The organism is Streptomyces abyssalis, assembly GCF_001751365.1.
In the GTDB taxonomy this organism is placed as follows: domain Bacteria; phylum Actinomycetota; class Actinomycetes; order Streptomycetales; family Streptomycetaceae; genus Streptomyces; species Streptomyces abyssalis.
Genome location: NZ_LJGT01000040.1, coordinates 879,695 through 936,641, shown reverse-complemented (window position 1 = coordinate 936,641; position 56,947 = coordinate 879,695). Strand labels below are relative to the sequence as shown.

Here is a 56,947-nt window from a genome sequence, read left to right as displayed (position 1 = left end):
GTGCTTGGGAGCCGAGCCGCCGGCGCCGGTCTCGAAGAGCCCGCCGCCGTTGATGAGCGGCACGACGGAGAGCATCTTGGCGCTGGTGCCCAGCTCCAGGATCGGGAAGAGGTCGGTCAGGTAGTCGCGCAGCACGTTGCCCGTGACCGAGATCGTGTTCTCGCCGCGGCGGATGCGCTCCAGGGAGAACGCGATGGCATCGACGGGCGCCATGATCTCGATGCGCAGACCGTCGGTGTCGTGCTCGGGGAGGTACTGCCGGACCTTCGCGATGAGATTGGCGTCGTGCGCGCGGCCCTCGTCCAGCCAGAACACCGCCGGGTCGCCGGTGGCGCGGGCGCGGCTGACGGCGAGCTTGACCCAGTCCTGGACCGGGACGTCCTTGGTCTGGCACATGCGGAAGATGTCGCCGGCGCTGACCGCCTGCTCCAGCACTGCCTCGCCCCGGCCGTCGAGCACGCGCACCGTGCCGGTGGCGGGGATCTCGAAGGTCTTGTCGTGGCTGCCGTACTCCTCGGCCTTCTGCGCCATCAGCCCGACGTTGGGCACCGAGCCCATCGTGGACGGGTCGTACGCGCCGTTGGCACGGCAGTCCTCGATCACGGCCTGGTAGATGCCGGCGTAGCTGCTGTCGGGGATGACCGCGAGGGCGTCCTGCTCCTGGTCGTCCTTGTTCCACATGTGGCCGGAGGTACGGATCATCGCGGGCATGGAAGCGTCGACGATCACGTCGCTCGGCACGTGCAGGTTCGTGATGCCGCGGTGGGAGTCGACCATCGCCAGGTCCGGGCCCGCGGCGAGCTCCGCCTCGAAGGACTCCTTGATCCTGGCGCCGTCGGGCAGCGACTCCAGGCCCTTGAAGATGCCGCCGAGGCCGTCGTTCGGCGTGAGACCGGCGGCGGCGAGCGTCTTGCCGTGCTCGGCGAACGTCTTCGGGAAGAACGCCCGTACGACGTGGCCGAAGATGATCGGGTCGGAGACCTTCATCATCGTGGCCTTCAAGTGCACGGAGAAGAGCACGCCTTCGGCCTTGGCGCGGGCGACCTGCGCGGCGAGGAACTCGCGCAGCGCCGCGACGCGCATGACCGCGGCGTCCACGATCTCGCCGGCCAGTACCGGCACCGATTCACGCAGGACGGTGACACTGCCGTCGTCGGCGGACAGCTCGATGCGCAGGGAACCGTCCTCGGGGACGATCACGGACTTCTCGGTCGAGCGGAAGTCGTCGCCGTCCATGTGCGCGACGTTCGTCTTCGACTCGGAGGTCCATGCACCCATGCGGTGCGGGTTGGACCGCGCGTAGTTCTTCACGGACGCCGGCGCCCGGCGGTCGGAGTTGCCCTCGCGGAGCACCGGGTTGACGGCGCTGCCCTTGACCTTGTCGTACCGGGCGCGGATGTCGCGCTCCTCGTCGGTCTTCGGCTCGTCCGGGTAGTCGGGCAGCGCGTAGCCCTTCTCCTGGAGTTCGGCGACCGCCGCCTTGAGCTGCGGGATCGAGGCCGAGATGTTGGGCAGCTTGATGATGTTCGCCTGCGGCGTCTTCGCCAGCTCGCCCAGGTTGCCGAGGGCGTCCTCGATGCGCTGCTGCGGCTCCAGACGCTCCGGGAACTGGGCGATGATCCGCCCCGCCAGGGAGATGTCACGGCTCTCGACACCGACTCCGGCCGTCGAGGCGTACGCCCTGACCACGGGCAGGAACGAATACGTCGCCAGGGCCGGGGCCTCGTCGGTGTCCGTATAGATGATGGTCGAGTCAGTCACCGGTACTCCGCTCCACGTCTACATCGTCTCGATATCAAGATATCCGGTCCCCAGCCACGCTGGGAAACCCGCCCCCGGGCCGGGCTGCGGACTGGAAGACCCACATGCGGACAAAGTGAGACGAGCGGAGCGACTGGCACCACCAGCACAGGCACTGGTACGATTTCTTGTACCAGTATCGAAGGGAGTGAACGACCGTGTCCATCACCGCCAGCGAAGCGCGCAAGAATCTGTTCCCCTTGATCGAGCAGGTCAACAACGACCGCGCTCCCGTACACATCACCTCCCGCAACGGCAACGCCGTACTGCTCTCGGAGGAGGACTACTCCTCCTGGCAGGAGACGATCTACCTGCTCCGTTCACCCGCCAACGCACGGCGACTGGCCGAGTCGGTCGCAGAGGCCGAAGCGGGCAGGACGGAACCGCGCGAACTGATCGAGGTCGACGACAGCGAGTGAAGACCGTATTCACCGAGCACGGCTGGGCCGACTATGTGTACTGGTCCGAAACGGACCGACGCATGACCAAGCGCATCAACCGCCTCATCGAAGACAGCAAACGGGATCCGTTCGCGGGGATCGGCAAGCCGGAGCCGCTGAAGGGTGACCTGAGCGGCTACTGGTCCCGGAGGATCGACGAGGAACACAGGCTCGTCTACCGAGCCAGAGGCAACGAACTCATCGTGGTCCAGGCCCGTTACCACTACTGACCGTGGCGGGCACCCGGTGCCCGCCGGGCGATGACGCGGTGTCCGCACGGAGAAGGCAGGCCGGGGCACCGGCGGCTCTGGCCAAACGCGGCGGCACGCCTGATCATGGCTGCCGTCGCCCGACCGAAGCCCACTCCGCCGGAGCCCGCATGCCATACGACATCGACCTCTTCCGCGCGCAGTTCCCCGCCCTGGCGACGGGGACGGCGTTCTTCGACGGCCCCGGAGGGACGCAGACGCCCCGCGCGGTCATCGAGGCGATGGCGAGCGCGCTCGCGGGCCCGCTCTCCAACCGCGGCCACGGCAACCCCGCGGAGCGCAACGCCGAGACGATCGTCGCCGAGGCGCGGCAGGCACTGGGGGATCTGCTGGGCGCGGATCCGCGCGGGATCGTCTTCGGGCGCAGCGCCACCCAGCTCGCCTACGACTTCTCCCGTACGCTCGCGAAGTCCTGGTCGCCGGGCGACGAGATAGTGGTGACGCGCCTGGACCACGACTCCAACATCCGCCCCTGGACACAGGCCGCGGAGCAGGCCGGCGCCACGGTGCGGTGGGCGGAATTCGACCCGGAGGACGGGGAGTTGACGGCCGGCGCCATCGCCGCCGTCCTCTCCTCCCGCACCCGGCTCGTCGCGGTGACGGGTGCCTCGAACCTGATCGGCACGCGCCCGCCCGTGCCGGAGATCTCCCGGCTGGTCCACGAGGCGGGTGCCCTGCTGTACGTGGACGGGGTGCATCTCACCGCGCACTCCCACATCGGTCTGGAGGAGCTGGGCGCGGACTTCTTCGCCTGCTCGCCGTACAAGTTCCTCGGACCGCACATGGGCGTGCTCGCTGCCCGGCCCGGTCTGCTGGAGACCCTGACGCCGGACAAGCTGCTCGCCTCGACCGACGCCGTCCCGGAACGCTTCGAGTTCGGGACGCTGCCTTACGAACTCCTGGCCGGCGCCCGCGCGGCCGTCGACGTCATCGCACACCTCGGCGTACATCCCGAACGGAACCGCCGCGAGCAGATCGCCGCCGCCTTCGCGGTATTGGAGAAGCACGAGGAGACGCTGCTCGGCCGCATCGAGAAGGGCCTGGCCTCACTCCCCTCCGTGCGCGTGCACTCGCTCGCCGCCGTACGCACGCCCACGCTCCTGCTCACCCTGGACGGCCACAACACCGCACACGCGGCTGCCCACTTGGCGGAGCGCGGCATCAACGCCCCCTCCGGTTCCTTCTACGCGATCGAGGCCTCACGCCACCTCGGGCTCGGCGACGGCGGAGGGCTGCGCGTGGGCCTCGCCCCCTACAACAACACCGAGGACGTCGACCGGTTGCTGGAAGGACTGGCGGATTTCCTTCACCAAGGGGCGTGAACACCCCGGAAACGGACTGCCTGTTCAGGCGCCTGTTCCGGCGCCTGTTCGGACGGCATGGCCGATTCGTGGCACAGCGGCCCAAACTCAGCACGGTTCAGTCGAAACAGCACCGCGCAGAAATTGACAACTATCTCACACATGACCGAACGCCTGGCTATGTTCGGTGTTGACCTGCCAACCGTGCGCCCGGACCAGCGCGCGGACGGCGAAACGAGGGAACGCGTCACGACGGATTCCAACGAGGGGGCCGGCGATGGCAGCACTGAATTGCGCCCGGTGCGGTGCACGCATCGAGGTGGACGGCACATCGTCATGCTCCTGCGTGCCGATGGCGGCCGACGAGATCGAGGCGGCGGACTTCGAAGCCTTCCGGCCCCGGGCCTCATCGCCGTCGTCCGGGCAGCACACCGGAAAGATCATCGCCGGAGAGCTCCTGTACCGGTCCAGCCACCGGCGCCCGAGCCGGCGCGGCAAGGGCGTCGTCGTGGGCCTCGCCTCGGCCGTGGCGCTCGGCACGGTGACGTTCAGCCTGCAGGCGATGAATGCGGACCGGGATGTACGCGGCGGCGACAGACCTGCCGTTTCGATCTCGCCCGACCCGGACATCGCCGCCCGGGAGGCGGCGGAGGACGCCGACACCTCCACGCCCGACCAGCCGGACACCGGTGGCTCCTCGCAGCCTGCGGACGACGGTGCGGGTAACGGCGGCGAGGACGACGGGAAGCGCCCCGGCTCGCAGCCTCCCCCGACGAATGACGAGAACCCCGCACCGCCACCGCCGGAGGACGACGCCGGAGGCGGCTCCTCGCAGGGCGGCGGAGACGACGGCGGCGACGGCGACGGTGACGACGGCGCTTCGAACGGCGGGGGCGCCCAGGGCGGCGGTGACGGCGGCGGCGGTGACGGCGGCGGAGACGATGGCGGCGACGACGGTGACGACGGCGGCGGCCTGTTGCGCGGCCTCATCGGCCTGCTGTTCGGCGGAGGCGGCGACGACCGCGACCGCGACGACGGCAAGGGCGACGGCCGCCACGACGGCGACGACCGGGGCAACGGTCACGGCCGGGGCGGCGACGGTCACCACCGGGGCGGCGGTCACCGCTAGAACGTCTGGACCGGAGCGAACAGCCTGACCGCAACCGCGAGTCGGGCGGCACGAGACCGGCCTGCCGCCGGCCGTCGTCCAGTCCGCCGGCCGCCGACCGTAGTACGTAGTCCGTAGTCCGTCAGCCCCGGCTGACCGCCGTGAGGATCTCCGGGAGGCGGGCCGCCACCCGGGGTGCCGCGCCCCGGAGAGCGAGGGCGGGGGCGGAGAACCCGTACAGGAGCCCGACCGGCAGCAGGGCCCACAGCCACGCGTGACCTCCTGAGAGGTGCAGCCAGATCGTCAGCGCGACCAGTGGTGCGCACAGCAGCGCACCGATGGCCATGCCTCCGAAGATGCTGAGGTAGGCGAGGGAGCCCTGACCGGGGGCGACGTTCTTGTAGCCGCTGTCCTGCGGGATGGAGTAGGGGAAGCGGTACGAGGTGTAGACACCGGTCGCCATCAGGACACCGAGCAGTCCCAGTGCGAGCCCCAGCACTTCCGGGATCGCCTGCCACTCCCCCAGGAGCAGCGAGTAGGCCACCACGACCGCCGTGACGTAGGGCACGGCGATGAGCGCGATGGCCAGCATCCGGGCACGCGTCTCGACGTAGGCGTCACGGGCGGAGGAGATCGTCGAGGCCACCAGCCAGAAGCCCGAGTAGTCCTGCCCGAACTGGTTGTACATCTGGATGCCGAGCAGTCCCGCCACCCAACAGGCGTTGTACACACTTCCGTTGCCCTGAGCCGCGAACACGGCCGGCAGCAGGATTCCCACGCCGAGCGAGGACGCCCAGCCCACCTTCGTCTTCGGGTCCCGCCAGGCGTAGCGCAGGGTACGGAGCATCACCGCACCCGTGCGGGAGTGCGGCAGGAGGCCGGTGAGTCCCTTACGGCCGGTGCGTCCGCGGCTCTTCTCCCGCGCCGTGACGGCCTGGACGGTCGACGCGTCCGGTGAGGTCATCAGGCGGTCCAGGCTGCGGAACCACCACCACAGCAGCACCGCGAGCGCGGCAGCGGACAGGGCGACCTGAGCCAGGGCGGGGCCGTACGCGCCCTCACCCGCCGACTGCACGGCGGCCACCGCCGAGGCGGGCGGAACCCACGCCAGCACGTCCGCCACGGGTTCGAGCGCCGAGAGTCCCCCGGCGTCGCTCAGCCGCTGAACACCCAGGTTGAGCAGTTGAACTCCCACCGCGATGACCAGGCCGCTCAGCAGCGCCAGATCCCGGCCGCGGCGGCTCGTGAGCAGACGGACGTTCACGGCGGCCACAGCCCGCGCCAATGCGAGGCACACGAGAACGAGCAGCGGGAGGGCGATCACCGCGGCCACCACCCCGGCCGCGCCGTGCGCCAGCGCGAGGACCGCGCCGAGCGCGACGAGGACGGTGAACAGCGGGCCGATCCCGACGAGGGAGGCGATCAGCAACGCCGGCATCAGCCGGCGGGCCCGCAGCGGAAGCATGACCAGCCGGGTGGGGTCCAGGGTCTCGTCGCCGCTGGGGAAGAAGACCGGCATCACCGCCCAGCCGAGCGCCATCAGCGCGGCAAGCGGCACGACCCCGGCGGCGGCGTGCTCGCTGCCGCGCAGCAGGATCAGCCCCAGGAGCTGCCCCGCACCGAGCAGCAGCACGAGCACGATGGAGATGACGAAGGCCGCCGTACGGCCGGAGGACTGCCGCAGCCCGTTCCGCAGCAGGGACAGCTTGAGTCGCGTGAACGTCCAGGTGACGGACGGTGCCGCCGCCCTCACTCGGCACCGCCGGACCGGCTGCCGCCGCCCAGCCAGTCGAGGCCGTCCCCAGGAGTCCCACGTCCGTTCGCTCCGACGAGGTGCAGGAAGGCCTCGTGCAGGGAGCCCGCCGAGCCCCTGACCTCCCCGATCGGGCCGTGTGCCCGGATGCTGCCGACGGCCATGACGGCGACCCACTCGCACAGCGACTCCACCAGCTCCATGACGTGGCTGGAGAAGACGACCGTCGCTCCGGAGCCGGTGTAGCGCTCGAGCACCCCTCGGATCGTCTCGGCGGAGACCGGGTCGACGCCCTCGAAGGGCTCGTCCAGAAAGAGCACTTCGGGGTTGTGCAGCAGCGCGGCGGCCAGGCCGATCTTCTTCCGCATGCCGGTGGAGTAGTCGACGATCAGCTTGTGCTGCGCGCCGACGAGATCGAGCGTGTCGAGCAACTGCGAAGTACGCCGCTCCGCCTCCTGGCGGGGGAAGCCGCGCAGAGCGCCGAGATGGCCGAGGAGCTCGCGCCCGGACAGCCTCTCGAACAGGCGCAGCCCTTCCGGCAGCACCCCGATGCGGGACTTGACGTCCACGGGGTCGCGCCACACGTCACGTCCGGCCACCTCGACGGTGCCTGAGTCCGGACGGAGCAGGCCGGTGATCATGGAGAGGGTGGTGGTCTTGCCCGCGCCGTTCGGACCGACCAGACCGACGAACCTCCCGGAGGGAACGTCGAGATCGATGCCGTCGACGGCGACCTGGCCGCCGAACTGCTTCCGCAGCCCCCGCACCCGCACCGCCGCGGCGTTCCGGCGGTCGGTGGCGTCGAGTTGCTGCTGTGGATCGTGCAGTGTCACGGCCGTGCCTCTCCTCGTTCTCCGCCGGCGGCAAGGACACCCATCCGGCTTCCGGTCCGCAGGCGGAACGGGCTCCGGCGTCCCGGTCCGGCGCTGCCCGGATCACCATGCCCGGGCCGCGCTTCAATATCCATACGTGTGCTGGGAGCCATGGCCCCGTGACGGAGCCTTTTCCGACCTCAGTGACGGGTGGACAAGCGCGCGGAAGTCCTGGCAGGACAGTTGATCTCGACAATCACCCGTCCACCAGGAGCTGCTTCACGTCCGGACACCGCCCTGCAGCTTCAGCCCAACCACCCACCCGACCGGCCGGGTTGGAAAAGGCTCATCACAGCGACTCACCAAACAGAATACCGCCTAACGCGCCCGCCTCGACACGAGAGTCGCCAAGCTCGCCAATGTGACCAGAGCCCCCATCGCAATAAATACAGCGGGCATCCAAAAACTCTTCTCCACGATTCGCGCGGATTGTGGATCCGACTTGAGATACGATACCTGGACACTGGCACCCACATCCGGGCGTGCGCTGCGATATTCGGATTCAGTGACCGACACCTTCCGGCCGTTCAAAGTGGTGAAAGAAAAAACCCGCCCGTACAGCACCCCGTCTGAGCTTTTATCCTGCTTCACTCCGGTTACCGTACCGGTCGCGGAAACTCCGTTCGCATACGGCTGGTGTTGCCGGTGTACGTAAAGACCTACGCCGATACACGCAACTCCCATTGCGAATGCCAGTAAGAGCCGGAACGCCCCGACCCGCCTGTGGTTCCTGATCGATGCCATGATGAATGCCCCCGAGATTTTTCCGTAACGTAACGTACTTGCCGAACAGTATGGTGCATCCCCTGAGCGCGAAGCTCCCGATGGCCCCAGGCGGTAATTTCTCGCCGGCGGCAAGTCGTTCCGGGCTCACGCCAGTGGCAGCACCGAACTGGGTCTGACGAGGGCGCTGGATCATTCTCACGCCCCTCTCGACCCCTTGGAACCAGGTGCGGCGGCTAAGGACGGACCTCGGTTTCCGACGCCCCACATGCATTACCCTGCCGCCGGTCAAGCGCGTAGAAAGCGAGAGGCGCCCGACCGGGACCGACACCCGTCACTCAGCAGCGTCCCCTCTCCACCTTTCCGTCTCGGCTTCTCGCACATCGCCCCCCATGGAGAGATGCAATATCGCCATGCCCAACCTATATTCATGCTCCTTTGTTCAAGTCTCTTCTCCGAATTGCATCAGGCGCGTCACAGAAGCCCGATCCCTCTCATATTCGGCCGACCCTCATCCCGGAACTGAGCCTTTCCCAACCTCAGTTCGGGCAGGTCAGGTGGAGGGGGTGATGCGGGTGGTCGGACAACGGAGCTTGCGTGAGAGGCGCCAGCTCTTGAGGGTGGCCAGGACCTCGACGGCCACGGCGATGCACCGGTAGGCGGTCGTGGCGCCGACGCCGAACCGGCGGCGAACTGGGCGCAGATGCGGCCGGAGCGCAGGGGCCCGGCCCGAACGCACCGGGATGAACAGTCGGTTGAACGATGCATGACCCCATTCGCGTTGGGCACCCGGCCGCCGAAGCCGACCCCATTCATTGGAGGCATGCTGTGCTCGCCGCCATCGTCGGCGCGATCCAGACCGTGCTCTCAGCGATACTCACGGTCATCACGCTGCCCTTCCGTCTCGTAGGCCGCCTGCTGGGCGGCGCGAAGAGACGCGCGTAGCCGCTGCAGGCGGCCACCAGGAGTCAACTCGTAAGAGGAAGACGAAGGACAGGAGGCCCATCATGGGTGACCGGCACGTAGCCCCCGACGGCGACCAGTGGAAGATCTTCAACCCCGACGGTGTGCAGGCCACGACCCACACCGACACTCAGGAAGCGGCCATCGAGCGCGCACGGGAGATCATCCAGAACGACGGCGGCGGTGAACTCGTCGTCCACGGCACGGACGGCAAGATCCGCGACAAGCGGACACTCACCGCGGGGGACGCCCCCAACTCCCCTCGTGGCTGAGGCTCTTGACCTCGTGCACACGAAAAGTCCGGGAGGCCCGCACGCTGCGGGCCTCCCGTTCTTCGGTCAGGAAGGGTGGCCGGACTTCAGCTCACCGACGAACGCGGACCACGACGACGCGGAAACCACGACGGCCGGGCCATGTGGACGCTTGCTGTCACGTACGGGCACGACGCCGGGAAACCCGTCCGCCACCTCCACGCAGTTGCCGCCCTCCTGGTTGCTGTAGCTGCTCCTGCGCCACGCGGCGCCGTTCAGACCGGGACGGGACACTGACTCCACGGTGGTTGCCCTCCATCACGCAGCGAATCATGTCGAGCGACATCTTCGGCGGCAGAGCCACCGCCCGCAAGCGGTCATAAATCAGCGAGTGACGTTTGATTTCGCCTGGTTCCTCGATGAGCTGGCCGTAGTCGGCGCCCTCCAGATAGACGGCTTCGGTCTCGTCCGGCAGAGTCAGGACGGTCATCGAGCCGCCCAACAAGTCATGTTCGCCCTGGTCGAACGGCAGCACCTGGACCGTGACCCTGCGGTCCTCGGCAGCGTCCAGCAGCCTGGACAACTGACCGCGCATGACCGGACGTCCGCCGACCGGCCGCATCAGCACCGCCTCGTCCAGGACAGCCCACACCTCGGGCCGGTCAGCGGAACCAAGCCGCTCCTGCCGCTCCATTCGTGCGGAGAGCCGTTCCTCCAAGTGCTCCTCGCTGAGCAGCGATCGGCCGACACCCAGCAGGGCCCTGGCGTACTCCTCGGTCTGCAGCAGCCCGGGCACCACATGCGCCGCGTACTCGCGAATGCTCACCGCCCGCGCCGAGTACGCCATGAAGGCCCGGGACCAGTCCGGGAACGTCTCGCGGTGGACGTACGGCCACAGGTCGGCCAACAACCCGTCCGCGTCAAGGGTGTTGTCCAGAGCACGTGCCAGCTCCAGCGTCGGCTTCGCCCCCGAAGCCCGCTCGACCTGCGTGATGCGGGTGCTGACCACGTGTGTCCTGCGGCCGAGTTCGGCCTGGGTCATGCCCGCTGCCGTACGGAGCCTTCGTACCCGGGAACCGAAGAGCGCGGCCATGGACGAAGCGGGATCGATTTCGTTGGCCACGGCCTTACTTCCGTTCCTTACGACCAGTGATGTAAGCCTTCACCACCTTTCGAGCATAGGCCCGCATACCGATCCTTGAACACGGAAAGTCACGAATCACGTACGACATGGGATGGGCGGCACGATGCTCGACGCGATGACCACGCAGGACGAGGACCCGGACCCCGGCCCCGAGCCGCGGCCCGTACAAGAACCTCAACTGCACGTGTTCTCGATGCAGTTCACCTCCTCGCCGCGTGGAGCGCGCCTCGCCCGGCGGCTGGCTGTGAAGCGCATGGCGGAGTGGGATCACCCTCCGGCGTCGGACCTCTCGTGCTGCGTCGCGCTGCTCGTCGGCGAGCTCACCGCCAACGCGGTCTCGCACGGCCGCGTCCCCGGGCGCGACTTCCGGCTCCGTCTCAGCCACGCCCCGGAGGCAGGCACCGTACGTATCGAGGTGGCGGACGCGAACCCGGAGCCGCCGCCCGCCCGTCCTGTCGTTCCGGACCCGGACGAGGAATCGGGCCGCGGGCTCCTCCTCGTCGACATCCTGGCCGCCCGCTGGGGAACGTCGGCCCGTCACCCGGTCGGGAAGACCGTCTGGGCGGAAGTCGAGCAGGAAGACCTCTCGCCCCGGAGACGATGACCGAGAACTCGCGCCGCAGATCCGTCGCGGCATCGCCCGCGGGCTGCCAGGCTCTCCTGCCATGAGGAGACACACACCTTCCTGGTTCCCGGTTCGTACGAGGGTCGTGGCCGTGGCTGCGGGGCTCGCCCTCGTGCTCGGCACGGGCGGCGCGGCCGGCGCCCGTACCGCCACGCCGGAGAACGAGCCCTCGTGGCAGAAGGCCGTCGAGCGGATTCTCTCCGGCAAACGGCTGGACGGGGCCAGTTCGAGCGTGGTGGTGGCCGACGCGCGCAGCGGCAAGCCTCTCTACCGTCACCAAAGCGACCGGCGGCTCGTGCCCGCGTCCAACACCAAGCTGCTGACCTCGGCAGCCGCCATGGACGTCCTCGGGCCCGGGTACCGATACCGCACCGACGTACTCGCGCACGGTGACCGCGACGGCGGCCGTCTCGACGGCGACCTGTACGTGCGCGGCACGGGCGACCCGACGCTGCTGGCGAAGGACTACGACGCGATGGCGGCCGAGGTCGCCGGGTCCGGGATCGAGGAGGTGACGGGAAGCCTGGTCGCCGACGACACCCGGTTCGACTCGGAGCGGCTCGGGCGCTCGTGGGCGGCCGACGACGAGTCCGCGTACTACTCCTCGCAGATCTCCGCGCTGAGCCTCGCTCCCGACACCGACTACGACACGGGCAGCGTGTACATCGAGGCCGTACCGGGCGCTGCGGCGGGCGAGGACCCCAAGGTGAAGGTCACGCCGGACAACGATTACGTCGACGTCGAGGTCGACGCCACCACCGTCGCGGGGAACGGTGAGAACACGCTCTCCGTCGACCGCGAACACGGCGGGAACAAGATCACTGTGAGCGGCGGCATCCCCGTCGGCGCGGAGCCGTACGAGTCGTGGACGAGCGTGTGGGAGCCCACCGGATACGCCGCGTCCGTCTTCGCCGAGGCGCTGAAGCGGCACGGCGTCCGGGTCGCCGGAGAGACGGAGCTGGGCAAGGCCACGCCGGACGGGGCCCAGCGCGTCGCGCGTCATTCGTCGATGCCGCTGAAAGAGCTGACCGTCCCCTTCATGAAGCTGTCCAACAACAACCACGCCGAGGTCCTCACCAAGACGATGGGCCACGAGTCGGCCGGCGAGGGCACCTGGAGCGCGGGGCTGAAGACGGTCAGCGGCTTCCTGGACAAGGAGGGCGTGGACACCGCAACGCTGCGGCAGGTCGACGGCTCGGGTCTGTCCAGGATGGACAACGTCTCCGCGGGCCACCTCGCCACGCTTCTCCACTCGGTGCGGAAGAAGCCGTGGTTCAAGCAGTGGTACGACGCGCTGCCGATCGCCTGCGCACCGGGCCGGCTCACGGGCGGCACGCTCCGCTCCCGCATGTGCGACACCCCCGCCGAGCGCAACGCGCACGCCAAGACGGGCTCACTGACGGGCGCTTCGGCACTGTCGGGGTACGTCACCGACGCGGACGGCCGCGAGTTGACGTTCAGCATCATCCTCAACAACTACATGGCCGACTCGGTGAAGGGCGTCGAGGACGAGATCGTGGTGGCGCTCGCCTCGGACGGGAAGGAAGGCGAGCCGGCCGAGAAGCGGGGTGGAGACCGCGACACCGGCCGCACCCCGGCTCCCACATTCGGCGCGGAGTGCTCCTGGACGAAGCCGGTCCGCTGCTGACGTCGCCGGCCCGGGCGCCGGGAGCCCGGGGTGCCGAACGCTGTGAGCACGGCACCCGGTCCGGGCCCGGTCCGAGCCCCGTCGCGGCATCTGAAGGGGACGGGTCAGATCCCCTTCAGATGCCGCCCCAACCCGCCGGATGCGCGGCGACGCCCCGGCTCAGTCGTCGGAACGGGCAGCGCGACAGCACCGGCCAGTCAGCCGACGGCCCGCCCCGCCCCCGCTCAGTCCGTGAACGCCTCCGTGAAGACGTCCGTCTTCTCGCCGATGCCCGAACAGGTCGCCTGCGCCCTGGAGTCGGCTCCTCCGGGGCAGGGCCTGTCACGGGTCGCCGACCACATCGACAGGCCGCCCAGCTCCTTGCTGTCCGCGAACTTCTTGAGCTCGGCCGCGTCGCCGGGACGGAAGATCTCGCCCTTGACGTCGTTGACGCCGATCATCGGGGTGACGGCGAGCGAGTCCCAGGCCTCCTCCTCGTCCTCGATGCCCAGGGCCGGCTGGATCTGCCGATGCGCGGCGGTCGCGGCCTTCACGGCGTACTTCCCCATGTCGCCGTCGTAGTACGTGCCGTAGTCCATGGCCATGATGTTGACCCTGTTGATCCGCGCCCCGTTCTTCTGCGCGTTCTTCAGCACGGCGAGGGAGTCGGCGCCCAGGCCCGAGGGCATGACCGGGAGGGTGAAGGAGACGTTCAGGTTCGGGCGCTGCCGCTGGAGGCGGACGATCGCCTGGCTGCGGAGTTCGTTCGCCTTCTTGTCCTTCAGGGCGGGGCCTTCGAGATCGAAGTCGAGCTTCGTCAAGTCGTACGCGTCGATGACCTCGGTGTACGCCGCGGCGAGTGCGTCCACCGAGCGGCAGGCCCGGGCCAGTTCGTTGCCGCTCTGACCGCCGAACGACACCCGCACGTCCCCTCCCTTGTCGCGCAGCTCGTCGGCCTGCGCGGCCACGGGGTTGCCGGTCAGCTTCTGTCTGCCGCCCCACTGGGGCACGCACCGGCCGCCGCCCGGGGAGACGAACGCGAGGTTGTACTCCTTCACGCCGGTCCTCTCGGCGCTCCGGACGAGGTCGAACGAGGGCTTGAGCGAGGTGTCCACGTACGGGGCGAAGGCGTCCGGCGCGGGAGCCTCGCTCTCCTTCGGCGGGGTCTTCGCCGGGGGCGGGCCGGTGGGCTCCGGGTCGTTCTGCCCCGTCGAGCAGCCGGCGAGCAACGACGCCGCAACCGCCGCCGCGGCCAGGGAAGTCAGGACCGGCTTCACCGTGCGGCTCCCGCCGGAAGGCTGCGCTTCGGCGCGGTTCCTCATCGCGGGCTGCCTCCTTCGGCGAACGGGAGTCGCGTGTTCCGGCGCGTGTTCCGGCGTGCGACAAAGCTATCGGGCGCGGCCGGGACAAACCGCACGATGCGGTCCGCAGCCGATGGGACTTAGGCCACAGTTAAGGAGGCGGAAGGCCGCGGTTAAGGAACGCAACTGACAGGCCCTCACACGTGTCCGAGGGCCCGGGTTCAATTCCCGGCCGGCACCGCGCTATCGTCGGCAGCCGGCGTGCGGCATTGCGACCACATGCGGCATTCCGAGCAGCAGCGCAATCGAGCAGCCGGGCGGCCGGGCGGCCGGGGCGACGAACAGCCGGACAACGGACGTGTGAAGCGGTGTTCTGTGCGGACGGCGCTGCCGCCCATGTACGGGGACGCAGGGTTCTAGCCAGGAGTACGCGTTGCGCCGAGTGAACTGGTGGCACCGGAGTCATGAGCTGAAGCGAATACGCCGCTCGAGCAAGAGACTCCTCGCAAGTCTGAATCTGCCGGACCAGTGCGACATCTCCGAACTGTGCGACCAGCTGAGCGAGAGACGTGAGCGCCCGCTCCGGCTGGTGCCGGTGAGTGTGCCCGGCGCGCACCCCTGCGGGCTGTGGATCATGACGGAGGCGGTCGACTTCATCGTGTACGAGGCGGATACCAGCAAGCCTCACCAGGACCACATCATCGCGCACGAACTGGCGCACATGGTCTGCGGCCACCGCAGCGGGACGGGCGAATCGATCAGCGGTGACACCGCCCGGCTGCTCTTCCCCGACCTCGGCCCCGAACTCGTACAGAAGATACTCGGGCGGGGCAACTACTCGAGTCTCGAGGAGAGGGAGGCGGAAGTCACCGCGTCCCTCATCCTCGAACGCATCAACCGCCCGGAGCTGGAGGCGGTTTCGGCAGTACGTGCCGAAGACGCGGAGGCGGTGGAGCGGATCGAGCGCTCGCTGCGACGACGGCGTGCCGACGGGCCGTCCGCCGGCCGCGGCAGCCGCGAACGGAAGACCCCTGGGGCGGAGACCTCATGATCGAACTGAAAAGTGTCTTCTTTCCGCTGAGCGCCGGGATCTGCGCCCTTGCCTTCCTCTACAAACTCCGCCATGTGCGGCCGGGGCGGCGGGACCCGGCATTGTTCGCGCTGCTCATCGCGCTCATGTTCAAGGGAATTTCGTTCACGCTGTCGACCCCGGTGGTCTCGGCGGGAGTCGACGAATATCTGGGCGTGCCCAATCTCGGCGCACTGGGCATTCATCTTTCGGGCGGCGTCACTTCGAGCGCGGCGTTCCTCGCCGCTCTGGTCTTCTGGGTCTACCCCGCCGAGCAGGCTTGGCCGAAGGTCCGGCGCCGCATCACTCTCTTCGGCCTCGTGGCCGTGACCATGTTCGTCCTCTGGTACGCGGCCGGCACCGACGGGCAGGAAAGGTCGCCGCACTATCTGCTGCAGAACGCTCACCGGCCCGTGGTCGCGGCGTACTTGCTGCTGTACGTGACCGCGTTCGCCGCGGGGATGGCCGAGATCGCCCGGCTGGGACGGCGGTACGCGAAGGCAGCGGGCCGTGCGTGGCTCCGCCGCGGCCTGTACACCACGTCGGTGGGTGCTGCCATCTACATCGCCTACTGCGTCAACCGCGCCTGGGCCGTCGTCGCCGTACAGGCCGGACTCGACCCCCTGCAATGGGAGTTGGTGACCCCGATGTCCAACGGCATCGGCATTCTCCTCGTTGCGACCGGGTTCACCATGCCCTCCTGGGGACCTCGGCTGTCGGCTGCCCGGATGTGGATCGCCAACTGGGTCGCCTTTCAGCGGCTGTATCCGCTCTGGAACGACCTGTACCGGGCCGTGCCCGAGATCGCCCTCAATCCGCCGGCTCCGTCGTTCGTGGAACGGGTCAGATACGGCGACCTCCGGTTCCGGCTGTACCGCCGGGTGATCGAGATCCGTGACGGTCTGCTCGCTATGCGCCCCTACATGGGTGCGGAACCCACCGCCGCCGGGGTGCGCGGCGAACCTCCCATGAGCGAGGCGGAGCGCGCGGCCGTGGAGGCGGCGCGTCTGAAGAAGGCGCTCAGGGCGAAGGCCGGCGACCGGCCGCCGCCCGCACCCCGCGGCGAAGCGGCTGCCGGCGGTGACACGGTGTCCCGCATCGGCGAGGACTACGCCGGCGAACTCGGCTGGCTGCTGCTCGTGGCGAAGGCCTACGCGAGGATCAGGCGTGACGGGGCAGACGAGAAAGAGGTGCGAGATGAAGTTCCGGCCGCTGGGTGATACGGGCACGCAGGTGTCCGCGATCGGTCTCGGCTGCATGGGCATGTCGATCGCCTACGGTGCAGCGGACGAGAAGGAATGCCTGCGCACTCTGGACCGGGCCGCCGAACTGGGTGTCAGCCTCCTCGACACGGCGGACGTCTACGGCGCCGGCGCGAACGAGGAGCTGGTCGGCGCCTGGCTGCGCGGCCGCGACCGCGACGCGGTCTTCCTCTCCACCAAGTTCGGCCTGAGGCGCGACGCCGCCAGCGGCAGGGTGGACGAGGTGGACACCTCAGCCGGGTACGTGCCGGCCGCGTGTGATGCCTCGCTGGCGCGGCTGGGGACCGAACACATCGACCTGTACTACGCGCACCGGCGCGACCCCGGCGTACCCGTCGAGGAAACGGTGGGCGCAATGGCGGAGCTGGTCCAGGCCGGCAAGGTCCGCCACCTCGGTCTGTCGGAGGTCAGTCCCCGGACCCTGCGCCGTGCACACGCCGTGCATCCCATCGCCGCGATCCAGCTGGAGTATTCGCTGTTCACCAGGGATGTGGTGGAGGGCGAGATGCTCGCCACCTGCCGTGAGCTCGGGGTCGCCGTCGTGGCGTACTCGCCGCTGGGGCGGGGCATGCTCGGCGGTGCGCTCCGTTCCCGCGAGGCCCTGTCCGAGGAGGACAACCGCCGGCGGTGGCCGCGCTTCGCGGACGGCAACATCGAGGCCAACCTCGCCCTGGCCGAGGCCGTGAAGGACGTCGCCGGGCAGATCGGATGCACGCCCGCGCAGGCCGCGCTGTCCTGGCTCCTGGCCCAGGGCCCGGACATCCTGCCGATTCCGGGGACGAAGCGCGTGCGGTATCTGGAGGAGAACGCCGAAGCGGCCGGCGTGACCCTCGGTCCGGCTCAGGTGGCGCGGCTCCGCGAGGCGGTGCCGGCGCAGGCCGTCGCCGGTGGCCGCTATCCCGATCAGGCGCTCGCGCGTCTCGGCCACTGAACCGCCGGGAGCGGAGACCGGGACGGGCGGAGACAGGGCCGGGCGCACACCCGGATGTTCAGGCCTTCCCCCGCCCCTTCTCCCCGTGGCCCGGCCCGTCCTTCTCCCTGTTGCCTCTGACGTCGGACGACTGGAGCTCGCTGACCTCCGCGATGATGCGGAGCAACGACGCGCGCCCGGTGTCGTCCATGCGCATGGCGCGGAGGGCGATGTCGCGTACCTCGGCATTGCGCAGGGCGGAGGCGAGGGCGATCTGGGTGTCGACGCGGTCGGCGGTCTCCTCGTCGAAGAAGTAGGCCGCGGGCACGTCGAAGAACGCGGCGAGGGCTTCGAGATGCCGCTTCGTGGGGTTGTCCCGCTGTCCCGTGCGCAGCTGCCAGATGTAGGTCTTGGAGAACGTGCCGGCGGACAGCTCACTGCAGCCCCGTGCGACCTCTTCGTAGGTGTACTCCCTGCCACCGGGCGTGACGGTCTTGAAGAGCTTGTCGATCTTCTCGGCCAGTGAAGGCACAGGGACCCCTTCGTTCGCTGAGATGACCTCCAACTCAGGCTGCGTCCATCATAGTTGACATGATCACGTGTCGGCGGCTACCTTCGTCCATGTTCGCTGAGATGAACAGAGGGTCACTGGTCGCCCATACGAGCGGACAGGCCGGGGAGACCCGGCCGTCGCGCGGGCCCGAGGTGCAGCAGTGCTTCACCTGTGATGCGCCCGCACGTGAACGGGGAACGAGGGGGCGGACCTGCGAAGCCCGGTGCGCCCCGCCCCCCGCGGGGGAGGGGCGGGGCGCATCACTCTCAACAGTCGCCTCACCCCTGGCCCGCCGGCGAGCGCGCGATCTCCTGCTCTGCGGACTCGATGATCGCCAGGACGGCCGCCGACGCCTCGGCGGAACGGCCGCCCCGCACTGCTTCCGCCAGGGCGCGATGAGCGGGGAGCGACGCCTCGACCGCTCCCGGAGTCTGCGAACTGACCGCGAAGCTGTGCTCCAGGGCGACGTCGACCGCGCGTCCCAGCGAACCGAACAGCCGGTTGCCGCTCGCGTCGAGCAGCGCCCGGTGAAAGGCGATGTCCGCCTCGACGTACTCGCCGAGCCCCGGGTGCGCTGCCGCCGACTCCATCGCCACCAGCGCCTCGAACATGGCCTGTATGTGACCGGGTCCCGCCCGCCGGGCGGCCAGTCCGGCGGCCTCGGGTTCGACGGCCCGCCGCAGTTCGCAGGTCTCGGTCAGTAACTGCCGCGGCTCGCACGTCTGCTGCCAGCGCAGCACGTCGCGGTCCAGGTGGTTCCAGCACTCCTGGGGCAGTACGCGTGTGCCGGTGCGCGGGCGGCTCCGCAGCATCCCCTTGGCCGCCAGGGCCTTGACCGCCTCGCGCAGTACCCCGCGGCTGACGCCGAGCTCGCCGGCGAGCTTCTCCTCGACGGGCAGCGACCGGTCGGGCTCCACCAGGCCGTTCACTATGCGCCGGCCCAGTTCGTCGACGACCCGCTGGTGCATGGTCCGGTACTGCTCCACGATCTTTGCCCACCCCCTGGACGCACTCATCGAATCATTTGATGATTGCCGCCACATTACGTGACCGCGTTCGACCAGGCCCAAGAGAGGCGTTCCCCCGATGACGCACACGGACGACCGAAGCGGTACCGGCCGCCCAGCCGGCGGTCCCTTCCCGCTCAGCACCCGCAATCTGCCGCCGCCGGAGGTACGGGAGCTGCCTCCCCCGCCCCGGCAGACGTGGAAGATCATCGGTCCCGGCATCGTCGGAGCCGGGGTGGGGCTCGCTTCCGGCGAGTTCATCCTCTGGCCGTACATCGCTTCGCAGGCCGGGCTCGTCTTCCTGTGGGGCGCGGTCGTCGGGGTCGTCACCCAGTGGTTCCTCAACATGGAGATCGAGCGCTACACGCTCGCCACCGGCGAGACCGCCGTGACCGGCTTCAACCGGTACTGGCGGCACTGGGGCGCGGTGATGGTGCTGCTGACGTACGCGGCGAACCTCTGGCCCGGCTGGGTCACCAGCTCCGCCACGATGGCCTCGTACGTCTTCGGCGGCAATCCGACCATGATCGCCCTCGTGCTGCTGCCGTGCATCGGCGCGATCCTCACGCTCGCCCCTGTCGTCTACACGGCGCTGGAGCGGCTGCTGTTCCTGAAGGTCGCGGTCATCGGCGGGTTCTTCGCGCTGGCGGTGATCTTCGCCGTGAACGCGTCGAGCTGGGCGGATCTGCCTCAGGGCGTGACGCACGTGGGCCAGTTCCCCAGCGAGCTCGGTGTCGCCGTGCTGATGGGTGCGATGGCATACGCCGGTGCGGGCGGCGGACAGAACCTGTGCCAGAGCAACTGGATCCGGGACAAGGGCTTCGGCATGGGCCAGTACGTGCCCCGGCTGGTCAGCCCCGTGACGGGCAAGGAGGACACCACCGCCGCCGCTTCCGCGACCGGTCCCGGCGCCACCACCGGCTACGTCTTCGTACCGGACGCGGAGAACATGGAGCGCTGGAAGCGCTGGTGGCGGTTCGCCAACACCGAACAGGCCCTGACGTTCGGCCTGGTCACCGTCCTGACCATCGTGCTCTCCTCGCTGCTCGCGCACTCCACGCTCTTCGGCACCGAGGGTCTCGCCGACGACGTGACCTTCCTCAAGGACGAGGGCGACGCGCTGAAGTCGCAGGTCGGCGACTGGTTCGGCGTGCTGTTCTGGATGATCGGCGCATTCGCGCTGTTCAGCGCCGCCGCGGGCATCGTCGACTACACGAGCAGGCTCGCGGCCGATGTCCTGAAGTCGACGTACATGCGCAAGTCGCAGCTGTCCGAGAGCCGGCTGTACTTCTGGCTGGTGTGGGGGCTCGTCGTCATCGGGATGACCATCCTGCTGATAGGGATCGACCAGCCGCTGGTGCTGCTCGTCATCTCCGCCTGCGTCGCGGGACTGATGATGTTCGTCTACGGAGGGCTGCTGCTCTACATGAACCGCAAGGCGCTCCCCTCGCAGATCAAGGTGCGCGGATACCGGGTGGCCGCGCTGGTGTGGGTCGTCCTGCTCTTCGGTGTGCTGTCCGTGCTGACGGTGAGGCAGCAGATCCTCGACATCTTCGGCTGAGAGGAACGTCCCGGCGGCCCCGCCCGTCCCGCGCCCGTCGAGCCTCGCGGCAACGGAGCGGGCGGCGCCGTCGGGTGACCCGTGGGCCCTGGACAGGGTCGCCGCGCGCCGCCCGGATGGTTCAGCGGTTCGGCGGTTCGGCGGTTCGGCGGTTCGGCGGTTCGGCGGTTCAGGTCAGAGACCCGGCCAGTGAGGCCCGCTCGGCCGCACGGCGCCGGATCCGCCGGTCGAGGCGTGCCAGCAGGAAGGCCATCGCCGCGATCATCACCGTCCCGACAGTGAACGCGACTGCGGACGGGCCCCATTCGTAGTCGTTGACGGCGGGGGCCGTGACCACCGCGTAGAGCGTCCGCCCGATGAGGGCACCTCCGGCGAGCCGGATCCAGTAGCCGTCGGACCAGTCGACCGCACCGGACCAGCGGTGGACGAGCCACCCGGCGCCGCCCGCGACCGCGGCGGCCAGCACCATCGGGACGAATCCGGCCCATGTGATCGTGCCGTCCGCGTCCGGCCGGCCCGGCAGCAGGCCCGGCGGCATCAGCAGCCCGAGGAAGCACACGGAGGCGGCTCCTCCCATGAGGGCGACGAACACCGGCCGCGGTGCGCGCCGCCCGTTCGGCGCGGACGGGCCCGGCACCGGCGTCCTGCCGGGAAGCACGCGGAGCGCGAGGAGAAGGAGCACGGCGACCGCGGCCAGGATGCCGAGCACGACCGGAAGCGGCGCCTGGTACCCGGGGTCCTCGGTGGCCGCGATGAGCACCCGCAGCATGGCCACGCCGGCGACGGTTCCGAGCGCGGCGACGGCCATGCCGCCGCGAAGCAGGTACGGGCGGCCCCGGTGCCCGGGGAAGATCAGGTCGGCGAGGAGCACCGGAATCAGCACGCTGAAGACCGTGTGATAGCCGATCTGGGATTCCCAGTAGGCGGTGTTGAAGCCCAGCACCCGCGGCCCCCACTCGGCTGCCCCGTAGAGATTCGGGCTGGTCAGCGCCTGGAGGCCGATGCCGTCCTCGACGAGTTCGTAGACCACGCCCGCCACCAGCAGGCTGGGCCAGCCGCCTCCGCAGCGGGCGACCAGTTCACGCAGGAGCAGGACGCCCGAGCCGTACATCACCACCAGTGCCGGCAGCAGCAGCCACATGAACGGCATGTTCACGCCCGAGAACGTCACCTCGGCGCTGGCCGGTGCGAGGACGACCAGCGTCCAGGCGGCCTTGCGATTCCCGTCCTTCGACGTGCGTTCCATCGGCCGATCCGCCACGTCGTCCCCCTGTCCCGTGTACAGATTTACTCGACCGAGTAAAAGTTACTCGGTCGAGTAAGATGACGCAACGGCCGGTCCCTGGTGCCCACTTGGACCGCGAGGATGTACGCGAGGAGAAGGCGCGTCCCGTGTGGAGCCGCCGGGAAACGGACAGGAGCCGCCGATGCCCGCAACGCCCGAGGCGAGGACCGCCGCGGCGACGACGCGACGTGCCCAGATCATCGAAGCCACGATCGCGACCATTGCCGAACTCGGCTACCGGCGTACGACGTTCGCGCGGATCGCCGAGCGCGGCGGGCTGAGCAGCACGCGGCTCATCTCCTACCACTTCGCGGGCAAGGACGAACTGGTGAGGGCGGTGGTGGCCGACGTCTACGCATCGATCAACCGGTTCCTGGCCGAACGGGCGGTTGAGGAGCCGGCGAGCCGGCCGATCGGGCAGCCCCCCGGCGAACCGGAGCAGCCGTACACCGCGTCCGACGAGCTGCGCGCGTACATCACCGGCGTGGTCGCGTTCGTCGACGGGCACCGCACCCGGATGAGCGCGCTGCAGTCGGTCTTCGCCGCGCTGCACGACGAGGAGGGCAACCCCGCGGCGTACGACGCGGCCACCGACCGCGGCGTTCTCGGGCACATCCAGGACATCCTGCGGCGGGGCCAGGAGGACGGGGAGTTCAGGGCGTTCGACACCTTGGTCATGGCCGCGACGCTCCAACGCTCGCTCAACGGGCTGCCGTTCCTGCGGCGGACCGAACCGGACCTCGATCTGCCGTCGTACGCCGAGGAGTTGGTGACTCTGTTCGACCTGGCGACCCGGGCGCCGGGCGAACGGCCCCGCTGAAGGCGGACACGCGCTCCGCACGGCGTACGTGCCAGGGCACTCGCCCGGCGTGCAGCTCAACTGCGCGCGTGGGCAAGGGCTTCCGGCCCCGTCCGGCCGAGGGCGTGCCCGGTGGGGTTGCCGCGGTCGGTGTAGTCGGCGACATGGCCTTCGTAGAGGACGCTCCCGCCGTGTCTGCCGGGCCCGGGGCCGAGGTCGACGAGCCAGTCGGCCTGGCGGACGACGTCGAGGTTGTGCTCGATCACGACGACCGTGTGGCCTTGCCCGACAAGACCGTCGAGGACGTGCATCAGCGTGCCGATGTCGTCCATGTGCAGGCCTGTCGTGGGCTCGTCGAGAACGTACGTGGTGGGTGCCTCCGCGTGACGGAGCTCCCTTGCGATCTTGACCCGTTGGCACTCTCCTCCCGACAGCGTGCTCAGGGACTGCCCCAGACGCAGATAGCCCAGGCCGACGGCGGCGAGCCGGCCCAGCTCCCGGGAGACGGCCGCCTCGGGCAGCCGCGCGACGCCCTCGTCGACGGTGAGGTCGTCCACGTCGGCGATGGACAGTCCGTCCACGGTGTGTGCGAGGACCTCGGAGGTGAAGCGGCGGCCGAGACAGGTCTCGCAGACGACCTCCTGGCCGTCCATGAAGGCGAGATCGGTGTAGATGACGCCGAGCCCTCTGCAGTCGGGGCAGGCGCCCCCGGAGTTGGCGCTGAACAGACCGGCGGCGACGTGGTTGCGCCTGGCGAAGAGCCTGCGGATCGCGGGAGCGATGCCGGTGTAAGTGACCGGAGTGGAGCGGCGGTTGGTGCTGACGGGCTTCTGGTCGATCACGGTCGCCCCGTGCTGGGCCACCAGTTCGTCCGCGAGGCTGGACTTGCCGGAGCCGGCGACGCCGGTGAGGACGGTCATCACTCCCGTGGGGAACCGCACGGTGAGATGCCGCAGGTTGTTGCGGCAGGCGTCGGTGACAGTGAAGTGCCCCGTGGCGGGACGCGGTTCGCGCTTGAGCGGCCGGTGCCGGGCGAGGGCACGGCCGGTCGGTGTGCCGGCGTCCCGGAGCCGGCTGAAGGTCCCCTGGAAGACGAGCCGTCCGCCGGCGGCACCCGCACCCGGGCCGATCTCGACGATCTGGTCCGCGTGCGCCATCACCGCCGGATCGTGCTCGACGACGAGGACGTTGTTGCCGCTGTCGCGAAGCCGCTCCAGAAGCTCGATCACGGAATCCACGTCGGTGGGATGCAGTCCCACGGTCGGCTCGTCGACCACGTACGTCATCTCGGTGAGGCTGGAGCCGAGGTGCTTGACCGTCTTGATCCGCTGCGACTCCCCGCCGGAGAGGGTCGTCGTCGCACGGGAGAGCGTGAGATAGCCGAGGCCGATCGTGATCATCGCCTCCAGCCGTGCGGTGAGCGCGTCCACGACGGGCGCGACCCGCGCCGGCTCGACCGCACGGACCAGGTTCACGAGCTCGGTGATCTCCAGGCGGGACATCTCGCCGATGGTGTGACCGAGCACGGTGGCACCTCGCGCGGCCTCCTTCAGCCGGTCACCGGAGCACTCCGCGCAGGTCGCGGACCGGGTGAAGCGCCGGATCACGTCCTGCTTGCGCTCCGAGAGGTTGTCGGAGGTGTGCAGGTGGATCCGCTCGAACCGCTCGACGACTCCCTCGTAGCCCTTGGGAGGCTTGCGGCCCAGCTTCGCCGCCGCCTCACCCCCGTACAGCAGCGCCTTGCGTTCGGACGGGGTCCAGTGCCGGAGCGGGGTGTGCTCGTCGAACGAACCGATGTCTGCGTACTGGGAGTACCAGTAGCCGCCGTTGCCGAAGCCGGGCAGCCGGATTCCCCCGCCGGCAAGGGACTTGTCCAGGTCCAGGAAGCGCTCGACCGCGCTGACCACCACCTCGCCGAGACCGGAGCAGCCCGTGCACATGCCGGCGGGGTCGTTGAAGGAGAAGTGGTTCGACTCGCCGACGTGGGGGCTGCTGAGCCGGGAGAACAGCAGCCGCAGATAGGTCCAGGCGTCCGTGACGGTGCCGACGGTCGACCGGGCGTTGCCGCCGATCCGGCGCTGGTCGATGACGACCACCGGGGTCAGGCCCCCGATGTGCTCGACGTCCGGACGGGCCCACTTCGGCAGCCGGTTCCTCGCGAACGGCGGGAAGGTCTCCCCCAGTTGATGCCCGGCCTCGGCGGCGATCGTGTCGAAGACGAGTGACGACTTGCCCGAGCCGGACACGCCGACGAACACGACCAGCCGGTTGCGCGGGACGTCGACGTCCACCTCGGCCAGGTTGTTCGTACGGACTCCGCGAAGGCTGATGTTCCGCTCTGTCATGCCTGCGAGGCTACGAGCAGATGCGGCCACATCCTGACCGCGACAGCTGGCAGGATCGAGGGCATGGCCGACGTCACCGAACGCATGCTGGCACTGCTGTCGACCCTGCAGACGGGCCGGCGGTTCAGCGGGCAGGAACTGACCCGGCGGCTGAGCGTCAGCCCGCGGACGCTGCGCCGGGACGTCGACCGGCTGCGCGGATACGGATACCCCGTCCGGACCCAGCCGGGGCCCGGCGGCTACTACCGCCTCGCCGCGGGCCGCACGATGCCGCCGCTCGTCCTGGACGACGACGAAGCGGTGGCGACGCTGCTGGCCCTCGCCTCCCTCGCCGCCACGGAGCCGCCGGCCGAAGGGCCCCGGTCCGCCGGAACAGGGCGGTCCGACGAGGGCGGGCAGGCGGAGGGCGGACGGGCCGACAGCGGGCGGGCAGAGGGCGGCCAGGCCGGCGGAAGCGGGATCGACGACGCCGCGACCCGCGCCTACGGAAAGCTGGACCAGTTCCTCCCCGCCCGGCTGCGTCCCCGCCTCGCATCGATCCGCTCCAGCCTGGAGACGAGTCCGCAACACGCTCCGAGCGTGACCGCACAGCAGCTCGGCACCGCCGCCGAGGCCATCGCGCACCGCGAGACGATGTCGTTCACGTACACCGACGCACGCGGGGAGCGGACGGACCGGCGCGTTGAACCGTACCGGCAGGTCCATCATCTGCTGCGCTGGTACCTGCTGGCCTGGGACCTCGAACGGGAGGACTGGCGCGTCTTCCGCCTGGACCGCATCACCGGACCACTGCGGACGGGCGACCGGTACGAGCCGCGGCCGCTGCCCGCCGAGTCGGCGGCGGAGTACCTGCGGCAGGGGCTCAACAGGGGCAGACAGCACGTCGGCGTCCTCGTCGAAGCCCCGGCCGCGGACGTGGCCGACGCCCTGAAGTTCCAGGATGCCGAGATCCACGCCGTCAGCGACAGCCGGACCCGCGTCAGCCTCGCGCTGGACTCCTGGCAGTGGCTGGTCCTCAACCTCGCCTTCCTGGACGCGGACTTCCGGATCAGCTCCGGCACGCAACTCGCCGAGTCCTGCCGCACATTCGGCAGGCGGCTCCTGTCGGCGGCGACCCCGGAGGCCGCGGACGCCCCGGACGTCCCGGAGGCCCCTGGAGCCGCTCACTGACCGGAACCGCGGAGATTCCGTGGGCCGGACCCCTTCCGTACGGGCACCCCGGGCACCGGGAAAAGCGGTTGCAACCGACGGCCGCGGCGTTCATAGTCCGGGGGGTGAATCACGGACCGGGGGCGGCGCCGGCCGACGGCCCTCCCTCGCGCAGACGCCTCGCGCCGCGCAGGCCCCCGTGGGCCGGACGCAACTACACGCTGCTGACGACGGCCGCCGTGGTCACCGGACTCGGAAGCTCAGGTGCCCTCATCGCGTCGGCGTTCGCCGTGCTCGAGGCCGGCGGCGACGGCACCGACGTCGGTCTGATCGCCGCGTCCCGTACGGTCCCGCTGGTCCTCTTCCTGCTCATCGGCGGCGCGGTCGCCGACCGGCTGCCCCGGCACCACGTCATGGTCGCGGCCAACGCGCTCAACTGCCTTTCGCAGGGCACCTTCGCCGTCCTGGTGATCTCCGGGGAGGCCCGGTTGTGGCAGATGGCCGTTCTCTCGGCACTCGGCGGCACAGGGCAGGCGTTCTTCGGGCCCGCCGCCGAGGGCATGGTGCTGGCGACCGTCCGGAGTGAGCAGTCGGCACGGGCCTTCGCGGTCTTCCGCATGGGCATGAACGGCGCGCACATCGGCGGCGCCGCGCTGGGCGGTGCGCTGGTCGCCGCGCTCGGCCCGGGCTGGGTGCTCGCGGTGGACGCGGCGGCGTTCGCCGTCGCCGGCTCCCTGCGGGGCCTCCTCGACCTGAGCGGCATGCCTGAACGGGTGCGCGGCACCGGGCTGTTCGCCGACCTCCGCGACGGCTGGCGCGAGGTGACCGGGCGACCCTGGCTGTGGTCCGTGATCGTGCAGTTCGCGGTCGTCAACGCCGTGGTCGCCGCCGCCGAAGCGGTGTACGGACCACTGGTCGCCGAGGAGCACCTGGGCGGCGCCGGGCCCTGGGGTGTCGCGCTCGCCGCCTTCGGCGCGGGCACGGTCGGCGGTGCCCTGCTCATGACCCGCTGGCAGCCGCGACGCATCCTGCTCGCGGGCGCGCTGTGCGTGTTCCCGCTCGCGCTGCCCTCCGCGGCACTCGCCGTGCCGGTGACGGCCGGCCCGCTGACGGCGGTGATGTTCGGGAGCGGGCTCGCCGTCGAAGTCTTCGCGGTGACCTGGATGATGGCGCTGCATCAGGAGGTGCCGGAGGAGAAGTTCTCCCGCGTCTCCGCCTACGACTGGCTGGGCTCCGTCGCCATGGTCCCCGTGGCCACGGCGCTCGCAGGACCTGTGGAGGCGCTGATCGGACGGTCCGCCGCGCTCTGGGGCTGCTCGGCGCTGATCGTGGCCCTCACCGCCGCCGTCCTGTGCGTGCCGGGCGTACGGAACCTGGAGCGCCGCACGACGGCTGCGCCGCCCTTGGTCCAGCCGCTGCTGAAGGACTCCCCCGGGCCCTCGGGCGACAGCGCCCCGTCCCCGTCCTGAGCGTCCCCGGTTCCGGTCCGGCTTTGTCTCCCGGCTCCGCGCACGTCAATGCCCGTACGGGCGTGACTGGTTGAGATCTCTTCGGAAGCAGCAGGAACGGGCCCCAGCCGCAGCAGCCGGGACGAACGCCCGGCGGGTCAGTCGATCAGTGATTGGTACGCGGCGGTGAGGGAGCCGCCTGCCTCTCCCGTATTGATCACTCCGCGCGGCTCGATGAGCAGGGCGCTGACCTCCTGGTCGGCCTTCGGGCAGTGCTCGACGCCGCGCGGCACGGTGAACATCTCGTGTGCTCCGAGCACGACGTCACGGTCCCGTAGTTGGATCGTGAGTTCGCCGTCGAGGACGATGAACACCTCGTCGGTGTCGTCATGGGTGTGCCACACGAACTCACCCTGGATCTTGACCAGTTTCATCTCATAGTCGTTCATCCGGCCGACGACTTTCGGCGACCAGTGATCAGAGAAGCGACCGAGCATTTCGTCGAAGTTGACTTTCCCGCCCATGTGATCATGATGGCGACCAATCAGCATCGCGCGCAAGGCCGGTGAAACTACCCGGCCTCGTCTCCGGACGTGTACGCATCTGCTGCAGCCAGAGTGACGACGGCAGCCGGAACGCCCCAGCCATGAGAAGCCGGGCAAGGGGATCGGTGAACTCCGCCCGCCGGGAACCCGGTGCCGACCAGGAGAGGAATCGCGCTGATCACGTCTGCGGGTTGTGCGCCTTTGTCAGCCTGTGGTGTGGCCACCGTTGACTGTTATGCACTCGCCGGTGATGAACCCCGCGGCCTCGGAGGCCAGGAAGGACACAGTGGAGGCGATGTCGGCAGGGGTGCCCGCGCGGCCCAGCGGCACTTCAGACGCGTGAGCCCGCAACTCGCCCTCCGTGGCGGACGCGTGACGCTCCACGGGGACCCACCCCGGGGCAACCAGGTTGACGGTGATGCCGTGCGGCCCCAACTCCCGTGCCCACGAACGGGTCAGGCCCAGTTGCGCGCCCTTCGCCGCCACGTAGGCCGACATACCGGGCAGCGCCCGCTCGAAGATGTCGGAGCCGATCTGGATGACTCTGCCACTGCCGAGGGCCTTCATCCCGGGCAGTACGGCACGCAGCAGCAGAGTGGGACTCTTGACGAAGAAGCGCAGTTGGTTCAAGTGCGCTTCCCAGGTGAGGTCCTCCACTGCGACGGCAGGCTGCGGGCCCGTCGCGTTGAGGACCAGCACGCGAACAGGACCCAGCGACGCCGTCACCCGCTCGACGAGGCCGGCGACCGGGTCCTCGTCCGTGACGTCCCCGCAGAACGCCTCCGCCGAACCGCCTCCGGCACGTATGCCCCGCACAACGGCGAGAGCCTCCTCCGCGGCGGACCTGTAGTTCACTGCGACACTCCACCCGTCGGCGGCCAACTGCCGTGCCATCGCGGCACCCAGGCCTCGCGACGCCCCGGTGACGAGGGCAACGCCGCCCTCCGATCCGCCGGAGCCCTCTGCGGGAGCGATGCGGCTGTGATCGAAGTGGCTGCGCATGAATGCGAGTATGCCAGTGCCGCTCAACACCGGGCGGGCACGAGAGATGTTCGTGATGCTGGTCGTCCCAGGGCGACCACGGAATGGTCGCCGCTCAGTTCGCTGTCGGTCTGTCACTGGCAGTGAGAAATTGCTTCAGAGTGTCAGCGGGAATGGTCCCGGTCAGCTCTTCCCTATGGTGACTGGTTTTCGCGGCGATTCCTGGGCAAAGGCCCAGCGGGCAGCCAACAGCCGCGAAATGCATGAAATGCAAGGTTGCGCCGTTGCCCCGGCAGGGGCTGCTTCCGTGCGAGACAGATCCCGAACAGCTCTTCCGCCCCGGGGCGGAAGAATGCAAGAGCGCTGATATGCGGCCCTGGCGTCATGCGGACGGTTCAGGAGTTCGTTATCCGGTCGCAACTCTTTCACCAGCGACAACGTTGGCGCGGCGATGCAAGGATGCAGCGCAACTCGCCCTTTCGGGTGCGGCTTCGCCGAACAACCTCCTGGAGGCTCGAAGGTGTCTGCGCATACCACTCTTCGTCCGGTCGCAGTTGCTCTCCCCCTTGTCCTGGCGTCCGGCCTGCTGGCCGGCTGTACGAGCACCAAGTCGTCCGGCGCGGGAGGCTCCGAGGTTCAACTGGTCGCGAAGGACAAGCTCACGGTGTGTACGCACCTGCCCTACGCGCCGTTCCAGTTCAAGAAGTCGGGCAAGATCGTCGGCTTCGACGTCGATCTGATGGACCTGGTGGCCGAGAAGCTCAAGGTCGACCAGAAGATCGTGGACACGCCCTGGGAGGGCATCCAGTCCGGCGAGGACCTCAACGCCAACAAGTGCGACGCGGCCGCCGCGGGCATGACCATCAACGACGTGCGCAAGAAGAACCTGGACTTCTCCGCTCCGTATTTCGACGCCACTCAGGCCCTGATCGCCAAGAAGGGCGACAAGTACTCCTCCCTGAAGGACCTCAAGGGCAAGAAGCTCGGCGTGCAGGCCTCCACCACCGGTGAGGAGTACGCCAAGAAGCAGGCCCCGAAGGACGTCGAGCTCGTCCAGTTCGAGGATGTCGCCCTGCTGCTCACCGCCGTCAAATCCGGCCAGGTCGCCGCGGGCATCAACGACAACGGCGTGCTCTACGACTACGTCAAGAAGAACCCGGACACGGACGTCACGACCGAGTTCGACACCGGCGAGCAGTACGGCTTCGGCGTACGCAAGGGGAACACCGCCCTGCGCAAGCAGATCGACGGGGCGCTGAAGAAGGCCCAGTCCGACGGCACGTACGACAAGATCTACAAGAAGTGGTTCGGCACCGCGCCCGAGAAGTAGGCCCCGGCCCGGCCCCCCGGGGCCGGGAAATCCCGCCGGGCAGCCGGCAGTTGAGGAGTTGCACACCACATGTCCATGTCCCGCCGGCAGCGGACGCGGACCGTCCGGGGCGTCCAGTACGGGGTGCTGGCTCTCGTCGTGGCGGCCGTGGCCTTCGGCGCGAACTGGGGCGAGATACGCCGCGCCTTCTTCGATCTCGACGTCGCGCAGGCCCAGTTCCCCGACATCATCACCACCGCCCTGGTCAACACCGTCGTCTACACCCTTCTCGGGTTCGGCTTCGGTCTCGCGCTGGGCCTGATACTGGCGCTGATGCGGCTGTCGTCGGTGCCGCCCTACCGGTGGCTGGCGATCGGGTACATCGAGTTCTTCCGCGGCGTGCCGGCGCTGCTGGTGTTCATCGCGCTCGGCTTCGGCGTCCCGATCGCCTTCCAGGTCGTCATCAACCAGTACGTCACCGTGATGCTCGCCCTCGGCCTCGTCGGCGCCGCGTACATGGCGGAGACGATCAGGGCCGGCATCCAGGCCGTGCCCAAGGGCCAGGTGGAGGCGGCCCGTTCGCTGGGCATGTCGCAGGGCCGTGCCATGCGCTCGATAGTGATCCCGCAGGCGTTCCGGATCGTCCTGCCTCCGCTGACCAACGAGCTGATCCTGCTGACCAAGGACTCCTCGCTGGTCTATCTGCTCGGTCTCTCCCTCGGCCAGTACGAGCTGGCGAAGTTCGGCCGTGACGCGCTGAACGAGAACCGCAGTCTGACCCCGATTCTCGTCGCCGGGCTGTGCTACCTGATCATCACCCTCCCGCTCGGCCACCTGGTCCGGCGGCTCGAGGCCCGTACCGCGAAGGCCAGGTGACGGAGGTGACAGAGGTGACGAAGGTGGCCGGCACCAAGGCGGACGAGGCCGCGATCCGCGTCGAGGGGCTGCACAAGTCCTTCGGCGATCTCGAAGTCCTCAAGGGCATCGACTTCACGGTGAGCCCCGGTGAGGTCGTGTGCGTCATCGGCCCGTCCGGCTCGGGCAAGTCGACGCTGCTTCGGTGCGTGAACCTCCTTGAGGAGCCGACGGCGGGCACCGTCGCCCTGTCCGGCACCGAACTGACCGACCCCGACGTCGACATCGACCGGGTCAGGCGCCGCATCGGCATGGTCTTCCAGAGCTTCAACCTCTTCCCGCACCTGTCCGCGCTGGACAATCTGACCATCGCCCAGCGGCGCGTCCTCGGGCGGACCAAGGACGAGGCGAAGCGGATCGGCCGGGCCAATCTGCTGCGGGTGGGGGTCTCCGAGAAGGAGTCGGCCTACCCCGCCCAGCTCTCCGGCGGCCAGCAGCAGCGGGTGGCGATCGCCCGCGCTCTGTCCATGGACCCGGAGCTGATGCTCTTCGACGAGCCGACGTCCGCGCTCGACCCCGAGCTCGTCGGCGACGTCCTCGCCGTCATGCGCCGCCTCGCCGACGAGGGCATGACGATGATGGTCGTCACCCACGAGATGAGCTTCGCCCGCGAAGTCGCGGACCGCGTGGTCTTCATGGACGGCGGCGTGATCGTCGAGGAGGGCAGCCCGAGCCGGGTGATCGGCGACCCGCAGCACCAGCGCACCCGCACCTTCCTCTCGCGCGTGCTCGACCCGGCCGCCGCCGAGGTCACCGAGGACGGCGAGCCACCGGCCTGACCGGCACCGCCCGGGGAACGGCGGGTTCCGGAGCAGCCGGACGGTGCTGGACGACGGAGAAGCCCGTCGGGGGAGCACTCGCCGGACGGGGCTGCGGTTGATCAACTCACCGGTGGGATGAGCGCGTTGCCGAGAGTCTCGCTCATCGGGCTTCGGCGCTGTGGGCGACGTCGGTGCGGCGCCGGGAGGGGATGACCGTGGAGGCGCTCGCCGGAATACCGGTGGCTCGTTTTGTTTTTACACTTCGGGGTCCACACCCTCGGCTCAGGAGGCCGGCGGTAACGGTCTCCGTCACATTCTCGCTCGTCACCGGTGCGTTCTTCCTTGATCTTCTTGATCAGGAGCCGCACCGTTCTTCTTTACGCTTCCTCCTGAGCGGCCAGTTCGTGGAGCTCGCCGCGGTAGCGGTGCCCCCAGGCGTCGAGTTGGCGAATGAGGGGTTCCAGGCTTTGGCCTGTGGCGGTGAGGGAGTATTCGACGCGGGGCGGGACTTCGGGGTAGGAAGTGCGCCGGATGAGACCGTCGTCCTCGAGTTCTCTGAGCTGGCGGGTCAGCATCCGATGGGTGATCGTGGACAGCGCCCGGCGCAGTTCTCCGAAGCGCTTTGTACCTTGAAGCAGGTACATGAGAATGAGTAATTTCCACTTGCCTCCCACGATCGACAGGAACACCTCGGTGTTGCAGTAGTCGGCCATCTCCTCGACGCGCTCTCGGGCTCTCCTCATGATCGCCACAATAGTTGAAACTGCCCACGGGCGGTATACCGATTGGTACTAGGCACACCGAAGTCCCTAGGCACATCAATGTCCGTACTTGAGAGCCGTGCTGCGAGGCCCACACAGTGGGACGCGTGGTTACTGATCTGGGAGAGAGGCAGCGGCGCCGGACCGCTCCGGCGGTGCTGTGCGCGAGCCCGCTGACGGCCGGGACCGAGCCGGCCGTCCCGCGCGCCGCCGCACCGGCGGTGGGCACGACGCGGCTTCCCAGCAGTGCCCGGCTGCCGTGGAACGCCGACGTTGGCCATGGCCGTGTTCCGGCCACCATCCGTGGTGTCTTCCCCGACGACCGCGAGCGGTCCGCGGCAGTGCTTCCACCGACGGCGAGCGGCGGTGTCCGGCGTCTGCGCCGGCCCGCTGCCGGCTGACAAGCGACCAGAGAGAACCGGTCGGCCAATTCATCCGGGAAAGGGGAAATCATGAGTGTCGGCGAAATCCAGACCGTTTCCGAGCAGCGTTCCGCGGCCAGGGAAACAACCTTCAGTGAATCCCTGTGGGAGTCGCAGATGGGATACGCACGCGGTGTCCGTGTCGGAAACCATGTCTACATCGCGGGAACAGTCGCGTCCGACGGCGAAGGAAGGGCCCAGGGCGAGGACGCCTACGCCCAGACCGACTTCATCATCCGCAAGATACAGCGCGCACTGAAAGAGCTGGGAGCCGACCTGCACGACGTCGTCAGCACGGTGACCCATCTCTCGGACTTCTCCCACTTCGACGACTACGCACTCGCACACAAGGAGCACCTCGGCGAAGTGCTGCCTGTCAATACGACGGTGCAGGCCCAGTTGGTCCGCCCGCACTTCCTCGTCGAGGTGACTGCGACAGCCATCGTCGCGGATTAGACGCAAGGCACCCTGTCCCATCGGGGTCAGATTCTGGAAGGACGGCGAGGGAAATGTCGATGGTTCTCGTGCATCCCGCGGTGGACGGGTTAGGCGGTTACGCGCGAATTCCCCACTCGAAGCCGCACATGCAACGCAGCATTCTGCTGGGCCTCCTGGCGAATACGCCGAGTGTCGTGCTCAACCCGGCCTGGTCCTCGGAAGCCAGAAGCCTGTTCGAGGCCGCGCAGCGCCTCGGCATGACGGTGGCCGACCAGACCGCGCACCAGGTCTCGTTCTGCGGCGTAGGCAGGTCGATCCAAGTCCCGGGAACAGCCCTGGAATCCATCGGATCCGCCTTCAACCTGCGGACCATGGCGGCAGTTGCCGCCCTGGCCAGGGGCGACACGATCCTGGAAGGCAACGCCTCCATGCTGGCCCGGCCCGTCCGCGACTACCTCGGCTTCATCACGGAACTGGGTGGTGACGTCGAGGACCTCAGCACATCACGCAACCTGCGCATCCGGGTCAGGGGCAGCCGCCGGCTCGGCGGGACGGCTCACATCGACACCCGGCACAGCTCACAGGTCCTCACCAGCCTGCTCCTGGTCGCACCACTCGCAGAAGACCCCGTCCGCATCAACTGCTCCCAGGGCCGGGGCGTCGGGCAAGGGTACGTCGACCTCACGGTCGCCATGATGCGCGAACGCGGGGCATGGGTGGAGAGCACCGAGAGCGGCTTCGTCGTACGGCCCGGCATGTACCGGTCCGGGGTGCACGAGATCGCATCGGACTTCACCGCGCTGTCCTACCTTGCCGGGACTGTGGCCACCGCCGAGTCCGGTCACGTGACGATCCGGGACTACATTCCCTCACAGCTCGGGCCCGAGCGGGAGTTCCTCCACGTGCTCCGGCAACTCGGAATCCGCACCACGCACGATCCCGCGACGCACACCCTGCTCATCGAGCGGGTCGAACCGACGAGCCGTCATGTGGAGATCGACGCCCGGAACATCCCCACCGTCGTCCCCACTCTGGCCGCCATGGCTCCCTTCGTCGAACCGCGGGTGACGGTGCACCACGCAGCTCACGTCAACAACCACAAGTGCCGGCGAGTGGACATGATGCTGGAGCAGTTGCGGCACATGGGCTGCAGCATCGCCCCCACCTACACGGCGGACGGCGAGGTCGACGGCTTCGGTACGCCCAGCGGACGCCAGGAGCCCGTGGGAGGCGTCACGGCCGAATCCCACGGCGACCACCGGATCTTCATGAGCCTGGCCACAGCCGCTCTGGGAGCACGGCTGTCCACCGCCATCAACGGGGCGGAACACCTGCACGCCAGCTTCCCGGACTACTTCACGGTCCTGGAGCGTGTGGGCGCCGACTTCGATGCCGCCCGCACGCCCGACGGCGTCCTCAGCCCCGCCCGCTGAAACCGCTGGGCCCTCTCACACCGCACAGCTTCTACCGAGGAGTGTCATGAGCTTCCTCCGGAACAAGACGTTGCACATCCACCCCGCGCAGAACCTCAAGGGCACCATCCGGCCCCCGGCATCCAAGAGTTACTCGGCCCGGGCCGTCCTCGCGGCGGCACTCGCTCCCGGGCGCAGTCGCATCGACAACGTGGCCCCCAGCCACAACGTACGGGCCATGATCGACGCCTGCGCCGGGCTGGGCGCCGAGATCGAGAGCGATGAACCGGGGCGCCTGGTCCTGTCGGGGACGCGGCGCTGGCGCGACGGCGTGACCGTCGACCCCGGCAACTCGGGCATCGTCCTGCGGCTGCTGATGGGCGCGACCGCGGTCCGGCGCCGGACGACCTTCGTCACGCCCTACGCGCAGTCCCTCGGCCGCAGGGGGAACAGCGAGATGGTGGACGCGCTGCGCACGCTGGGCGTGTGTGTCACCACCGCGGACGACGAGGGCCGGCTGCCCGTCACCCTGGACGGTTCGGACATCCACGGTGGCGACGTCGCCGTCAACAGCCGGCGGAGCTCCCAGTTCCTCAGTGGCCTCCTGTACCTGGGCGGGCTCCTCGACGAACCGCTCACCGTGACGGTTCCCGACGAGCTCAAGGCGCCCGCGCCGGTCCTCACGACGCTCAGCGTCCTCCGGGACGCGGGCATCCAGGTGGAGACCTCGCACGACCTGACCCGTTATGCCGTGACGCGCGGAACGGGCTTCCAGCCCGGACATCACCAGGTCGGCAGCGACCCTGCCAGCACGGCGGCCCTCCTTGCTCTCGCCGCCGCCGTGGACTCCGACGTCGACGTCGAACACAACGGCCTGGAGGAACTGGACGGCGTCCTGGACCATCTCCGGCGGGCCGGGGTCGCCTTGGACGCCGGCACCTCCACCATCCACGTCCGTGGGGGCGGAGTGATCACACCTGTCGACTTCGACGGTGCCAAAGCACCGGACGCCGTCCTTCCTCTCGCAGCTCTCGCCGCACACGCCGACGGCACGAGCCGTTTCCACAACATCGAGCACATCCGCTACAAGGAGTGCGACCGCATCAGCGACTTCCGGCAGGAACTCCTGAACGCGGGCATCGAATCCGAGGAGAGGCACGACGAACTCATCGTGCACGGCAGCCCGGAAGGGGTGCCGGGCAACGTCACCGTGGACAGCCACTACGACCACGCCGTCGTCATGGCCATGAGCCTCGTGGCACTCCGCAGCCGCTCAGGACTCACCATCAACGAGCCCCAGTACGTGGCCCAGACCTACCCCGGATTCTTCGAACATCTGCAGCGCATCGGCGGCACCGTCACCGCGTAGGGGAGGAGCAACGACCATGTGCGGAATAGCAGCCATCATCGCGCCCCCGGGCATCCGCAGCGGCCCGCGGGAAACCCGGGCCCGCGAGCAGGAGCTCCTCGGGATGCTGGAGAGCATCCGCCACAGGGGCGACCCGGAGTGCTTCGCGGAGAGGAGGGCCGGCCCTCGCGCGGCCCTGGGAACGAACCGGCTGGCCATCGTCGACCGGGCGAAGGCGCGCCAGCCGCAGACCGACGCCCGGCAGCAGGTGTGGCTCGCCTACAACGGCGAGCTGTACGGATTCCGTGACCTGAGGAACGAACTCATGGCATGCGGCCACCGGTTCCACACCGAATCGGACACGGAAGTCGTGCTGAACACCTACCTCGAGTGGGGCGCGGAGGGACTCAAGCGACTCAACGGGATGTTCGCCCTCGTCCTCCATGACGAACGCGACGGCTCCGTACTGGCCGCACGGGACCACGTCGGCATCAAGCCCCTCTACTACGCGGAGTGGAACGGGACCTACTACTTCGCGTCGGAGCAGAAGGCCCTGCTGAAGCAGCCCGGCCTCATCCGGACCGTCGAGCCCGGCACGTACATCAAGAACGGCGTCCCTCACCGGTACTTCCGTCTCGACCCCCGTCCGCTCAGGCAGAGCGACGACGAAGCCGTCGCGACCTACCGGCAGCTCTTCGACGACGCGGTCCGGCACCAGGTCGAGACCGACCTGCCCGTCGCCGTGACCTTCAGCGGCGGCATCGACAGCGCCGCCGTGCTGCATTCAGCCCGCCGCCACCATCCCGATGTGACCGCCGTGACGATCGGCTTCGAGGGCTCGGCCGACGTGGAGGTGGCTGAACGGTACTGCGCCGAGGAAGGCATCCCGCACATCGTCTCCCGCCTCACCACCGGTGAGCTGTTCGACGTCATCCCGCGGATCGCCGCCGGAGCGGAGTTCTTCGAGGCCATCGACGCCATGGACACCTGCGTCGGGTACTTCGCGTTCCGTCTGGTCCGCGAGCACGGCTTCAAACTGGCACTGTGCGGGGAGGGAAGCGATGAAGTCATGGCCGGATACGACCTCTTCAAGGAGCATCCGGACCCCGGTGACCTCATGCGGTACCGGGTGCACAACCTGCACCGCACCGACCTCCAACGTGTCGACCGGTCGAGCATGATGCATTCCGTCGAGACCCGCGTCCCGTTCATGGACCGTCACCTGCTGGAGTACGCCTACCGCGTGCCCATGAGCCAGAAGCTTCGCGGGGGCACGGACAAGTGGCTGCTCCGGGAAGCCTTCCGGGACCGGCTGCCCTCGTACCTCGTCGACAGGCCGAAGATCCGTATGCCTGACGGAAGCGGACTGAAGACCACCCTGGTCGACCACGCCCTGCAGCGGGACGACTACGACCGGGCCCTCGGGCAGCCGATCGGCATCGACACACCCGAGGGAGCCTTCTTCCTCCATCAGTACCTTCTCGCCGGCTACCCGATGCCACGGGAACGCCACAAGCGCGCGGGCTACGACTACTCGCCCAACGGCTACTTCGAGTTCATCTCCTGAGACCCGTGGGGCCGGTCCCCCGCCAGGGGCCGGCCCCACGCCTCAGCCGGCGAACCACGGAAGGTGACCCCGGTGACGGCACTCTGGCCCGCTCCCACAGCTTCGAAGCCGGTCCGGGCGAGGGTTCCGGTGCCCGGACCGAAGAGCATGACGAACCGGGCACTCGTCCTGGCTGCCGTGTCGCAATCCCCGAGCCGCATCTCGGGCGGTCTGCGCAGCCGCGACACCTCGCTCATGACGCAGGCGCTGCAACGCCTTGGAACAGCCGGCACCTCCAAGACGCTCCCCCGATTCCCCGGTATGTGGAAGTCGATGATGTGAATGAGGCATCCGTACTTCCCGGAGAGAGGCTCAATCCGGCGGCGCCGGGCCGGAATCAGGTGCCCGCAGGGGCGAGCACGCGGGCCCCCTTCGTCCCGAGCGCGCAGACCACCCCGGAAGTCCTTGTCCGACCGCTCGGCCGGCGGATTCCCGTGCCGGGCGCGGCAGTTGCCCTCGCGTGTACGCCGTGCCCGGCCGCGACGGGCAGGGGATCTCTCTCCCCCGTCGCACATCAACAGAACCGGACCGCAAGCCCTTTGAAGGAGGTCTCGATGACTCAGCAGGAAAGCCCGGAAAGCTACTACCAGCGAACGCTGACTCTCAGCGGTAACGACGTGACAAGGGAGGACCGTCCCAGGACATTCGTCCTGTACGACAAGGAGTGGGACCTCCTCGACGAGGTGTTCGCACCGATCTACCGGCCCTCGACCAACGTCTCCCTGGACTTCCTCGACCTGCTGACGCCGGGGCCGTTCAAGTGGGACTCGATGCTGGAGATGGGATCCGGCACGGGCTTGATCTGTGTGATGGCCGCGCTCGCGGGCTGCGAGCGGGTCGTCGGCGCCGACATCAACCCGTACGCCGTGGAGAACACGAGGCTGAACGCCGAACGGCACGGCGTCTCCGGCCGGGTCACGACGCGGCAGAGCGATCTGTTCGACGGGCTCGCCGAAGACGAACGGTTCGACGTCATCTTCTGGAACTCCAACTTCATCTGGGCTCCCGGGGACCACAAGTTCGAGTCGGTGCACGAACATGCGTTCCTGGACCCCGGGTACGTGGCCCACCGCCGTTTCCTGGAGGAAGCCCCGAAGTGGACCACGGAGAACGGCTCGGTGCTGCTGTTCTTCAGCAGCACCAAGGGCGATCTGCCCGGCCTTTACCGTCTCGCCGAAGAGACCCGGCGCAGCCTGCGGATCGTGCGGCGCCAGACGATCCAGGACGGCACCGACATGGCCGAGTCGGAGTACCTGCTGATCGAGGTGAGCGATCCGGCGTGACCACGAGTCGGGTCAGGGCCGGCCGGGCACTCGCCCGGCCGGCCCTGACTCAGGACCACCTCGGCCACGTCGCGAAGGCCCGCACGGGAAGAGTGCCGAGGCCGCTGACCTTGACCGGAACCGCCGTGAACTTCGCGCCCTGGACCGGAAGCCGGTCAAGAGACGTCAGGTGCTTCACGACCGGGATACCCGCGCCCAGGAGCGCGTGGTGGGCCGGCCGTGCGCGGGTGTGGGTGCCGTCGATGTCGAGTGAGTCGATTCCCACCACGGACGCCCCGGCATCCGCGAGGAGCTGCGCGGCCTCAGCCGACAAGTAAGGGTGGCGGCCGTTCCCGTAGGTGTCCGTTCCCCAGTACCGGGACCACCCGGTCCGGATGAGTACGGCTCGTCCCGACAGCTTGTCCGCCTTGAGGAAGTAGTCCGCGGGAATCTCCTGTTCCTCCGTCTCGACGACGGTCGCGGGTACGTTCGCCACCCGCCGCAGGTCGAGGCGGGAGAGGTCGTAGCCGTCGGGGAACGGATGGAAGGGCGTGTCCAGATACGTTCCCGTCTGGCCCACCAGGCGCAGCTGCCCGGTGTGGAACTGGTAGCCGTCGTCGTACAGTTCGCGGGACTGCTCGTGGGTGAGGTACGGGGTGAGCTCGGGCTGGGGCAGCCCGGGGTAGGCGGTCGAGCCTGAAGTGATCTCGTGGCTGAGATCAACGAACGCGGCGCCCGCTGCGCCCGAGGTGAACGCCCCGGTCACGCGCGGCGAGAGTGATTTGTTCGCCATCGGTGTTCCTCTCCTCATGTCGGATGCGCTGTGTGTGATGTCTGGAAGCGGGTTCGGCCCGGGAGCGTCACAGGCGCCGTCGTCCGCGCCGTGTCAGGGAGAGCGCGGCGGCCCCGCGGGCGCCGGATGCCTCACCAGCGTCACCATCAGTGCCGCCGTCGCGCAGATTCCCCCGGCCGCCATCCACACCGGGGTGTAGGAGCCGAACGTGTCGCGCGCCATGCCGCCGCCAACTGCCATGAGGCCGGCGCCCAGCTGGTGGGAGGCGGTGACCCAGCCGAAGACGATGGGGCTGTCCTTCAGCCCGTACCGCTCCCGGCACAGTGCGATCGTCGGGGGCACGGTGGCGACATCGATCAGGCCGTACACGACGACGAAGGCGAGTATCGGCAGTCCGACGTCGGGCGTCATCACCAGCGGCAGGAGGACCAGCGTCAAGCCGCGCAGTGAGTAGTAGCCGGCGAGAAGCCACCGAGGGTCGAGGCGGTCGGTGAGCCAGCCGGAGGCGATCGTGCCGGCGAAGGAGAAGATCCCGATCGCGGCCAGCAGCGAGGACGCGACGGTCAGCGGCATGCCGTGGTCGTGCGCGGCAGGGGTGAAATGGACGAACTGGATGCCGTTGGTCGTCGCACCGCAGATCATGAACGTGCCGACGAGCAGCCAGAACGGCCGTGTCCGGGCGGCATCGATCAGCACTCGCACCGCGCGCCGGGCCGCACCTGGCACTGGGGCTGGTTTCGGGGTGAACTCCGCTGCCCCGTACGGCTTCAGACCCAGATCCGCGGGGTGGTCCCGAAGCATCAGACAGACCAGCGGCACCATGACGAGCGCCGCCAGGGCCAGCGTCACGACACCTGGGCGCCATGCGAAGTGCTCGACGATCCACGCGAGCCCCGGCAGGAAGATCAGCTGTCCGAGGTGGGCCGCTCCGCCGAGCAGCCCGGTGACCAGTCCGCGTCGCCTGACGAACCATCGGTTGGCGACGGTGGCGGCGAACGTGGTCGCCATGGAGCCGCTGCCCAGGCCGATCAGCAAGCCCCAGTACAGCGCCAGTTGCCAGGGCTGGGTCATGACCGTGGTCAGGGCCGCGCCCGCGCCGATCAAGCCCAGGGCGCCCACGACGACGCGGCGGATGCCGAAGCGGTCCATCAGTGCCGCGGAGAACGGCGCGGTCAGTCCGAAGAACAGCAGGTTGACGGAGGCGGCGAAGCCGATCGTGCCGCGCGACCAGTCGAACTCCTCGTGCAGCGGCTCGGTCAGCACTCCGGGCATCGCGAGCGAGGCGTTGGAGGCGGTGATCACCAGGAGGGCGACGGCCAGGACCCACCATGCCTGGTGCACGCCGGGCCGGCGCGTCGCGGTGTCCTCATGCCTCCCGGGGGCGTCCGGCACGGCCTTCGAAGTCTTAACCATGCATGCATCGTGCGAGATCCGCTCTCCCCCAACCAGTGGCCAGATGGCCAAGCTGTGCAAGACTTTGGCCATGGCTGTTTTCGGGAACTCCGGTCGGCACCGGATCGCCGTACTCGTCCGCCAAGGGCAGCTGCCGATCGAGCTGGGCATCGTGCATCAGGCCTTCGGCGACGCCGAGTCTTCGGAGGGGCGGCGGCTGTATGAGGTCGTGACCTGTACCTTCACCCCTGGCGAGGTGCGGACGAACACGGACTTCAGCATGATCGTCCGCAACGGTCCCGAAGCCCTCTCGGAGGCGGAAACCGTGATCGTCACGGCATCGGATGAGGACTACGACCGCCGGACGCCCCATCTGGACGAGCCGCTGACCGACGCCTTCGACCGCATCCCGGCGGGCACCCGGATCGCCTCGATCTGTACGGGGGCATTTGTGCTGGCCGCCGCCGGCCTGCTCGACGGCCGCCGGGCGACGACGCACTGGAGGCGGGCGGGCCAGTTCAGAGAGCTCTTCCCGGACGTCGATCTGGACCCCGACGTCCTCTACACCGAGGACGAGGGCGTACTCACCTCGGCCGGATGCGCCGCGGGGATGGACCTGTGCCTGCACATGATCCGTAACGATCACGGGGCCGCGGTCGCGAACGACATCGCCCGGCGCTCGGTGGTCCCGCCCTACCGGGAGGGCGGGCAAGCCCAGTTCATCCAGCGCCCGGTGCCGGAGGCGGGCACGTCCTCCACCGGCGCGGCCCGCAGATGGGCCCTGGAGCACCTCGGCCGCCCTCTCACCCTGGGGGAGCTGGCCGGTCAGGCATCGATGAGCATCCGCACCTTCAACCGGCGCTTCCGCGAGGAACTCGGGATCACGCCGATGCAGTGGCTTACCCGGCAGCGCGTCGAGCGTGCACGGCAGCTGCTTGAGGAGACGGAACTCTCCGTGGACGTGGTCGCCGCGGATGCGGGTTTCGGAACAGCTGCTTCACTGCGTCAGCATCTGCATGCCGCTGTGGGTGTTTCTCCGAGTGCCTACCGCAGTACGTTCCGGGGTGTCTCGGAGAGTCTCATCGCCGGGACCTGAGGAGTTGCGTTCTCAGGCCCCGGCCGGACGTCCGCCGGCTACGGGAGGCGGACGACGATCTTGCCCGTGGCGTCCCCTCGCTCGATGCGTTCGAGGCCGTCGGGGACGAGCCTGCCCAGCGAGATCACCTCGTCGAGCGCGGACGTGGCGATCTCCGGGTGCGCGGTGAGCAGAGCCAGGGCCTGAGGGAGGTCCTGAGCACAGACGTGGACCTTCGAGGTGTCAAGCGTGATCTCCTCCAGGACCAGCCGGGTCAGGTCGAGCGGCGAGGGGTCGCGGTGGAGGCCGACCAGGCGGATGTGCCCGCCCCGGCAGACCGCGTTCATCGCCGTCTCCAGTCCGGCGGTCGCTCCCGAGGCCTCGATCACCACGTCCGCACCGGCCCCGTCGGTTGCCGCTCTGATCGCGGTGGCCGCGTCCTCACGGGAGGCGTCGACGAGCAGCCCCGCGCCCGCACGGCGTCCTGTCTCCCGCCGGGCGGCCGAGATGTCGACGCCGATGGTCTCGACTCCCCGGGCCGCGCAGGCGGCCACCGCCAGCGATCCGATGCTGCCCAGGCCGATCACGACGACGGTTCTGCCCGGCTCGGGCGCGATACCGCGTACCGCCCGCATCGCCACGGCGAGCGGCTGCGCCATGATCGCGACATCAGGGGCGAGCCCGCCCACCGAACGGCTGATCCCGGCCGGGACGTTGACCAGCTCGGCGAGTCCGCCGTCCACGTGCAGCCCGAGCGTGTAGTACCGCCCGCAGACGTTGGTCCGCCCCTGCTCGCACCAGCGGCATTCCCCGCACGAGACCCCGGAGCCCGGAACGACCAGGTCACCTGCGGTGAAGGCGTCGACGCCGGGGCCGGTCGCGACGACCTCGCCGACCATCTCGTGGCCGATGACCAGCGGGCCTTGGTGACCGCTCGCGAAGTGCGGCTCGGACAGCGGGATGAGGTGCGGGCCGGAGGCGTACTCCTCGACGTCGGTGCCGCAGATGCCCGCGCGCACCACGGCGAGCTGGATCTCCCCGGGCCCCGGGGCGGCAGGGGCGGGCCACTCCTGGACGCGGACGTCGCGCCTGCCGTGGAATACAGCGGCTCTCATGACAATGATCTCCTTGGGACGGTGCCGGAAGCGCTTCGGTACGAGGCGGTGCGGTCGGTGGCGGCGGGCTCACGCAGGCTCATGGCCCGGTGTGGGCGGGTACGAGGCGCGGGGTCACTTGGCGGCGGTCGTGGTCGTGCTCCCCGGAGCGGGAGCGGGCACGAAGGCGACGACGCCGGAAGGGAGACGGCGCTCGACGCGCAGCAGCAAGAGCGAGCCGAGCGTCGCCGTGGTCGCCACGAGCAGCCACGGCAGCCGGCCGTCGACGGTGAGCAGCGAGGTGAAAACCGTCGGGCCCAGGGCGTACGCCAGTGACCAGGACAACTGGTAGGTGGCGAGGTAGCGGCCGCGCAGCGGCTGGGGCGCGGCGAACTGCGCCAGCGCTCCGGCGGAGGGGGCGTACATCATCTCGCCCACCGTCATGACGAAGACCGCACCCAGAAGTCCGGCGAGCAGGAGCGGAACACCGTGCGGGCGGACGGTGCCGAGCGCCGCCTGGGCGAGGAAGGAGAGGGAGAAGAGCGCGGCTCCGACGGCGGCGGCCCGGGGGCGGGTGGTGAAGCAGCGCCGGGTGAGGGCGGCGACGGGGACGCCCAGGGCGGCGCACAGCACGGTGTTGAGGAGGAAGGCGCTGCCGACGAGCCCTTCGGGTACGTCCAGCCAGTCCGTCGCGTACAGCGGGAGCAGTGTGGTGAGCGCCGAGAAGCCGAGAACGACGAGCAGGTTGGCGCAGACGAGGCCGAGGAAGGGCCGGTCCTTGGCGACGACCCGGTAGCCGCCGCGTGGGCGCGGGCCGGCCGGAGGGCGGCGCGGCGCGGCCGGGATGCACGTGGCGAGGAGGCCCGCGAGGAGGAAGCTCGCTGCGTTGACCAGCGCGGTGACCGTGTAGCCGAAATCGCCCGCGCCGGCGATGACGACCGAGGCCAGCAGAGTCCCCGCGCCGAGGCCGGCGTTGCCCAGGCTGCGGCTGAGGGCCTGGAGGCGGTCCCGGTCGGTGCCCTCGGCGAGTTCGGCGATCCGCGCTTCCTGGGTGGTGGGGAAGACGCGGGTACCCACCGAGGTGAGGAGCGCGACGACGGCGAAGACCGGCAGGGCGTCGGCGAGCGGGAAGCAGGCGAAGCTCAGCCCCCGCACGACGTACACGGAGATCTGCATGGTGCGGGCGCCGAAGCGGTCCACCGCGACGCCCACCAGGGGGACGGCGGCGATGCCGACGAGCCCTGTGACGGTCAGGACGAGACCGATCACCGGTAGCGGCAGCCCGGTCACATGACGGAAGAAGACCAGGCTGAAGGGGATGTACATCCCGGAGCCGACCGCGTCCACGGCGATCCCCGAGATCAGGGCGCGTTCACCCGGGAAGCGAGGGCGGATAAAAGACATGCGTCCCCCATTCGAGCCGGTACACCGCCGGCTCCCAGTAGGTGCGGGTCAGGCAGAGGGGAAGGACGCGGCCGCCGCCAGGAAGGCGTCGTTGTCCGAGGGCAGGCCCACGGTCACGCGGACTCCCGCGCCCGCCACGGCCCTTACCGAGACACCGGCGGTCGCGCAGTGCGCGCCGAAGACGGTGGCGCGCTCACCGAGCGGCAGCCAGAGGAAGTTGGCCTCGCTCGCGGCCGGGCGCCATCCGTGCGCGTCGAGCGCGGCGGCGAGGCGTGTGCGTTCCGCCGTGACGACGCCCGTCCTTCTCGCCACCTCGTCCCCTGAGCGCAGCGCCGCGATCGCCGCCGCCTGCGCGAGGCTGCCCGCGCTGTAGGGCAGGTAGGCCTTGCGCAGGGTGCCGATCACCTCCGGGTGGCCGGCCGCGTAGCCGATGCGCAGCCCCGCCAGTCCGTACGCCTTCGAGAAGGTGCGCAGGACGACGAGATGAGGGCGGCCGGGTACGAGCGAGAGCCCGTCGGGAACTGCCTTGTCGCGCACGTACTCGTGGTACGCCTCGTCCAGCACGACGAGGCAGCCGGGAGGTACGCGTCCCAGGAACTCCTCCAGCTCGGCGCGGCCGACGACCGTCCCGGTGGGGTTGTTCGGATTGCAGACGAAGACCAGCCGGGTGCGGTCGGTGAAGTGCTCCGCCATCGTCGCGAGGTCATGCGCGTTGTCGCGCAGCGGCACCGCGACGGGCACCGCACCGGCGAGCCGGGTGAGGAGCGGGTACGCCTCGAACGAGGGCCAGGCGTAGAGGACTTCGTCACCCGGTTCGGCGACGGCGGTGATCAGCTGCTGGGCGACGCCCACCGAGCCGCAGCCCAGTGCGATGCCGTCCGGGTCCACTCCGAACCGTTCAGCGATCTCCGCGGTGAGGGCCTGGCCGGTGTTGTCGGGGTAGCGGTTGATGCCCTCGGTCTGCTCCTGGATCGCCCGTGCCACCTCGGGCAGTGGGCCGAACGGAGTCTCGTTGGCGGCGAGCGCGTAGGAACGGCCCTCCGGGGAGAGCGCCGGCTTCTCGGGCCGGTAGCTGACGAGTTCGCGCACGGCGGCCCGGAAGCGGGGCAGCCTTTCCTGAGTGGTCATGAGAAGGGTCCCTTCCGGGTCGTTCATGGAACGCGCAAGGCGTCGCGCAGCGCGGTGCCGGGGTCGGTGGCGGCGGGGAGGTCGACCGCGCAGCCGGTGGTGAGGGCGCGGCGTGCCTGCAACAGGTCCCGGGGGCGGTTCACGGTGAGGATCGCGAGGAGGCGATCGCCTGCCAGCCAAAGGACCGCCCACTCCGGGTCCTCCGGCGAGCCGCGCAGCACCACCTGGTCGGCACCCTGGTGGTCGCCCGCGTACTGCACCATGCGGCCGAACTGCTCCGACCAGAAGTACGGAACCGGGTCATGGCACACGTCCTCACCGAGCAGCGCGGCGGCGGCCAGTTCACTCGCCTTCAGCGCGGTGTCCCAGTGCTCGACCACCATGTGCCGCCCGTACCGAGGTGACCACCAGGCGGCGCAGTCCCCGAGAGCCACCACCTCGGGCCGCGCGGTGCGCAGGGACTCGTCGACGACCACGCCACGCGCGATCTCCAGGCCGGAGTCCCTGAGCCAGCCGACCGCGGGGCGGGCGCCGGCACCCACCACCACCACGTCCGCCGCGAGGAACTCCCCGTCAGCCAGACACAGTCCGCCGGGGTCCACGGAAGTGACGGCCGTCCCACAGCGCAGGGTGACCCCGGCCTCCGCATACCAGGGGGCCGTCCATGCGCCGATCCGGGCGCCGACCGCCGCGGCGAGCGGAGCCTCCCCCGCCTCCAGCACCGTGACCCGGCACCCCTTCGCGGCCGCGACCGTGGCGACCTCGGCGCCGATCCAGCCCGCGCCGACGAGCGCGAGGTGCGTGCCCGGGCGCAGCAGCGGGCGCAGTGCCCGTACGTCGTCCACGGTGCGGACCACGTGCTGCCGCCCCTCGCCGGGCAGCCGCACCGGCTCCGCGCCGGTCGCGAGCACCAGCCCGCCGAAGGCGAGTGCGCCCGCCGACGTCTTCAGAACGCCGCCCGCCAGGTGGTCGTGCAGGTCGAGGGCCTCGGCGCGTTCACCGAGGCGCAGGTCGATCCCCAGATCCACCCAGTCGGTGAGGAAGGACGTGTCCCCTTCATCGCCTTCATCGCCTTCGTCGCCTTCATCGCCGGCCAGCACCGACTTGGTGAGCGGCGGGCGATCGTACGGCGGGTGGGGTTCCGCACCGACGACGGTGATCGCGTCCCGGTAGCCACGGGCGCGGAGTGCCGCGGCGGCGTGCGCTCCGGCGAGTCCGCCGCCGACGACGAGGATGCTGTCCAGGGTCAAGGTGCCATGTCTCCGTGCGAGTTGGTGTGGGGCCAGAGGGCGGGCCCCGGTGCCGTCCCGTGCAGGGGCGTCCGAGGCGATGCTGTCCGTTCGGGGCCGGGCGCGGCGCGTGTCGCCACGGCGTACCGCCCCTCCTTCTCGCCCGGTTCGGCCGGCCGCGGTCTCACCGTGGCCGTGCCGTCCGGCGCGGCTCAGTCGGCAACGGGTGGGCGCGGGGTCAGCGCGAAGGCGGCGAGGGCGGACAGGCTCAGGCCGGCGATGACCACGACCATCGGGACCGAAGTGCCGGAACCCCCGAGGCCGGCCATCGGGGCGGCGAGTCCGCCGAGGGCGAACTGGGCCAGCCCCATGAGCGCGGAGGCGGTGCCCGCCATCCGCGGCGGGCGGCCGGAGAGCGCGAGGGCCATCGAGTTCGGCAATATGAGCCCGATCGGCGCGACCACCAGGAACAGGCCGGGCAGCAGGGTCCAGAGCCCGGCCGCCGTCGAACTGACCACGGTCAGACTGCCCACGGCGGCTATGGACAGGCCGATGCCGAGCAGCCTGCGGGAACCATGCCGGTCAAGCAGCCGGGCGCCGACGCGGCCGGCGATGACGATGCCCAGGCCGTTCGCCGCGAAGATGCCGGCGAACGCCAGCTGGGGAAGGCCGTAGACCTCCTGGATCACGAACGGCGAACCGGAGATATAGGTGAACATCGCGGCGAAGGCCAGCCCACCGGTGAGCATGTAGCCGGCGAAGGCCCGGTCGGCGGCCAGTCTGCCGAACGTCGCGAGTACGGCCTTCGGCCCGTCGCCGCGTCGGTCCTCGGGGTCCAGCGTCTCGGGCATGCCGCGGTACACGACAACGACCAGTATCGCGCCGATCCCGGTGATGACGGCGAACAGCCCGCGCCACGGCATGACTTGGAGCAGCGCTCCGCCGAGCAGTGGCGCCACGATCGGCGCGAGCGCGCTGACCTGGACGAGGCTGGCGAAGAAGCGGGCGGCCCGGGGCCCTTCGTTCCGGTCCCGGACCACCGCGCGGGCGATCACGATCGCGGTGCCGCCCGAGAGGCCCTGGAACAGCCGGCCCACGATCAGGAGCCAGACGTTCGGCGCGACGAGGCAGAGCAGCGACGCCACGGTGTAGCCGATGATGCCGCCGAGCAGCAGCCGGCGCCGTCCCAGCAGATCGCTGGCGGGGCCCGACACCGCCTGGCCGAGCGCCAGCCCGACCAGGCAGGCGGTGAGGGTGAGCTGGATCAGTGAGGCGCCGCCGCCGAGGTCCCTGCCCAGCTCGGGCAGCGCCGGGAGGTACATGTCGATCGACAGGGGGCCGAGCGCGGACAGCGCGGCCAGGGTCGCCACAAGAGTGAACGGAGGTGCCTCGCCGCGGTCTTGTACGGTCTTTGTCACGCTGTTCCTTCCGGAGGCGGGGGCCGGCGGACGATCAGGCCGATGCCATCGGCATCGGCCTGACCCTCGGTCAACTCAGTCTGGTTCAGGTTTCGATGAGGGTGACCGGATCGCCGAACCTCATCAGATCGCGGTACAGCTCCGCCCGGGAGTGCCGCATGTTGCGCAGCACACCGATCGCGCTCTGTGCCGACGCCTCGCCCTGGACGATCGAGTGGTCGTCACCGACCAGAGCGGCCGTCACGCTGATGTGCCGCTCGATGTCCTGCAGATCGGCCTCGAGCAGCGCGTCGCGGGCGAGCGCCAGCTCCGGATCGGTCGCCGCCATGTCCGCGAAGGGCTGCGCGGAGACCTTGACGAGGTTCCGCATCGCCTTCCTGAACGCCTTGTGCTCAGGCTGCGTCCGGCCGGTGAGTGCCACCGGCACGGCCGGCGGCTGCATGGTCGGCCGGACCTTCGCGTCATAGCACGGAGCCGACATGTCCCCGGAGTGGATCATGGCCGCGGTGAAGCCGCGGACATGGACGGTGGCCTCCTGGAGGGCGTCGAACGCCGCGTCGCGGTCCCCGTCCGCCAGGCCGGCGGCCGCCCGGGAAACGGCGTCGGCGGCCGCGAGGTTGAGCACGAAGTAGAAGTGGTGGGTGATGACCCAACGCGTCAGCTCGTCGTCGCCCGGCACATGCGGAGTCCGACCCTCGACGGGGGTCTCGTCCGGCTGGGACGCGGCGCCGTCGCCCGGCACCAGGCCCTCAAGGATCCTGGCCATGGCGCGGACTTCGTATGCCTGATCGTTCAGGTCCAGCCGCGCATTGCGCAGATCGCGCAGTGTCCGCGCGATGATCGTGGTCACTTCCGAGACCAGGCGGGCGTCGTCGATCGGCGCCGTGCGGACCCCGAAGTACTCGTGGTTGGGAACGATCGGCTTCAGCGCCGCGGCATCCATCGGGACGACCATGGCTTCGGCGGCGAGCCAGTCGCCAACCTTCACCGCCACGTCCATCGCCTTGCGGGCCGCGTCGCCGGATCCCGCCGGGTTCAGCAACTCACCGTGCAGACGCATCAGCGCATCGGTCGCCGCGGTGAGTGCGGCAGCCACCGGTGCGGCGGGGCGGGTGCGCCCGCGCACCATGTTGTTCTCGGGAAGGATGACTATCGGGATGTCGGGACAGGCAGCAGCCATGTCAATCACCTCACTGTCTTCAATCGGCCTGGGAGCGATCGCCCGGGGCACCGCTGATTTCACGATCCGGCGAAACCACGCGCCTCCATGAGGAACTGCCCCAGATACCCGTCGTGCGGAAGATGCGGATCCCGCCACCAGCGCGGGACCCTGCCGTGCAGGACCGTGCGGATGCCTGGGGCCTCGAGGGCCTCATCGACGAGCGCGGCGTCGTCGGTGAGCAGGGTCAGGGCCAGGGAGTCGTCCAGCGGGCCGATGCCTTCCTGCCGTCCCCAGGGCGCCACCCATACGCAGGGGAACGGGAGTTCCGTGCCCAGCCCCGGGTGGTCGGACCGGTCCACGCACATCACGGCAGGCCGCAGCGCCGCGGCGTCCTCGTCGACGACGGTCACCGGACCGCCGTCCGCCTCGTAGTACCGCTCCGTCAGATCGACGGCGCCCTGCGCAGCCCGGTGGAGGGCCGCACGCAGGCCTTCGGCCTCCTTGCGCGGGCGGACGGGCAGCACCGCCCGGGCATCGGTGACCGGAAGGCCCGGCAGCGCGGCCAGTCTCCCGGCCAGCGCTTCGGCCAGGGCACGGTGGTCGCCCGAGGTGAAGACGGCGGTCGTGTTGGTGCACCGCACTCCGCCGTCCGCGGAGATCTCAGCGATGAGGTGGTCCAGTACGGCCTCATCGACCGGGACGTCCACGAGGATCTTGCTCCGGCCGGGACCGCGGACCAGTACCCGGTCGTTGCCGCGCAGCCGGGCCACCGTGGCCTCGCTGCCGTAGACCAGGGACAGGTCGGCCGCGTCCATGAGAGCGTCGGCGGCGGCGTGGGGCCCGGGCAGCAGACTGATCCACCCGGGTTCGAGACCGGCCTGCAGCAGGGCCCGCACCAGGCGCAGCGGGGTGACGGGGTCACGGGCGCCCGGACGCACCGCGACCCGGTACCCCAGCGCCACCGCCTGGAGCCAGGCTCCGTGGGTGGCCGGGTGGTTGCTGGGGGCCACGACGCCGAAGACCGAACCGCGGCGCACCCAGCGGGCCGTGCGGCCGGCGCCCACGGGGGACTGTCTGGCGACGACGTCGCCGAGCAGCCCGCAGTCGTCCCGCATCCGGCCGAGGGTCTGGCGAGCCACCCCGATCGGCACGCCGGAGACGATCGACTGGACGCGGCAGTACTCCTCCGGCGTCTGGCCGCCCAGAGTGGCCTCGGCGAACAGGCGGCCCGCGTCGGCCAGCGCCGCGAGGCGCTTGTCCTGTGCCGTCCGCGGTGCTGCGCGCATGCGCTTGACCGTGAGCCTGGTCACCATGGCGGGAGCTTCGTGGACGGTGGCGACGGGGACGCCGTCCACTCCGTGAAGGAGATGCGTGTCGCGGGAACTCCGCTCCTCCCCGTCACGGAGCACGGGTATGGACAACACGTCAGACCAACTCCTTTGGTGCCGACCAGGAAAGGGTGCGGGAATCATCCGGGAGCCGGGTCGTGACCCGGAACCAGGTATGCTCATGGAGGTCATGACCCGCCGAATAGCGGATTCCGGTAGTCCGGATCGCTGACGGAGAACAGCCCTCCGGATATGTGCCGCCTTCGCGGCGTTCATGGAAGGCGTTGAATTCCTTCCCGAGCGCCTTGGTGCGCCCGGATGTCAACGCCTCGCGGCCGCGCGCGGATGTGTGCGCCGCCCGCGGTTCCGGGTGCGTACGGAGACCGGGCGCTGACCGGAATCCATGTGGCTCGACGGCGGTTCGGCGACCCTTTCCGATGTCCGGTAACAGCCCCCCGAGCCGATCCGGCGCCACTTCTCTTTCTTTGTCGGCGGCCGTTCGGTCACCGACCTTTTCAAGACAGAAAGCTGTCACATTCCCAGCCATGTGGACCCCCTTGCGTGAGTGTTCCGCCGAGGGTCAGACCGGCCAGCCGTCGAACACCACAGCGCGCGCCGGAGCGGCTTCCACTCCGGCAATCTTGACCGGGAGCGCCATCAGTTGAGCGACCTGGCTGGTGATCTGGTCGAGGTTCTGGATGTTCTCCAGGATCGGGATGCCGGCGGCCAGAAGCCGCCGGTGCACCTGTCCGCTGCGGTCGTCCGGCCGCTCGGTGATGCAGTCCATGCCGACGAGGGTCACACCGTTGTCGACCATCCAGTCCGCCGAGGACAGGGTGAGATAGGGCGGCTTGTCCCAGTAGTCCTCCCGACCGAGGTACCGGTTCGGGTGGTCGGTCCGGATCAGCAGGCGGTCGCCGGCCTGCCATACGTCACGGACCGCCTTCTCCAGCTCGTCGCCGGTGACGGGGTCGAGGTCGCGGTGGCCGGAAAGGTCCGCGACGACCACACGGCCGACGAAGGTCTCCAGCGGGACCTCGTCGATTTTCTCGCCGTCCTCATAGAAGTGGAATCCAGATTCCACATGAGTCCCGTTATGCGGGAAGATCTGCAGGTCGGAGAAGGTCCGCCCCACACCGGCCGGGTCGGTCTCCGGCGACATCGCCTTACGTATGCCGAACTTCGGATACCACGCGGCGTTGTAGGAGGGCATGCCCTCGTACCAACCCTGGCTGATATCGACCATCTTCATGTTGTACCCCCGCTGTCCAAGTGCACTTTTCGGCCATCAGCATGCGCCCTGCCCGAGCGCAGCACGGCGATAACAGCACAGAAACAATGTGCTTGGCAATCCCGTCACTTCTGGACTACTGTCCGATCTCAGATCTTTCCGGGGGGACAAGACTCAGTGATGGCGATGCCACGACCACGCCTGGGCGGCACCCCCCTGAGCTCTCTCGGAGAATTTCCGACCGTCCCTTGGAAGGCTTTCGATGATCGTCGTAATGAGTCCGCAGGCTTCCCGAGAACAGGTTGAATCCGCAAGTGAATTACTTCGGAGTCGTGGCCTGATTCCGGTATCCAGCACTGTGGCGGGGGTCACAGTTCTAATCACCGAAGGAACCGACGGGCCTGAATTGGCAACGGTTCTGGAGAGTGCGCCGGGCGTCGACCGAGTGGTGACGGTGTCCGGATCTCAGCGGTTGACCAGCCGCGTGTTCCGTCCCGAGGACACCGAAGTGGCGCTGGGCTCCGCCGGCGGAGCGGTGTTCGGCGGCACCGGATTCGCCGTCATCGCCGGTCCCTGCGCGGTCGAGAGCCCGGCGCAGATGAACGCCGTGGTGGACTCGGTCGTCGCGAGCGGCGCCGTCATGCTGCGCGGCGGCGCGTTCAAGCCCCGCACCTCGCCGTACAGCTTCCAGGGGCTGGGGCTCGCGGGACTGACGCTCCTCGCCGAGCAGCGGAAGCGGACCGGCCTGCCGGTCGTCACCGAGGTCGTGACACCGGAAGACGTGAAATGCGTCGCCGAGGAGAGCGACATGCTCCAGATCGGTGCGCGGAACATGCAGAACTTCGAGCTGCTGCGCGAGGCGGGAGCCTCCGGACGGCCCGTCCTCCTCAAGCGCGGAATGTCCGCCACCATCGAGGAGTGGCTGCTCGCGGCCGAGTACGTGCTGCACATGGGAAACAGCGACGTCGTCCTGTGCGAGCGCGGTATCCGCAGCTTCGAGCGCGGCACCCGGTTCACCCTGGACCTCAGCGCGGTGGCGGAAGCCAAGCGGCTCACGCATCTGCCGGTGATCGTCGACCCGAGCCACAGCACGGGCAAGCCCCACCTCGTCACGCCGATGTCCCTGGCGGCGGCCTCGTGCGGCGCCGACGGGCTGATCGTCGACGTCCACACGGACGCTTCGAACGCGATGTGCGACGGCGCCCAGGCTCTCGACAGTGAGCAGTTCAGCACCCTCATGGGCCGGCTCAAGCCGGTCGTGGAGGCCGTGGGCCGCACCCTGTCGCCGGCCCTCACCCACTCCCTCGCCCAGGTCTGATCCTTCGTTCCTTGGAGTCACCGCATGTCCGAGCACATCATCGACCCCTTGACCCCGGACCTCGCGCCGGAGGACTTCATCCACGCAGCGATGCAGTGGCACTTCTCCCCCGCCACCGGGTCGCCGTACTGGGTGAAGCGCGCGGCGGAACTGGACTTCGACCCGCTCACCGACGTCCACACCTGGGACGACCTCGACCTCTTCCCGGACGTCAGTGAGGATTGGAAGGACGTCCCGGTCGACGCGCTGGTCCCCGCGGGGATCGGCAAGGAGGGCTGGGACTTCCAGGTCTTCGACAGCGGGGGCACCACAGGGCGGCCCAAGCGCATCGTGGAATCGCGGTCGCGCCGCAACGGTGTCCACTGGGTGAGCGAGGTTCTCGCCGATCACAAGGTTCCCGGCGAGGGCGAGGGCCACTGGCTGCACCTCGGCCCCACGGGACCGCACATCGTCGGCCGTTCCATCGGATTGCTGGCGCAGCTGCGCGGCACGTTCTGCCACTACATCGACTTCGACCCGCGCTGGGTCAAGAACAGCGTGAAACAGGGGCGGACCGATGAGGCCGCCCGCTATGTGAAGCACATCCTGGCGCAGGCCCACGACATCCTGTCCACCCAGCCCGTCTCCGTCCTCTTCGCCACCCCGCCGGTGCTCGAAGCCCTGGCCGCCGAGGAGAAGCTGCTGGATCTGGTGCAGCAGAAGGTGCGCGGCATCATCTGGGCCGGCACGAGCGTGAGCCCCGAGACGCTCCGGGCCTTCGAGGACGAACTCTTCCCCGATGCCGCCGTAGTAGGCCTGTACGGCAACACCATGATGGGCATCGCCCCGCAGCGCCCCCGTGAGGGGGGACAGGACGACGAACGCTGCGTGTTCATCCCCTTCCACCCGTTCAGCAGGGTCAAGGTGGTGGACCCCGAGAACACCGGCGCCTCCGTCGCCCACGGCGAGCGGGGGCAGGTGAAGATCAGCCTCGTCTCCCGGGACCTGCTGCTCCCCTGGACGCTGGAGCGCGACTCCGTGCTGCGCATCGCGCCCACCGCGAAGTACCCCCAGGACGGGCTGGCCGACATCAGGCCCCTCACCGTGGCCGACGGTCAGACCGCTGTCGAAGGGGTGTACTAGACATGACCTCCACGGCCACATCAGTGGTCACCCCTGTGCGGCCCGTCGCGGTGCTCGAACCGAGCGACCGGGACAGCCTGCTGGCCACCTGCCGGCGCGGCCTCGACCAGGCCCGCCGCAGCCACCGCCCCGTTCTCATCAGCTGGGCCAAGCCGGTCTCCCTCGCCGACCCCGTCGCGATCTGGAGGCGGGCCCGGCGCGGTACGCCGCGGTCCTTCCTCTGGCAGTCGGCGTGGGACCGCGGCTCGGTCGTCGCGATCGGATCGGCGCGTGACCTGCGGGGACGGGGCGAGAACCGTGTCACGTTGGTCCGCGACGGCTGGCAGGCCCTGACCCGGGACCTCGTCGCAGGAGGGACGGAGGTCACCGAACTGCCCGTGGGCGAAGGCCCTCTGGCCATCGGCGGTTTCGCGTTCAGCCCCGAGGACGCCTCGGGGAAGGGACGCCTTCCCGACGCCCTGGTGTGGGTGCCCGCGTTGCAGATCCGTGGCACGGTGCCCGACCGGGCCGGCGGCGACCGTCCCGTACCGGCCGAACTGCGCCTCAACGCGGTGCTGTTGCACGACAGCGATCCCGAGCAGGTGACCGATGGCCTGGCTCATCTGGCCGGCCTCTGCCTGCCGCCGGAGACCGCCGCCGGAGCGCCGGAGTCCGCGTACGCGAGCCAACGGACGTACAGCAGAACCGAGTTGCCGGACGCCGACCACTGGAAGGGGCTGGTCCGCCGCGCGACCGGCCGGATCCGGGACGGCGCGTTCGAGAAGGTGGTGCTGGCGCGCGAATTACGGGTCACCGCCTCCAGCCCGTTCGACGTGCCGACCGCGGTGAACAGGCTGCGCACCGCCTATCCCGACACCACCGTGTTCGCGGTGGACCACGAGGAGTACACCTTCCTCGGCGCCACCCCCGAATACCTTGTACGGGTCGACGGGCGGGCGGTGCACGCGCTGGGGCTGGCCGGCACGGCGCCCCGCGGGCTCACCCCGGAACAGGACGCGGCACTCGCCCTCGAACTGGCCGGGAGCGCCAAGATCCAGCACGAGCACGACGTCGTGGTGCAGATGCTCCGCGACGCCCTGCGGGACTCGTGTGTCGACGTCGCCTCCGACGAGGAACCGAGCGTGGTCAAGCTCGCCAACGTCCAGCATCTGTCCACGGCGGTCCGCGGCGAGCTGGGGGCGGACTCCACCGCGGGAATCCTGGACTTCGTCGACCGCCTCCACCCGACCCCGGCCCTCGGCGGCCATCCGCGCAAGGAGTCGCTGAGCTGGCTCTCCGACAACGAGGGGCTCGACCGGAGCTGGTACGCGGGCGTGGTCGGGTGGGCCGATCGCTCCGGGCAGGGCCAGTTCGCGGTCACCATACGATCCGCCCTGGTCGACGGCCCCTCCGCCTCGCTGTACGCCGGCTGCGGCATCGTGGCGGACTCCGATCCGGAGGCGGAGCACGCGGAGTCCTGCGCGAAGCTGCGCCCGATGATGTCCGCCCTGGGAATCGAGTGACGGTACGGGGCCGGGGACGCGGCATGTGCTCGTGGACACCCGTGAGCCGGCGGCGGGCGGGTGCGCGGAGACACGCCCCGCCCCGCCGCGGGTTCCGCGAGGAGGTACCCCGCCCGGTACGGGAGACGAACGTGAGCGGGCCCCCACCGGGAAACGTGCTGGTCGGGCGTGCCCGACCGCCTTCGGCAGCGGCTCGTCGAACGCCGCCGCCGACGCATCGGTCCACATGAAAAGTGAGGTAAGAATGACCGTCAAGCCTGCCGCTCCCCGCGTGGTCGTCATCGTCGACGCGTATTCGAGCGCACGATCCCTCGCCCCGCTCTTCCGGGAACGCGGCTATGAGTGCGTCCACGTCCAGAGCACCCCGGTGATCCCCGCGGGGTACGAGAAGAGCTTCCGGGCGTCGGACTTCACCGCCAACATCGT

General features: G+C 69.5%; 52 protein-coding genes and 1 pseudogene (2 of these 53 cut by a window edge). 29 read left to right on the top strand and 24 right to left on the bottom strand.

Features of this window, described 5'->3' with window-relative positions; genetic code table 11:
* Positions 1–1,761: the 5' portion of an NADP-dependent isocitrate dehydrogenase gene (locus AN215_RS18920; RefSeq protein WP_070011894.1), read on the bottom strand. 459 nt of this gene lie to the left of the window's left edge; 1,761 of the gene's 2,220 nt are visible here — the first part of the coding sequence; the start codon lies at positions 1,759–1,761; its stop codon lies off the left edge, out of view.
* Between the two features lie 197 nt (positions 1,762–1,958).
* Between AN215_RS18920 and AN215_RS18915 the strand changes: the two genes are divergently transcribed.
* The 4 genes from AN215_RS18915 to AN215_RS29895 all read left to right on the top strand — a co-directional run bounded on the left by AN215_RS18915 (position 1,959) and on the right by AN215_RS29895 (position 4,939).
* Positions 1,959–2,219 (top strand): type II toxin-antitoxin system Phd/YefM family antitoxin, encoded by a 261-nt coding sequence (locus AN215_RS18915; RefSeq protein WP_070011893.1) that lies wholly within the window; start codon positions 1,959–1,961, stop codon positions 2,217–2,219.
* The gene (locus AN215_RS18910; protein WP_070011892.1) at positions 2,216–2,470 is read left to right on the top strand and encodes a Txe/YoeB family addiction module toxin; all 255 of its coding nucleotides are present in this window, start codon (positions 2,216–2,218) and stop codon (positions 2,468–2,470) included. Before AN215_RS18915 ends, AN215_RS18910 begins: the two co-directional genes overlap by 4 nt.
* A gap of 149 nt (positions 2,471–2,619) precedes the next feature.
* Complete coding sequence (locus AN215_RS18905) at positions 2,620–3,831, top strand: cysteine desulfurase-like protein (protein WP_070011891.1); 1,212 nt, start codon at positions 2,620–2,622, stop codon at positions 3,829–3,831.
* 256 nt (positions 3,832–4,087) lie between these two features.
* Positions 4,088–4,939 carry a hypothetical protein gene (locus tag AN215_RS29895; RefSeq protein ID WP_171904222.1) on the top strand — a complete coding sequence of 284 codons (852 nt, stop codon included), beginning with the start codon at positions 4,088–4,090 and terminating at the stop codon, positions 4,937–4,939.
* A gap of 121 nt (positions 4,940–5,060) precedes the next feature.
* Here the strand turns inward: AN215_RS29895 and AN215_RS18895 are convergent, their stop codons facing one another.
* The 3 genes from AN215_RS18895 to AN215_RS30895 all read right to left on the bottom strand — a co-directional run bounded on the left by AN215_RS18895 (position 5,061) and on the right by AN215_RS30895 (position 8,227).
* A complete protein-coding gene (locus AN215_RS18895) occupies positions 5,061–6,671 on the bottom strand; it encodes a transporter (RefSeq protein WP_070011889.1) in 1,611 nt (536 codons plus the stop codon).
* Positions 6,668–7,504, bottom strand: coding sequence for an ABC transporter ATP-binding protein (locus AN215_RS18890; RefSeq protein WP_245694548.1), 837 nt, complete (start codon positions 7,502–7,504; stop codon positions 6,668–6,670). The genes AN215_RS18895 and AN215_RS18890 overlap by 4 nt, the downstream gene beginning before the upstream one ends.
* A 357-nt stretch (positions 7,505–7,861) precedes the next feature.
* The gene (locus AN215_RS30895; protein ID WP_420856195.1) at positions 7,862–8,227 is read right to left on the bottom strand and encodes a DUF3592 domain-containing protein; all 366 of its coding nucleotides are present in this window, start codon (positions 8,225–8,227) and stop codon (positions 7,862–7,864) included.
* 867 nt (positions 8,228–9,094) lie between these two features.
* Between AN215_RS30895 and AN215_RS30675 the strand changes: the two genes are divergently transcribed.
* On the top strand, positions 9,095–9,211 hold the full coding sequence (locus AN215_RS30675; RefSeq protein WP_253186494.1) for an LPFR motif small protein: 117 nt from the start codon (positions 9,095–9,097) through the stop codon (positions 9,209–9,211).
* A 62-nt stretch (positions 9,212–9,273) separates the two neighbouring features.
* Entirely contained in the window at positions 9,274–9,501 is a 228-nt protein-coding gene (locus AN215_RS18885; protein WP_070011888.1) for a DUF2188 domain-containing protein, read from the top strand.
* A gap of 66 nt (positions 9,502–9,567) precedes the next feature.
* Here the strand turns inward: AN215_RS18885 and AN215_RS30450 are convergent, their stop codons facing one another.
* Entirely contained in the window at positions 9,568–9,696 is a 129-nt protein-coding gene (locus tag AN215_RS30450) for a DUF397 domain-containing protein (protein ID WP_245694602.1), read from the bottom strand.
* Positions 9,659–10,573, bottom strand: a complete 915-nt coding sequence (locus AN215_RS18880) for a helix-turn-helix domain-containing protein (RefSeq protein ID WP_070012101.1) — start codon at positions 10,571–10,573, stop codon at positions 9,659–9,661. The genes AN215_RS30450 and AN215_RS18880 overlap by 38 nt, the downstream gene beginning before the upstream one ends.
* Positions 10,574–10,739: 166 nt before the next feature.
* On the opposite strand from AN215_RS18880, the gene AN215_RS18875 reads away from it, so the two are divergent.
* Entirely contained in the window at positions 10,740–11,228 is a 489-nt protein-coding gene (locus tag AN215_RS18875; protein ID WP_245694547.1) for an ATP-binding protein, read from the top strand.
* Positions 11,229–11,289: 61 nt separating this feature from the next.
* Positions 11,290–12,897 (top strand): D-alanyl-D-alanine carboxypeptidase/D-alanyl-D-alanine endopeptidase, encoded by a 1,608-nt coding sequence (gene dacB, locus AN215_RS18870; protein WP_171904220.1) that lies wholly within the window; start codon positions 11,290–11,292, stop codon positions 12,895–12,897.
* A gap of 224 nt (positions 12,898–13,121) precedes the next feature.
* Here dacB and AN215_RS18865 read toward each other — a convergent pair whose 3' ends face one another.
* Positions 13,122–14,198, bottom strand: coding sequence for a chitinase (locus tag AN215_RS18865; protein WP_070011886.1), 1,077 nt, complete (start codon positions 14,196–14,198; stop codon positions 13,122–13,124).
* A gap of 412 nt (positions 14,199–14,610) precedes the next feature.
* Here AN215_RS18865 and AN215_RS18860 point away from each other — a divergent pair, with 412 nt between their 5' ends.
* From AN215_RS18860 to AN215_RS18850, 3 genes are read left to right on the top strand one after another with little or no spacing between them, the layout of a single operon-like run.
* Entirely contained in the window at positions 14,611–15,228 is a 618-nt protein-coding gene (locus AN215_RS18860; RefSeq protein WP_139140761.1) for an ImmA/IrrE family metallo-endopeptidase, read from the top strand.
* On the top strand, positions 15,225–16,466 hold the full coding sequence (locus tag AN215_RS18855) for an MAB_1171c family putative transporter (protein ID WP_070011884.1): 1,242 nt from the start codon (positions 15,225–15,227) through the stop codon (positions 16,464–16,466). Before AN215_RS18860 ends, AN215_RS18855 begins: the two co-directional genes overlap by 4 nt.
* Entirely contained in the window at positions 16,444–17,439 is a 996-nt protein-coding gene (locus AN215_RS18850) for an aldo/keto reductase (RefSeq protein ID WP_070011883.1), read from the top strand. The genes AN215_RS18855 and AN215_RS18850 overlap by 23 nt, the downstream gene beginning before the upstream one ends.
* Before the next feature lie 58 nt (positions 17,440–17,497).
* Here the strand turns inward: AN215_RS18850 and AN215_RS18845 are convergent, their stop codons facing one another.
* The gene (locus AN215_RS18845) at positions 17,498–17,950 is read right to left on the bottom strand and encodes a helix-turn-helix transcriptional regulator (RefSeq protein ID WP_079123269.1); all 453 of its coding nucleotides are present in this window, start codon (positions 17,948–17,950) and stop codon (positions 17,498–17,500) included.
* A 299-nt stretch (positions 17,951–18,249) separates the two neighbouring features.
* On the bottom strand, positions 18,250–18,987 hold the full coding sequence (locus AN215_RS18840; RefSeq protein WP_070011881.1) for a FadR/GntR family transcriptional regulator: 738 nt from the start codon (positions 18,985–18,987) through the stop codon (positions 18,250–18,252).
* Positions 18,988–19,057: 70 nt separating this feature from the next.
* Between AN215_RS18840 and AN215_RS18835 the strand changes: the two genes are divergently transcribed.
* Complete coding sequence (locus tag AN215_RS18835; RefSeq protein ID WP_070011880.1) at positions 19,058–20,539, top strand: Nramp family divalent metal transporter; 1,482 nt, start codon at positions 19,058–19,060, stop codon at positions 20,537–20,539.
* 169 nt (positions 20,540–20,708) lie between these two features.
* On the opposite strand, the gene AN215_RS18830 is transcribed toward AN215_RS18835, so the two are convergent.
* Positions 20,709–21,785 carry a hypothetical protein gene (locus AN215_RS18830; RefSeq protein ID WP_070011879.1) on the bottom strand — a complete coding sequence of 359 codons (1,077 nt, stop codon included), beginning with the start codon at positions 21,783–21,785 and terminating at the stop codon, positions 20,709–20,711.
* 181 nt (positions 21,786–21,966) lie between these two features.
* On the opposite strand from AN215_RS18830, the gene AN215_RS18825 reads away from it, so the two are divergent.
* A complete protein-coding gene (locus AN215_RS18825) occupies positions 21,967–22,644 on the top strand; it encodes a TetR/AcrR family transcriptional regulator (protein ID WP_070011878.1) in 678 nt (225 codons plus the stop codon).
* A 56-nt stretch (positions 22,645–22,700) separates the two neighbouring features.
* Here the strand turns inward: AN215_RS18825 and AN215_RS18820 are convergent, their stop codons facing one another.
* Positions 22,701–24,968: an ATP-binding cassette domain-containing protein gene (locus AN215_RS18820; protein ID WP_070011877.1), complete on the bottom strand. Its 2,268-nt coding sequence runs from the start codon at positions 24,966–24,968 to the stop codon at positions 22,701–22,703.
* A gap of 63 nt (positions 24,969–25,031) precedes the next feature.
* Here AN215_RS18820 and AN215_RS18815 point away from each other — a divergent pair, with 63 nt between their 5' ends.
* Entirely contained in the window at positions 25,032–26,138 is a 1,107-nt protein-coding gene (locus AN215_RS18815; RefSeq protein WP_070011876.1) for a helix-turn-helix transcriptional regulator, read from the top strand.
* Positions 26,139–26,242: 104 nt separating this feature from the next.
* Entirely contained in the window at positions 26,243–27,586 is a 1,344-nt protein-coding gene (locus AN215_RS18810) for an MFS transporter (RefSeq protein ID WP_070012099.1), read from the top strand.
* A gap of 137 nt (positions 27,587–27,723) precedes the next feature.
* On the opposite strand, the gene AN215_RS18805 is transcribed toward AN215_RS18810, so the two are convergent.
* Both AN215_RS18805 and AN215_RS18800 read right to left on the bottom strand, forming a co-directional pair.
* Positions 27,724–28,089 (bottom strand): cupin domain-containing protein, encoded by a 366-nt coding sequence (locus AN215_RS18805; RefSeq protein ID WP_070011875.1) that lies wholly within the window; start codon positions 28,087–28,089, stop codon positions 27,724–27,726.
* Positions 28,090–28,314: 225 nt separating this feature from the next.
* Positions 28,315–29,112 (bottom strand): SDR family oxidoreductase, encoded by a 798-nt coding sequence (locus tag AN215_RS18800; protein ID WP_070011874.1) that lies wholly within the window; start codon positions 29,110–29,112, stop codon positions 28,315–28,317.
* A gap of 499 nt (positions 29,113–29,611) precedes the next feature.
* On the opposite strand from AN215_RS18800, the gene AN215_RS18795 reads away from it, so the two are divergent.
* From AN215_RS18795 to AN215_RS18785, 3 genes are all read left to right on the top strand, one after another.
* Positions 29,612–30,421 carry a basic amino acid ABC transporter substrate-binding protein gene (locus tag AN215_RS18795; RefSeq protein WP_070011873.1) on the top strand — a complete coding sequence of 270 codons (810 nt, stop codon included), beginning with the start codon at positions 29,612–29,614 and terminating at the stop codon, positions 30,419–30,421.
* A gap of 69 nt (positions 30,422–30,490) precedes the next feature.
* Positions 30,491–31,276 carry an amino acid ABC transporter permease gene (locus AN215_RS18790; RefSeq protein WP_070011872.1) on the top strand — a complete coding sequence of 262 codons (786 nt, stop codon included), beginning with the start codon at positions 30,491–30,493 and terminating at the stop codon, positions 31,274–31,276.
* 14 nt (positions 31,277–31,290) lie between these two features.
* Complete coding sequence (locus tag AN215_RS18785; protein WP_070011871.1) at positions 31,291–32,094, top strand: amino acid ABC transporter ATP-binding protein; 804 nt, start codon at positions 31,291–31,293, stop codon at positions 32,092–32,094.
* Positions 32,095–32,453: 359 nt separating this feature from the next.
* Here the strand turns inward: AN215_RS18785 and AN215_RS18780 are convergent, their stop codons facing one another.
* Positions 32,454–32,819: a winged helix-turn-helix transcriptional regulator gene (locus AN215_RS18780; RefSeq protein ID WP_070012098.1), complete on the bottom strand. Its 366-nt coding sequence runs from the start codon at positions 32,817–32,819 to the stop codon at positions 32,454–32,456.
* Positions 32,820–33,289: 470 nt separating this feature from the next.
* On the opposite strand from AN215_RS18780, the gene AN215_RS18775 reads away from it, so the two are divergent.
* From AN215_RS18775 to AN215_RS18755, 6 genes and pseudogenes are all read left to right on the top strand, one after another.
* Entirely contained in the window at positions 33,290–33,715 is a 426-nt protein-coding gene (locus AN215_RS18775) for a RidA family protein (RefSeq protein WP_070011870.1), read from the top strand.
* Between the two features lie 53 nt (positions 33,716–33,768).
* On the top strand, positions 33,769–35,130 hold the full coding sequence (locus AN215_RS18770) for a 3-phosphoshikimate 1-carboxyvinyltransferase (protein ID WP_070011869.1): 1,362 nt from the start codon (positions 33,769–33,771) through the stop codon (positions 35,128–35,130).
* 46 nt (positions 35,131–35,176) lie between these two features.
* Positions 35,177–36,478, top strand: coding sequence for a 3-phosphoshikimate 1-carboxyvinyltransferase (gene aroA / locus AN215_RS18765; protein WP_070011868.1), 1,302 nt, complete (start codon positions 35,177–35,179; stop codon positions 36,476–36,478).
* A 16-nt stretch (positions 36,479–36,494) separates the two neighbouring features.
* A complete protein-coding gene (locus tag AN215_RS18760) occupies positions 36,495–38,024 on the top strand; it encodes an asparagine synthetase B family protein (RefSeq protein WP_070011867.1) in 1,530 nt (509 codons plus the stop codon).
* A 63-nt stretch (positions 38,025–38,087) separates the two neighbouring features.
* Positions 38,088–38,285 (top strand): annotated as a pseudogene (locus AN215_RS28755) (3-phosphoshikimate 1-carboxyvinyltransferase); the annotation flags it as partial.
* Positions 38,286–38,617: 332 nt separating this feature from the next.
* Positions 38,618–39,346 (top strand): methyltransferase domain-containing protein, encoded by a 729-nt coding sequence (locus tag AN215_RS18755; RefSeq protein ID WP_070011866.1) that lies wholly within the window; start codon positions 38,618–38,620, stop codon positions 39,344–39,346.
* Between the two features lie 49 nt (positions 39,347–39,395).
* Here the strand turns inward: AN215_RS18755 and AN215_RS18750 are convergent, their stop codons facing one another.
* Together AN215_RS18750 and AN215_RS18745 are read right to left on the bottom strand one after the other, a co-directional pair.
* Entirely contained in the window at positions 39,396–40,118 is a 723-nt protein-coding gene (locus tag AN215_RS18750; protein WP_079123179.1) for a cyclase family protein, read from the bottom strand.
* A gap of 93 nt (positions 40,119–40,211) precedes the next feature.
* A complete protein-coding gene (locus tag AN215_RS18745) occupies positions 40,212–41,531 on the bottom strand; it encodes an MFS transporter (RefSeq protein ID WP_070011865.1) in 1,320 nt (439 codons plus the stop codon).
* 43 nt (positions 41,532–41,574) lie between these two features.
* On the opposite strand from AN215_RS18745, the gene AN215_RS18740 reads away from it, so the two are divergent.
* Positions 41,575–42,606, top strand: a complete 1,032-nt coding sequence (locus AN215_RS18740) for a GlxA family transcriptional regulator (protein WP_070011864.1) — start codon at positions 41,575–41,577, stop codon at positions 42,604–42,606.
* Between the two features lie 38 nt (positions 42,607–42,644).
* Here the strand turns inward: AN215_RS18740 and AN215_RS18735 are convergent, their stop codons facing one another.
* The 8 genes from AN215_RS18735 to AN215_RS18700 form a co-directional block, all read right to left on the bottom strand.
* Complete coding sequence (locus AN215_RS18735; RefSeq protein WP_070011863.1) at positions 42,645–43,700, bottom strand: zinc-dependent alcohol dehydrogenase; 1,056 nt, start codon at positions 43,698–43,700, stop codon at positions 42,645–42,647.
* A gap of 114 nt (positions 43,701–43,814) precedes the next feature.
* Positions 43,815–45,083 (bottom strand): MFS transporter, encoded by a 1,269-nt coding sequence (locus AN215_RS18730; protein WP_070011862.1) that lies wholly within the window; start codon positions 45,081–45,083, stop codon positions 43,815–43,817.
* Between the two features lie 48 nt (positions 45,084–45,131).
* Positions 45,132–46,211: a histidinol-phosphate transaminase gene (gene hisC / locus AN215_RS18725; protein WP_070011861.1), complete on the bottom strand. Its 1,080-nt coding sequence runs from the start codon at positions 46,209–46,211 to the stop codon at positions 45,132–45,134.
* Positions 46,212–46,234: 23 nt separating this feature from the next.
* On the bottom strand, positions 46,235–47,461 hold the full coding sequence (locus AN215_RS18720) for an NAD(P)/FAD-dependent oxidoreductase (RefSeq protein ID WP_070011860.1): 1,227 nt from the start codon (positions 47,459–47,461) through the stop codon (positions 46,235–46,237).
* A 191-nt stretch (positions 47,462–47,652) separates the two neighbouring features.
* A complete protein-coding gene (locus tag AN215_RS18715) occupies positions 47,653–48,858 on the bottom strand; it encodes a multidrug effflux MFS transporter (RefSeq protein WP_070011859.1) in 1,206 nt (401 codons plus the stop codon).
* 85 nt (positions 48,859–48,943) lie between these two features.
* Positions 48,944–50,038: a hypothetical protein gene (locus tag AN215_RS18710; RefSeq protein ID WP_070011858.1), complete on the bottom strand. Its 1,095-nt coding sequence runs from the start codon at positions 50,036–50,038 to the stop codon at positions 48,944–48,946.
* Positions 50,039–50,097: 59 nt separating this feature from the next.
* Complete coding sequence (locus tag AN215_RS18705; protein WP_245694545.1) at positions 50,098–51,444, bottom strand: aldehyde dehydrogenase family protein; 1,347 nt, start codon at positions 51,442–51,444, stop codon at positions 50,098–50,100.
* A 484-nt stretch (positions 51,445–51,928) separates the two neighbouring features.
* Complete coding sequence (locus tag AN215_RS18700; protein ID WP_245694544.1) at positions 51,929–52,594, bottom strand: cyclase family protein; 666 nt, start codon at positions 52,592–52,594, stop codon at positions 51,929–51,931.
* A gap of 247 nt (positions 52,595–52,841) precedes the next feature.
* On the opposite strand from AN215_RS18700, the gene aroF reads away from it, so the two are divergent.
* From aroF to AN215_RS18680, 4 genes are all read left to right on the top strand, one after another.
* Entirely contained in the window at positions 52,842–53,897 is a 1,056-nt protein-coding gene (aroF, locus tag AN215_RS18695) for a 3-deoxy-7-phosphoheptulonate synthase (RefSeq protein ID WP_070011855.1), read from the top strand.
* 24 nt (positions 53,898–53,921) lie between these two features.
* Positions 53,922–55,019 (top strand): AMP-binding protein, encoded by a 1,098-nt coding sequence (locus AN215_RS18690; RefSeq protein WP_070011854.1) that lies wholly within the window; start codon positions 53,922–53,924, stop codon positions 55,017–55,019.
* 2 nt (positions 55,020–55,021) lie between these two features.
* Positions 55,022–56,521 (top strand): isochorismate synthase, encoded by a 1,500-nt coding sequence (locus AN215_RS18685; RefSeq protein ID WP_070011853.1) that lies wholly within the window; start codon positions 55,022–55,024, stop codon positions 56,519–56,521.
* Between the two features lie 244 nt (positions 56,522–56,765).
* A protein-coding gene (locus AN215_RS18680) for an ATP-grasp domain-containing protein (protein ID WP_070011852.1) crosses the window boundary here: on the top strand, positions 56,766–56,947 show its 5' end (the start). 1,078 nt of this gene lie beyond the right edge of the window; the window shows 182 of its 1,260 coding nt (coding positions 1–182); it begins with the start codon at positions 56,766–56,768; the stop codon falls past the right edge of the window.

Excerpts from the sequence above, each read along its gene's own strand:
- dacB (WP_171904220.1), top strand. The coding sequence starts at position 11,290 with ATGAGGAGACACACACCTTCCTGGTTCCCGGTTCGTACGAGGGTCGTG.
- AN215_RS29895 (WP_171904222.1), top strand. The coding sequence starts at position 4,088 with ATGGCAGCACTGAATTGCGCCCGGTGCGGTGCACGCATCGAGGTGGAC.
- AN215_RS18760 (WP_070011867.1), top strand. The coding sequence starts at position 36,495 with ATGTGCGGAATAGCAGCCATCATCGCGCCCCCGGGCATCCGCAGCGGC.
- AN215_RS18750 (WP_079123179.1), bottom strand. The coding sequence starts at position 40,118 with ATGGCGAACAAATCACTCTCGCCGCGCGTGACCGGGGCGTTCACCTCG.
- AN215_RS18780 (WP_070012098.1), bottom strand. The coding sequence starts at position 32,819 with ATGAGGAGAGCCCGAGAGCGCGTCGAGGAGATGGCCGACTACTGCAAC.
- AN215_RS18805 (WP_070011875.1), bottom strand. The coding sequence starts at position 28,089 with ATGGGCGGGAAAGTCAACTTCGACGAAATGCTCGGTCGCTTCTCTGAT.
- AN215_RS18850 (WP_070011883.1), top strand. The coding sequence starts at position 16,444 with ATGAAGTTCCGGCCGCTGGGTGATACGGGCACGCAGGTGTCCGCGATC.
- AN215_RS18685 (WP_070011853.1), top strand. The coding sequence starts at position 55,022 with ATGACCTCCACGGCCACATCAGTGGTCACCCCTGTGCGGCCCGTCGCG.
- AN215_RS18770 (WP_070011869.1), top strand. The coding sequence starts at position 33,769 with ATGTCGATGGTTCTCGTGCATCCCGCGGTGGACGGGTTAGGCGGTTAC.
- AN215_RS18740 (WP_070011864.1), top strand. The coding sequence starts at position 41,575 with ATGGCCAAGCTGTGCAAGACTTTGGCCATGGCTGTTTTCGGGAACTCC.
- AN215_RS18905 (WP_070011891.1), top strand. The coding sequence starts at position 2,620 with ATGCCATACGACATCGACCTCTTCCGCGCGCAGTTCCCCGCCCTGGCG.
- AN215_RS18830 (WP_070011879.1), bottom strand. The coding sequence starts at position 21,785 with ATGGAACGCACGTCGAAGGACGGGAATCGCAAGGCCGCCTGGACGCTG.
- AN215_RS18835 (WP_070011880.1), top strand. The coding sequence starts at position 19,058 with ATGACGCACACGGACGACCGAAGCGGTACCGGCCGCCCAGCCGGCGGT.
- AN215_RS18885 (WP_070011888.1), top strand. The coding sequence starts at position 9,274 with ATGGGTGACCGGCACGTAGCCCCCGACGGCGACCAGTGGAAGATCTTC.
- aroF (WP_070011855.1), top strand. The coding sequence starts at position 52,842 with ATGATCGTCGTAATGAGTCCGCAGGCTTCCCGAGAACAGGTTGAATCC.
- AN215_RS18710 (WP_070011858.1), bottom strand. The coding sequence starts at position 50,038 with ATGGCTGCTGCCTGTCCCGACATCCCGATAGTCATCCTTCCCGAGAAC.
- AN215_RS18825 (WP_070011878.1), top strand. The coding sequence starts at position 21,967 with ATGCCCGCAACGCCCGAGGCGAGGACCGCCGCGGCGACGACGCGACGT.
- AN215_RS18865 (WP_070011886.1), bottom strand. The coding sequence starts at position 14,198 with ATGAGGAACCGCGCCGAAGCGCAGCCTTCCGGCGGGAGCCGCACGGTG.
- AN215_RS18875 (WP_245694547.1), top strand. The coding sequence starts at position 10,740 with ATGACCACGCAGGACGAGGACCCGGACCCCGGCCCCGAGCCGCGGCCC.
- aroA (WP_070011868.1), top strand. The coding sequence starts at position 35,177 with ATGAGCTTCCTCCGGAACAAGACGTTGCACATCCACCCCGCGCAGAAC.
- AN215_RS18820 (WP_070011877.1), bottom strand. The coding sequence starts at position 24,968 with ATGACAGAGCGGAACATCAGCCTTCGCGGAGTCCGTACGAACAACCTG.
- AN215_RS18745 (WP_070011865.1), bottom strand. The coding sequence starts at position 41,531 with ATGGTTAAGACTTCGAAGGCCGTGCCGGACGCCCCCGGGAGGCATGAG.
- AN215_RS18815 (WP_070011876.1), top strand. The coding sequence starts at position 25,032 with ATGGCCGACGTCACCGAACGCATGCTGGCACTGCTGTCGACCCTGCAG.
- hisC (WP_070011861.1), bottom strand. The coding sequence starts at position 46,211 with ATGACCACTCAGGAAAGGCTGCCCCGCTTCCGGGCCGCCGTGCGCGAA.
- AN215_RS18775 (WP_070011870.1), top strand. The coding sequence starts at position 33,290 with ATGAGTGTCGGCGAAATCCAGACCGTTTCCGAGCAGCGTTCCGCGGCC.
- AN215_RS18755 (WP_070011866.1), top strand. The coding sequence starts at position 38,618 with ATGACTCAGCAGGAAAGCCCGGAAAGCTACTACCAGCGAACGCTGACT.
- AN215_RS18730 (WP_070011862.1), bottom strand. The coding sequence starts at position 45,083 with ATGTCTTTTATCCGCCCTCGCTTCCCGGGTGAACGCGCCCTGATCTCG.
- AN215_RS18840 (WP_070011881.1), bottom strand. The coding sequence starts at position 18,987 with ATGAGTGCGTCCAGGGGGTGGGCAAAGATCGTGGAGCAGTACCGGACC.
- AN215_RS18855 (WP_070011884.1), top strand. The coding sequence starts at position 15,225 with ATGATCGAACTGAAAAGTGTCTTCTTTCCGCTGAGCGCCGGGATCTGC.
- AN215_RS18690 (WP_070011854.1), top strand. The coding sequence starts at position 53,922 with ATGTCCGAGCACATCATCGACCCCTTGACCCCGGACCTCGCGCCGGAG.
- AN215_RS18735 (WP_070011863.1), bottom strand. The coding sequence starts at position 43,700 with ATGAGAGCCGCTGTATTCCACGGCAGGCGCGACGTCCGCGTCCAGGAG.
- AN215_RS18800 (WP_070011874.1), bottom strand. The coding sequence starts at position 29,112 with ATGCGCAGCCACTTCGATCACAGCCGCATCGCTCCCGCAGAGGGCTCC.
- AN215_RS30895 (WP_420856195.1), bottom strand. The coding sequence starts at position 8,227 with ATGGGAGTTGCGTGTATCGGCGTAGGTCTTTACGTACACCGGCAACAC.
- AN215_RS18880 (WP_070012101.1), bottom strand. The coding sequence starts at position 10,573 with ATGGCCGCGCTCTTCGGTTCCCGGGTACGAAGGCTCCGTACGGCAGCG.
- AN215_RS18700 (WP_245694544.1), bottom strand. The coding sequence starts at position 52,594 with ATGGTCGATATCAGCCAGGGTTGGTACGAGGGCATGCCCTCCTACAAC.
- AN215_RS18790 (WP_070011872.1), top strand. The coding sequence starts at position 30,491 with ATGTCCATGTCCCGCCGGCAGCGGACGCGGACCGTCCGGGGCGTCCAG.